41 protein-coding genes (2 of these 41 running past the window's edge) are annotated in these 57,671 nt (G+C 58.4%); 24 read left to right on the top strand and 17 right to left on the bottom strand.

Features of this window, described 5'->3' with window-relative positions; genetic code table 11:
* Positions 1-228 carry the 5' portion of a hypothetical protein gene (locus QRN50_RS11465; protein WP_003406313.1) on the bottom strand. Its footprint begins 12 nt before the window's first position, so only the first 228 of its 240 coding nucleotides appear in the window; the start codon lies at positions 226-228; its stop codon lies off the left edge, out of view.
* Between the two features lie 164 nt (positions 229-392).
* On the opposite strand from QRN50_RS11465, the gene QRN50_RS11460 reads away from it, so the two are divergent.
* Positions 393-563 (top strand): hypothetical protein, encoded by a 171-nt coding sequence (locus QRN50_RS11460; protein WP_162885101.1) that lies wholly within the window; start codon positions 393-395, stop codon positions 561-563.
* A gap of 127 nt (positions 564-690) precedes the next feature.
* Complete coding sequence (locus tag QRN50_RS11455; protein ID WP_060409143.1) at positions 691-2,187, top strand: MDR family MFS transporter; 1,497 nt, start codon at positions 691-693, stop codon at positions 2,185-2,187.
* A gap of 14 nt (positions 2,188-2,201) precedes the next feature.
* Here the strand turns inward: QRN50_RS11455 and QRN50_RS11450 are convergent, their stop codons facing one another.
* The 3 genes from QRN50_RS11450 to pmeR form a co-directional block, all read right to left on the bottom strand.
* Positions 2,202-3,335 (bottom strand): DUF3396 domain-containing protein, encoded by a 1,134-nt coding sequence (locus QRN50_RS11450; protein ID WP_060409144.1) that lies wholly within the window; start codon positions 3,333-3,335, stop codon positions 2,202-2,204.
* On the bottom strand, positions 3,316-3,519 hold the full coding sequence (locus tag QRN50_RS11445) for a hypothetical protein (RefSeq protein WP_080397957.1): 204 nt from the start codon (positions 3,517-3,519) through the stop codon (positions 3,316-3,318). Before QRN50_RS11445 ends, QRN50_RS11450 begins: the two co-directional genes overlap by 20 nt.
* A gap of 296 nt (positions 3,520-3,815) precedes the next feature.
* A complete protein-coding gene (gene pmeR, locus QRN50_RS11440) occupies positions 3,816-4,475 on the bottom strand; it encodes an auxin-lysine conjugate-binding transcriptional regulator PmeR (protein ID WP_003406317.1) in 660 nt (219 codons plus the stop codon).
* Between the two features lie 255 nt (positions 4,476-4,730).
* On the opposite strand from pmeR, the gene QRN50_RS11435 reads away from it, so the two are divergent.
* Genes QRN50_RS11435 through QRN50_RS11425 form a run of 3 tightly spaced genes read left to right on the top strand, consistent with a single transcriptional unit; the run spans position 4,731 to position 10,486 of the window.
* Positions 4,731-5,891, top strand: a complete 1,161-nt coding sequence (locus tag QRN50_RS11435; RefSeq protein WP_024641852.1) for an efflux RND transporter periplasmic adaptor subunit — start codon at positions 4,731-4,733, stop codon at positions 5,889-5,891.
* 3 nt (positions 5,892-5,894) lie between these two features.
* Positions 5,895-9,029, top strand: a complete 3,135-nt coding sequence (locus QRN50_RS11430) for an efflux RND transporter permease subunit (protein WP_011268787.1) — start codon at positions 5,895-5,897, stop codon at positions 9,027-9,029.
* Complete coding sequence (locus tag QRN50_RS11425; RefSeq protein WP_011268788.1) at positions 9,026-10,486, top strand: AdeC/AdeK/OprM family multidrug efflux complex outer membrane factor; 1,461 nt, start codon at positions 9,026-9,028, stop codon at positions 10,484-10,486. Before QRN50_RS11430 ends, QRN50_RS11425 begins: the two co-directional genes overlap by 4 nt.
* A 63-nt stretch (positions 10,487-10,549) precedes the next feature.
* On the opposite strand, the gene QRN50_RS11420 is transcribed toward QRN50_RS11425, so the two are convergent.
* The 5 genes from QRN50_RS11420 to pcaR all read right to left on the bottom strand — a co-directional run bounded on the left by QRN50_RS11420 (position 10,550) and on the right by pcaR (position 15,896).
* A complete protein-coding gene (locus tag QRN50_RS11420; RefSeq protein WP_011268789.1) occupies positions 10,550-11,851 on the bottom strand; it encodes an MFS family transporter in 1,302 nt (433 codons plus the stop codon).
* Positions 11,852-12,062: 211 nt separating this feature from the next.
* Positions 12,063-13,265, bottom strand: a complete 1,203-nt coding sequence (gene pcaF, locus QRN50_RS11415) for a 3-oxoadipyl-CoA thiolase (RefSeq protein WP_172452242.1) — start codon at positions 13,263-13,265, stop codon at positions 12,063-12,065.
* Complete coding sequence (locus tag QRN50_RS11410) at positions 13,262-14,041, bottom strand: CoA-transferase subunit beta (RefSeq protein ID WP_003406327.1); 780 nt, start codon at positions 14,039-14,041, stop codon at positions 13,262-13,264. Before QRN50_RS11410 ends, pcaF begins: the two co-directional genes overlap by 4 nt.
* The gene (locus QRN50_RS11405) at positions 14,038-14,898 is read right to left on the bottom strand and encodes a CoA transferase subunit A (protein WP_024641851.1); all 861 of its coding nucleotides are present in this window, start codon (positions 14,896-14,898) and stop codon (positions 14,038-14,040) included. Before QRN50_RS11405 ends, QRN50_RS11410 begins: the two co-directional genes overlap by 4 nt.
* Before the next feature lie 155 nt (positions 14,899-15,053).
* Positions 15,054-15,896 (bottom strand): pca regulon transcriptional regulator PcaR, encoded by an 843-nt coding sequence (gene pcaR / locus QRN50_RS11400; RefSeq protein WP_003363842.1) that lies wholly within the window; start codon positions 15,894-15,896, stop codon positions 15,054-15,056.
* An 855-nt stretch (positions 15,897-16,751) separates the two neighbouring features.
* On the opposite strand from pcaR, the gene QRN50_RS11395 reads away from it, so the two are divergent.
* Both QRN50_RS11395 and QRN50_RS11390 read left to right on the top strand, forming a co-directional pair.
* Positions 16,752-16,949 carry a hypothetical protein gene (locus QRN50_RS11395; protein WP_002554967.1) on the top strand — a complete coding sequence of 66 codons (198 nt, stop codon included), beginning with the start codon at positions 16,752-16,754 and terminating at the stop codon, positions 16,947-16,949.
* A gap of 207 nt (positions 16,950-17,156) precedes the next feature.
* A complete protein-coding gene (locus QRN50_RS11390) occupies positions 17,157-18,629 on the top strand; it encodes an inorganic phosphate transporter (protein WP_003363847.1) in 1,473 nt (490 codons plus the stop codon).
* Positions 18,630-18,851: 222 nt separating this feature from the next.
* Here the strand turns inward: QRN50_RS11390 and QRN50_RS11385 are convergent, their stop codons facing one another.
* Together QRN50_RS11385 and purU are read right to left on the bottom strand one after the other, a co-directional pair.
* Positions 18,852-19,052 carry a hypothetical protein gene (locus QRN50_RS11385; protein WP_096126730.1) on the bottom strand — a complete coding sequence of 67 codons (201 nt, stop codon included), beginning with the start codon at positions 19,050-19,052 and terminating at the stop codon, positions 18,852-18,854.
* A 77-nt stretch (positions 19,053-19,129) separates the two neighbouring features.
* Positions 19,130-19,981, bottom strand: coding sequence for a formyltetrahydrofolate deformylase (gene purU / locus QRN50_RS11380; RefSeq protein ID WP_003406331.1), 852 nt, complete (start codon positions 19,979-19,981; stop codon positions 19,130-19,132).
* 358 nt (positions 19,982-20,339) lie between these two features.
* Here purU and mvaT point away from each other — a divergent pair, with 358 nt between their 5' ends.
* Entirely contained in the window at positions 20,340-20,720 is a 381-nt protein-coding gene (mvaT, locus tag QRN50_RS11375; protein ID WP_002554971.1) for a histone-like nucleoid-structuring protein MvaT, read from the top strand.
* 73 nt (positions 20,721-20,793) lie between these two features.
* Here the strand turns inward: mvaT and sbcB are convergent, their stop codons facing one another.
* Complete coding sequence (gene sbcB / locus QRN50_RS11370) at positions 20,794-22,224, bottom strand: exodeoxyribonuclease I (protein WP_054091832.1); 1,431 nt, start codon at positions 22,222-22,224, stop codon at positions 20,794-20,796.
* 179 nt (positions 22,225-22,403) lie between these two features.
* Between sbcB and QRN50_RS11365 the strand changes: the two genes are divergently transcribed.
* The 6 genes from QRN50_RS11365 to QRN50_RS11340 are packed head-to-tail and all read left to right on the top strand — an operon-like array spanning position 22,404 to position 29,273.
* On the top strand, positions 22,404-23,129 hold the full coding sequence (locus QRN50_RS11365) for an RDD family protein (protein WP_011268792.1): 726 nt from the start codon (positions 22,404-22,406) through the stop codon (positions 23,127-23,129).
* Positions 23,126-24,106 (top strand): stage II sporulation protein M, encoded by a 981-nt coding sequence (locus QRN50_RS11360; RefSeq protein ID WP_096126729.1) that lies wholly within the window; start codon positions 23,126-23,128, stop codon positions 24,104-24,106. The genes QRN50_RS11365 and QRN50_RS11360 overlap by 4 nt, the downstream gene beginning before the upstream one ends.
* A complete protein-coding gene (locus QRN50_RS11355; RefSeq protein WP_096126728.1) occupies positions 24,093-25,682 on the top strand; it encodes a DUF4129 domain-containing protein in 1,590 nt (529 codons plus the stop codon). Before QRN50_RS11360 ends, QRN50_RS11355 begins: the two co-directional genes overlap by 14 nt.
* Positions 25,679-26,896: a DUF4350 domain-containing protein gene (locus tag QRN50_RS11350; RefSeq protein ID WP_096126727.1), complete on the top strand. Its 1,218-nt coding sequence runs from the start codon at positions 25,679-25,681 to the stop codon at positions 26,894-26,896. Before QRN50_RS11355 ends, QRN50_RS11350 begins: the two co-directional genes overlap by 4 nt.
* Entirely contained in the window at positions 26,893-27,933 is a 1,041-nt protein-coding gene (locus tag QRN50_RS11345) for an AAA family ATPase (protein WP_011268796.1), read from the top strand. The genes QRN50_RS11350 and QRN50_RS11345 overlap by 4 nt, the downstream gene beginning before the upstream one ends.
* Positions 27,930-29,273, top strand: coding sequence for a DUF58 domain-containing protein (locus tag QRN50_RS11340; protein ID WP_192873865.1), 1,344 nt, complete (start codon positions 27,930-27,932; stop codon positions 29,271-29,273). The genes QRN50_RS11345 and QRN50_RS11340 overlap by 4 nt, the downstream gene beginning before the upstream one ends.
* A 28-nt stretch (positions 29,274-29,301) precedes the next feature.
* Here the strand turns inward: QRN50_RS11340 and QRN50_RS11335 are convergent, their stop codons facing one another.
* Positions 29,302-29,661 (bottom strand): PilZ domain-containing protein, encoded by a 360-nt coding sequence (locus QRN50_RS11335; protein ID WP_003406342.1) that lies wholly within the window; start codon positions 29,659-29,661, stop codon positions 29,302-29,304.
* Between the two features lie 203 nt (positions 29,662-29,864).
* Entirely contained in the window at positions 29,865-30,260 is a 396-nt protein-coding gene (locus tag QRN50_RS11330; protein ID WP_003345370.1) for a tetratricopeptide repeat protein, read from the bottom strand.
* A 176-nt stretch (positions 30,261-30,436) separates the two neighbouring features.
* On the opposite strand from QRN50_RS11330, the gene pyk reads away from it, so the two are divergent.
* Complete coding sequence (gene pyk / locus QRN50_RS11325; protein ID WP_003363893.1) at positions 30,437-31,888, top strand: pyruvate kinase; 1,452 nt, start codon at positions 30,437-30,439, stop codon at positions 31,886-31,888.
* A gap of 120 nt (positions 31,889-32,008) precedes the next feature.
* Here pyk and QRN50_RS11320 read toward each other — a convergent pair whose 3' ends face one another.
* Positions 32,009-32,947: an iron-sulfur-binding ferredoxin reductase gene (locus QRN50_RS11320; protein WP_024641834.1), complete on the bottom strand. Its 939-nt coding sequence runs from the start codon at positions 32,945-32,947 to the stop codon at positions 32,009-32,011.
* 179 nt (positions 32,948-33,126) lie between these two features.
* Here QRN50_RS11320 and QRN50_RS11315 point away from each other — a divergent pair, with 179 nt between their 5' ends.
* A complete protein-coding gene (locus QRN50_RS11315) occupies positions 33,127-34,650 on the top strand; it encodes a fumarate hydratase (RefSeq protein ID WP_003406346.1) in 1,524 nt (507 codons plus the stop codon).
* Between the two features lie 47 nt (positions 34,651-34,697).
* Here the strand turns inward: QRN50_RS11315 and QRN50_RS11310 are convergent, their stop codons facing one another.
* Positions 34,698-37,520, bottom strand: coding sequence for an RHS repeat-associated core domain-containing protein (locus QRN50_RS11310; RefSeq protein ID WP_058823339.1), 2,823 nt, complete (start codon positions 37,518-37,520; stop codon positions 34,698-34,700).
* A 118-nt stretch (positions 37,521-37,638) separates the two neighbouring features.
* Positions 37,639-40,455 (bottom strand): RHS repeat-associated core domain-containing protein, encoded by a 2,817-nt coding sequence (locus QRN50_RS11305; protein ID WP_060406354.1) that lies wholly within the window; start codon positions 40,453-40,455, stop codon positions 37,639-37,641.
* A gap of 237 nt (positions 40,456-40,692) precedes the next feature.
* Between QRN50_RS11305 and QRN50_RS11300 the strand changes: the two genes are divergently transcribed.
* From QRN50_RS11300 to QRN50_RS11265, 8 genes are all read left to right on the top strand, one after another.
* Entirely contained in the window at positions 40,693-43,659 is a 2,967-nt protein-coding gene (locus tag QRN50_RS11300) for a Tc toxin subunit A (protein ID WP_239691410.1), read from the top strand.
* A gap of 41 nt (positions 43,660-43,700) precedes the next feature.
* Positions 43,701-48,554: a Tc toxin subunit A-related protein gene (locus tag QRN50_RS11295; RefSeq protein ID WP_096126725.1), complete on the top strand. Its 4,854-nt coding sequence runs from the start codon at positions 43,701-43,703 to the stop codon at positions 48,552-48,554.
* Between the two features lie 19 nt (positions 48,555-48,573).
* Complete coding sequence (locus tag QRN50_RS11290) at positions 48,574-52,917, top strand: SpvB/TcaC N-terminal domain-containing protein (protein WP_096126724.1); 4,344 nt, start codon at positions 48,574-48,576, stop codon at positions 52,915-52,917.
* Positions 52,907-55,555 (top strand): RHS repeat-associated core domain-containing protein, encoded by a 2,649-nt coding sequence (locus QRN50_RS11285; RefSeq protein WP_285427545.1) that lies wholly within the window; start codon positions 52,907-52,909, stop codon positions 55,553-55,555. The genes QRN50_RS11290 and QRN50_RS11285 overlap by 11 nt, the downstream gene beginning before the upstream one ends.
* 484 nt (positions 55,556-56,039) lie before the next feature.
* Complete coding sequence (locus QRN50_RS11280) at positions 56,040-56,528, top strand: Hcp family type VI secretion system effector (RefSeq protein WP_003345343.1); 489 nt, start codon at positions 56,040-56,042, stop codon at positions 56,526-56,528.
* Between the two features lie 50 nt (positions 56,529-56,578).
* Positions 56,579-57,082, top strand: coding sequence for a type VI secretion system amidase effector protein Tae4 (locus QRN50_RS11275; RefSeq protein WP_011268807.1), 504 nt, complete (start codon positions 56,579-56,581; stop codon positions 57,080-57,082).
* Positions 57,079-57,513 carry a type VI secretion system amidase immunity protein Tai4 gene (locus QRN50_RS11270; RefSeq protein ID WP_011268808.1) on the top strand — a complete coding sequence of 145 codons (435 nt, stop codon included), beginning with the start codon at positions 57,079-57,081 and terminating at the stop codon, positions 57,511-57,513. The genes QRN50_RS11275 and QRN50_RS11270 overlap by 4 nt, the downstream gene beginning before the upstream one ends.
* 28 nt (positions 57,514-57,541) lie before the next feature.
* Positions 57,542-57,671: the 5' end (the start) of a type VI secretion system amidase immunity protein Tai4 gene (locus tag QRN50_RS11265; protein ID WP_060401018.1), read on the top strand. The gene runs 311 nt beyond the window's last position; the window shows 130 of its 441 coding nt (coding positions 1-130); the start codon lies at positions 57,542-57,544; its stop codon lies off the right edge, out of view.

Genomic DNA, 57,671 nt, shown 5'->3' with positions numbered 1-57,671 from the left:
CCAGACCGGTTCGCCCTCTGCATCGATATCGACCAGCCGCTGCAGCTCTTGCACAGCGGCCAGGTCGGCATCATCGGCGGTCTTGAATTTCTGGTCCGGCAGCAGCGCATGAAAACGCGGTGCGCCGCCGGCGCCCAGCGCCTTCACGGCAATCGCCGCGTTATAACCCTGCTCGGACGGCATCACTGCCGAGACCACTTCAAACCCGTTGTATTCCTTGCGTGCCATGTCTCTCAACCCTGCCAATACGTCAAAGCGCGAATTCTAGCGCGTCTTTCGGCTCGTCCGACACGCGGCATGCAGCGATAAGGCAGCCGACGCAAAACCCAACCTTGTCCTACACTCTAATCAGTCCTTTCAAACTGCTCTGTAGCCGAGGTAAGGAGTGCGTCATGAAAGCAATAACAAGAAAGTGCATGGTTGTCGCAGGTGCTCTGGCGGTATTGGCTGTATACGGCGCCGGTGCCTATCGTAACGAACTGGCGCGCCAGGCCCCCTATGTCTCCAGCTGTACGTTTGGCCATTGCGTGCCAACCGATGCAACCTTCAGCGCCTTGCGATGAGGCGCGCACAGCGTGAATTGCATCGCCATTGCGCAAAGGCAGCTATCGATTAGCAAGCTATCGGATTAGACTGGCCAGACTCTCCCGCCACACTTGCGGCGGGTCAACACTGCCATCAGGTTTTGCCTTGACCAGTCTTAATCAAACGCCTCCGGCCATCCGCAGCATCCTGTTTGCGTTGATGATGGCAGTCCTGCTCAGCGCGCTGGACCAAACCATCGTCGCGGTCTCGATGCCCGCCATCTCTGCCCAGTTCAGAGACATCGATCTACTGGCCTGGGTCATATCCGCCTACATGGTGTCGTTGACCGTGGCCGTGCCGATCTACGGCAAGCTCGGCGATCTTTACGGGCGCCGTAAACTGATGCTGTTCGGGCTGGGGATTTTTACCCTGGCGTCGCTGTTCTGTGGCCTGGCGCAGAGCATGGAACAACTGGTGCTGGCGCGCGTCCTGCAAGGCATCGGCGCAGGCGGGATGGTTTCGGTCAGCCAGGCGATCATCGCCGACATCGTTCCACCTCGCGAACGTGGCCGCTATCAGGGTTATTTCAGCAGCATGTACGCCGTGGCCAGCGTCGCCGGGCCGGTGCTCGGCGGCCTGATGACTGAATACCTGTCCTGGCGCTGGGTGTTCCTGATCAATCTGCCATTGGGGGCCGCTGCGCTGATCGTCGCGTATCGGACCCTGGTCGGCCTGCCGGTGCCGCAGCGCAAGCCGATCATCGATTACCTGGGTACCGTGCTGATGATCATCGGCCTGACAGCGCTGCTGTTGGGGATTACCGAAATTGGCCAGGGGCATGGCCTGGGCGATGCCGAGGTTCAGTTGTTACTGGGCACGGCCCTGCTGACGCTGGCCATTTTCGTCTGGTACGAACGTCGCACTGCCGAACCGTTGCTGCCCATGCATCTGTTCACCAACAAGAGCGCCGTGCTGTGCTGGTGCACCGTGTTCTTCACCAGTTTTCAGGCCATCTCCCTGATTGTCCTGATGCCGCTGCGTTACCAGACCGTTACCGGGGGCGGCGCAGACAGCGCCGCCCTGCACTTGCTTCCACTGGCGATTGGCATGCCGATGGGCGCCTATTTTGCCGGGCGACGCACAGCGCATACCGGGCGCTACAAGCCGCTGATCCTGACCGGTGCGCTGTTGATGCCGGTTGCGATTCTGGGCATGGCCTTCACGCCGCCGCAGTCGCTGATAGTCATGAGCCTGTTCATGGTCCTCACAGGTGTTGCGACCGGCATGCAGTTCCCCACGTCATTGGTCGGCACTCAGAATTCGGTTCAGCCCCGGGATATGGGCGTGGCGACCAGCACGACCAATCTGTTCCGCTCGCTGGGTGGTGCAGTGGGCGTGGCACTGATGTCGGCGCTGCTGTTGGCCATGTTGCAGCACACCGGGGTCGGCCAACTCGGCGCAGGAGCACTGGGTGGCGAAGGCAGCTCCGGCAACGTCCTGCTCGACAGTCTGAACGCGGCAACCGGCCCCGCGCTGGAAACCCTGCGCGCCGAACTGGCAGTGACCTTCAGAAACCTGCTGATCACCAGCGCGGCCATTTCGCTGCTCGGTCTTGCGGCAGCCGCGGTGATGCCCAATACGTTGCTGCGAGGACGGGACTGATCGGCCTTTCTGGTTCAGGAAGGCATCCCGGCCCAGAACCATTGCGTTTTCTTGCTCTTTATATGGGCAAACGCAGGCATCAGTTCACCCTCGTCGAAGTGCCGACGCGAACCGGACTGTGCGCTGCTGAACCAGCTGCCTGAGCGAGGGCATGCTTGCCCGGCATCGACCGGCGGCAGCGGCTTTTCATCGAATCGCGCATACCACTGCGCAGTGGTCTCATCGGTAAAACCGATTCCGGGAGCCAGGTAGGGATGAAGATTGCCGGTGTCCTGCAGGCGAATCGGCTTGATCATCCTGTTGACCGTCACATAAGGCTTTGGCGGCGGCAGCCCTCGCCCGCCCAGCTCAGGCACCTCGCCGGCGCGAATGATCAGGCCGTTGCGATAGGTGTGGAAAACGATCTCACTGTGCGCACTCATCTCGCCGCGCATTTTGTCGCTGCCCCCCAACTGCCTGACGAACGCATCACCGAGCACGGTGTACCAGCTGACGCCCTTGATGCGGTCCAGCAGACGCAGGCTTTCAATGTGCGGGCCGGGGTCGACCATCAACCCGCTAAAATCCTGAGCAAGCCGGAATTCCCACGGCAAATACTGATGGCCATCGCAAGGCAACACACAAGCAAGACCACCAAAGCCGTGCTCGGCCTGCAGTTCGCTGCTGAGGTACCTGATCCACTCCTCGTAATGTTTCAAGCCGTCGGGCTCGGTCAGGTATGACCAGGGCAGAACCATTTTCAGACACGATCGATCGTTGTCGGCCTGCCCCTCTGAGGTGTTCATCACGAACAGGCTGTAGGTGGCGACTTCAGCCTGAGTGGCGCTGGCGATAGACCAGATGAACTGCTCGTCTGGCGGGCTCTCGACAATCTGACGCCGGGTCGAGGCGAATCCGGAGCCGCTCAAGCGGCGCATGCGTTTGAAGAGTTGCCATTTGAGTCTGGTTTTGAACGCATCGTAAAAGCGCAAAAAGCAGGCTTCGACGCGACGCTTCATCTCCACGGTGTGGCCATTGCGAAAATACAGCGTGGTGATCAATCCCAATCGTATGACCGGCGTGCCCAACACGGAATCCATGGACACACGTTCGGATTGTTGCGTGATCCTGGCCAATAACCTCACAGCGTCAGTTGCAGTGTCCGACATGCCCCGCCCTCCCATCAGTCGCGGGGGTCAGGTTTTTGCGCGTACCTGCATGCCCTTCGCAGGTTTCGGTCACGCCGGAAATGTCCCCACTCATTGGGTAGCCATGGCCCTGCCAGCGCGAGTGGACATCAGCGTAACTGGCGATGATTTCAAGGCACATAGGCGCAAGATTCGGCAAAAACATGCAACCTTCCTCTCTTCTGATTCTTTCAGGAGGCGAAGAGTGAAGGGAGTTTTCCTGCGGGGCAATACTCGGAATTTACTTTGGGAAATCAGCTACATGTATCAGGAAATGTCCTACCTGCTTCCTACAATATCTTGTCAGATCAACGCTCGCTGATACCTGCACGGTGGGCGCAATCAATGAATATCGGCAAACGATCGGTAAACACACTCTATAAGAGGCACGAATCGGAGTCAGGCTCTGCACAGCGTCGCTGGCAGGCGGAACCGGCGGGTGCCGCCGCCGGTCATGTTCAGTCAGGCACCCACTGTCGAGCGGTTATTATCGATCAGCAACGTCGGGCTGAAACGCAACATGTCCAGGCACACGTCGACCAGTTGCTCGGCCTCTGCAGGCAGCGAGAAGCTGTCCGGAACCAGCAGCCATTGATAGATGATGCCGTTGACGTAAGCAAACAGGGCCACTGCAGCGCGCGCGGTGTCCAGCCTTTTGGGTAGCTGCCCCTGGCGTACGGCATTATTCAGCCCCAGGGTGATCCGATCGTGGCACTGTATGGCGTTGTCCTGGCGCTGACGACGAAAATCACACATCTCGTCGGTAAACTCGCACTTGTGAAACAGGATTTCATTGATGCGACGGGTTTTCGGGTCCAGTGCGAGCTCATGAAACAGGTGAATCAACAGATTTCTCATGCAGCCCAGCGGGTCTTCCTCTTCCTCGCTCTGACTGGCCTGCGCCATTTCGTCGAGGGGTTCCTGAAGACTGTCGAGCATGGCCTGCACCAGATCGGCCTTATTGTTAAAGTGCCAATAGATGGCGCCTCGCGTCACACCGGCAAGGGTTGCAATGTCGGCCAGCGTGGTGCGGGCGACGCCTCGCTCATAAAAAGCCTGCTCGGCAGCCTCCAGAATCTGGCTGCGAGTGATCTGAGCTTCCTCTTTGGTGCGACGAACCATGGCAATAAGACCTCAAAAAATTCACCTCAGGCACGCGTCTTGCGTCATGCCTCGAGATATGGCCGGGCGGCATTTGTCTCGCCTTGTCCCGAATTGGCTGCCGGCTTCCTGAATAGTGGCCGAATGCGCACAGCGGGTGTTTACAAACAGCCGCGAATGTAAGTATATTCCTTAGCATGCTACTTATCTAGCCGAAATATTTTTTAACACTTCAACGTACTGTTGAGAAAACAGGCTCCTGCCCCGAGGATCTTCATGCAATTCAAGCCAGCTGTTACCGTTCTGGTCACTGCCATCGCCCTGGCAACCCTGCTCAGTGGCTGTAGCAAGAAGGAACAGGCCGCCCCGCCTGCGCAAACCCCTCAGGTAGGCGTCGTTACCATCAAAGCACAGCCCTATACCCTGACCACCGAGCTGCCAGGCCGGACCACCGCCTTCCGCGTCGCCGAGGTTCGCCCTCAGGTCAACGGCATCATTCTCAAGCGCCTGTTTACCGAAGGTGGCGATGTCAAGGCCGGTCAGCAGCTCTACCAGATCGACCCGGCTGTCTATGAAGCCAACGCCAACAGCGCCAAGGCCACCCTGCAGTCCGCCAAGTCGATGTCCGATCGCTACAAGCAACTGGTCAGCGAGCAGGCAGTGAGCCGTCAGGAGTACGACACGGCGCTGGCATCCACCCAGGAAGCGCAGGCAGCCCTGCAGACCGCCCAGATCAACCTGCGCTACACCAAGGTGCTGGCTCCTATTTCCGGTCGTATCGGTCGCTCTGCGGTGACTGAAGGCGCACTGGTGAGCAGCGCGCAGACCGACGCGATGGCAACCATCCAGCAACTCGACCCGATCTATGTCGACGTGGTGCAGTCCTCTGCCGACATGCTCAAGCTGCGCAGCGACCTGGACAGCGGCAAGCTGCAGAAAGCCGGCGACAACGCGGCCAAGGTCAAGCTGACCCTGGAAGACAACAGCGTCTACGCCCAGGAAGGCAAACTGGAATTCGCCGAAGTATCGGTTGACCAGACCACCGGCTCCGTGACCCTGCGCGCCGTGTTCCCGAACCCTGAACACCGTCTGCTGCCGGGCATGTTCGTTCATGCGCAGTTGCAGGCTGGCGTCAATTCGAAAGCCATCCTGGCACCGCAGCAAGGCGTAACCCGCGACCTGAAAGGCACGCCGACCGCCATGGTCGTCAATCAGGACAACAAGGTTGAAATGCGTACGCTGGTGGCCAATCGCACCGTGGGCAGCGACTGGCTGATCGAAGACGGCCTGAAAGAAGGTGATCGCGTCATTACCGAAGGCCTGCAGTACGTCAAACCAGGCGCCGAAGTGAAAGTCGCCGAAGCGACCAACGTCAAAGGAGCAAACCCGGCACCTGCCCCGGCCACTGATAAAGCCGCAGGCAGCAAAGGGGAGTAACCCATGTCGAAATTTTTTATTGATCGACCCATTTTTGCCTGGGTTATTGCCCTCGTGATCATGCTGGTCGGTGCGCTGTCGATTTCCAGCCTGCCGATCAACCAGTACCCGAGCATCGCACCGCCCGCCATCGGTATCCAGGTCACCTATCCGGGCGCGTCTGCCCAGACGGTGCAGGACACTGTGGTTCAGGTGATCGAGCAACAGCTCAACGGTATCGACAACCTGCGTTATGTCAGCTCGGAAAGTAACTCCGACGGCAGCATGACCATCACTGCGACGTTCAATCAGGGCACCAACCCGGATACGGCGCAGGTTCAGGTGCAGAACAAGCTCAACCTCGCGACCCCGCTGCTGCCACAGGAAGTGCAGCAACAGGGTATCCGCGTCACCAAGGCAGTGAAGAACTTCCTGATGGTGATCGGTCTGGTGTCGGAAGACGGCAGCATGGGCAAGGAAGACCTGGCCAACTACATCGTGTCGAACATGCAGGATCCGATCTCGCGGACCTCCGGTGTGGGTGACTTCCAGGTGTTCGGTTCGCAGTACGCCATGCGTATCTGGCTGGACCCGGCCAAGCTGAACAACTTCCAGCTGACCCCGGTGGACGTGAAAGACGCGATCACCGCGCAAAACGTTCAGGTGTCGTCCGGCCAGTTGGGCGGCCTGCCATCGATCAGCGGCCAGCAGTTGAACGCTACGATCATCGGCAAGACCCGTCTGCAGACCGCCGAGCAGTTCGGCAACATCTTCCTCAAGGTCAACACCGACGGCTCGCAGGTTCGCCTGAAAGACGTCGCCACGGTCGGCCTGGGCGCAGAAAACTACAGCACCGACTCGCAGTTCGACGGCAAACCGGCTTCCGGTCTGGCGATCAAGCTCGCAACCGGCGCCAACGCGCTGGACACCGCCAAGGCCATCCGCGCGACCGTTTCCTCGCTGGAGCCGTTCTTTCCGCCTGGCATGAAAGTCGTGTATCCGTATGACACGACACCGGTGGTCAGCGAATCGATCAACGGTGTGGTGCACACCCTGATCGAAGCGATCGTGCTGGTGTTCCTGGTGATGTACCTGTTCCTGCAGAACTTCCGCGCAACCATCATCACCACGATGACGGTTCCGGTGGTCTTGCTGGGTACGTTCGGCATCCTCGCGGCCTTCGGTTTCACCATCAACACCCTGACCATGTTCGGTATGGTGCTGGCCATCGGCTTGCTGGTGGACGATGCGATTGTGGTGGTGGAAAACGTCGAGCGGGTCATGGAGGAGGAAAAGCTCTCCCCGCGCGACGCCACGATCAAATCCATGACACAGATTCAGGGCGCACTGGTCGGTATTGCCCTGGTGCTGTCGGCGGTTCTGTTGCCGATGGCGTTCTTCGGCGGCTCCACCGGGGTGATCTACAAGCAGTTCTCGATCACCATCGTCTCGGCCATGGCCCTGTCGGTCGTGGTTGCGCTGATCTTCACCCCGGCGCTGTGCGCCACCATGCTCAAGCCCATCGATCACGAGAAGCACGGGCAACCGAAACGGGGTTTCTTCGGCTGGTTCAACCGCACCTTCGACCGCAGCGTTCTGAGTTACGAGCGCGGCGTCGGCAACATGCTCAAGCACAAGTGGCCTGCGTATCTGGGTTACATACTGATCTGCGCGGGCATGGTGTTCATGTTCATGCGTATTCCGGCTGCGTTCCTGCCGGAAGAAGACCAGGGCGTTATCTTCGCCCAGATCCAGACACCGGCCGGCTCCTCGACCGAGCGCACGCAGGAAGTCATCGATCAGATGCGTGAGTACCTGCTGACTAAGGAAAGCGGCGCGGTGAAGTCGGTGTTCTCGGTAAACGGCTTCAACTTCGCGGGCCGCGGTCAAAGCTCGGCGATTGCGTTCGTGATGCTCAAGCCGTGGGAAGAGCGTGATTCCAACAACAGCGTTTTCGAACTGGCCAAGCGGGCTCAAGGCTATTTCTTCAGCCTGCGCGACGCGATGGTGTTTGCGGTCGTCCCGCCTTCGGTACTCGAACTGGGTAACGCCACAGGCTTCGACGTCTACCTGCAGGATCAGGGCGGCGTGGGTCACGACAAGCTAATGGAAGCGCGTAACCAGTTCCTCGGCATGGCTGCACAGAGCAAGATTCTGGCGGGCGTGCGTCCGAACGGTCTGAACGACGAACCGCAATACCAGTTGATCATCGACGACGAGCGCGCCAGTGCATTGGGCATCACCCTGTCGGACATCAACAACACCCTGTCCATCGCGTTGGGTGGTAGCTACGTCAACGACTTCATCGACCGTGGCCGTGTGAAGAAGGTGTACATCCAGGGCGATGCAGGTGCGCGTATGACGCCTGAAGACCTGAAGAAATGGTACGTACGCAACAGCGCGGGCGAGATGGTGCCGTTCTCGGCCTTCGCCAGCGGCAAATGGTCCTACGGCTCGCCGAAACTGTCACGCTACAACGGCGTGGCGGCAGAGGAAGTACTCGGTACTCCAGCCCCTGGCTACAGCAGCGGCGACGCGATGAACGAAGTCGAGGCGCTGGCCAAGAAGCTGCCGCAAGGTATCGGCATCTCGTGGACCGGTCTGTCCTACGAGGAACGCCTGTCCGGTTCACAGGCCCCTGCCCTGTATGCCCTGTCGCTGCTGGTCGTGTTCCTCTGTCTGGCGGCATTGTATGAAAGCTGGTCGATTCCGATCGCGGTCATCCTCGTGGTGCCACTGGGGGTTATCGGTGCACTGATGGCAACCAGCCTGCGCGGTCTGTCCAACGACGTGTTCTTCCAGGTCGGGTTGCTGGTGACGGTGGGTCTGGCGGCGAAAAACGCCATTCTGATCGTCGAGTTCGCCAAAGAGCTTCACGAACAGGGCAAGAGCCTGGTCGACGCGGCGATCGAGGCCTGCCGCATGCGTCTGCGCCCGATCATCATGACCTCCATGGCCTTCATCCTTGGCGTTGTGCCGCTGGCGATTTCCTCGGGCGCAGGTTCGGGTAGTCAGCATTCGATCGGTACTGGCGTAATTGGCGGTATGATCACCGCAGTTATTCTGGCGATCTTCTGGGTGCCCCTGTTCTTCGTAACGGTTTCAGGGCTCTTCAAGAGCAAGCAGAAACATATTTCACACGATGAGGCTGGCCAATGAGCAAGTCATTGATCTCACTTGCAGTTACCGCGTTCATTCTCGGCGGCTGCTCTTTGATCCCCGATTACAAGCAGCCGCAAGCACCGGTCGCGGCACAATATCCGCAAGGGCCGGCGTACTCGCCGGTCGAAGGCGCCAAAATGGCCGCCGCGGAGCAAGGCTGGCGGCACTTCTTCAATGACCCGGCGCTGCAACAGCTGATTCAGACTGCACTGCTCAACAACCGTGACCTGCGGGTTGCGGCGCTGAACATCGACGCCTACCGCGCCCAGTACCGTATCCAGCGCTCGGACCTGTTCCCTGCTGTTTCGGCCACCGGTAGCGGCTCACGTCAGCGCGTGCCGGGTGATCAGTCGCAGACCGGTCAGCCAGGCATCACCAGCAGCTACTCGGCCACCCTGGGTGTCAGCTCGTACGAGCTGGACCTCTTCGGCCGGGTCCGCAGCCTCAGCGAGCAGGCGCTGGAGACCTACTTCGCCAGCGAGGAAGCGCGTCGCAGTACCCAGATCAGTCTGGTGGCCAGCGTCGCCAATGCCTACATGACCTGGCAGGCCGACAAGGAACTGCTCAAGCTGACGCAGGACACCCTGAAGACCTACGAAGAAAGCTTCCGTCTGACCTCGCGCGCCAGCGAAGTCGGCGTTTCTTCGGCACTGGACCTGAGCCAGTCGCGCACCGCCGTCGAAAGCGCGCGCGCCAAACTGGCCCAGTACCAGCGCCTGGTTGCCCAGGATCAGAACAGCCTGGTGCTGCTGCTTGGCACCAGCCTGCCCGACAACCTGCCGGCCAGCCACTTGCTCGATTCCGACATGCTGACCGAAATGCCGGCAGGCCTGCCGTCCGACCTGCTGCAGCGTCGTCCGGACATTCTCGAGGCCGAGCACTCGCTCAAGGCGGCCAACGCCAACATCGGCGCGGCACGTGCAGCGTTCTTCCCGAGCATCAGCCTGACGGCCAGTGCCGGGACCAGCAGCAGCGAGCTGTCCGGCCTGTTCAAGGGCGGATCGGGCGCCTGGCTGTTCCAGCCAAGCATCAACATCCCGATCTTCAACGCCGGCAACCTGCGCGCAAGCCTGGACTACTCGAAAATCCAGAAGGAAATCAGCGTCGCCAACTACGAGAAGGCGATTCAGACCGCCTTCCAGGAAGTGTCCGACGGTCTGGCTTCGCGCAAGACCTATGACGAGCAGCTCCAGGCGCAACGTGACTTCGTCGCGGCCAACCAGGATTACTACCGTCTGGCCGAGCGTCGCTACCGGATCGGCATCGACAGCAACCTGACCTTCCTCGACGCCCAGCGCTCGCTGTTCAGTGCGCAACAAACGCTGATCACCGACCGCCTGTCGCAGCTGACCAGCGAGGTCAACCTGTACAAGGCCCTCGGCGGCGGCTGGTATGAAAGAACCGGGCAGACCGAAACCATCTCCAAGGAGAAGCCTTCGGTTCAGTTGTTCTGATTGCAGTGCATAAAAAACCCACCTGATCAGGTGGGTTTTTTTATGGCCGAAACACACCTGCGATCAGTGATCCTGATGCAGGTACTTGGGCTCTTTGGGCAAACGCAGACTGAACAGGAACGCTACCGCCATCATCGCCGTCACGTACCAGTAAAAGCTGTTTTCCATTCCGGCACTCTTGAGCTTCAGGGCAACCCACTCAGCCGAGCCGCCGAACACCGCGTTGGCCACCGCATACGCCAGCCCTACGCCCAGCGCACGAACCTGTGGCGGAAACATTTCGGCTTTGACCAGCCCGCTGATCGAGGTGTAGAAGCTGACGATCGCCAGCGCCAGGGTAATCAGCACGAAGGCAATGAACGGGTTGGTGGTGGTCTTGAGCGTCATCAGGATTGGCACTGTACACAGCGTACCCAGCGCGCCGAACAGGAGCATCGAATTGCGACGGCCGATGCGGTCTGCGAGCATGCCGAAGAACGGCTGCATGCACATGTACAGAAACAGCGCGCCGGTCATGATGTAGCTGGCGGTCTTGGCTTCCATGCCCCCGGTGTTGACCAGGTATTTCTGCATGTAGGTCGTGAAGGTGTAGAAAATCAGCGAGCCACCGGCGGTGTAGCCCAGCACGGTGATGAAGGCCGCAGCGTGATGCTTGAACAGTGCCGCAATACTGCCCGCGTCCTTATCCTGCCGGCTTTCGGCCGTGGTGGTTTCATTGAGGGTGCGACGCAGCAGCAAGGCGATAACCGCAGCGCCAGCACCGATCACGAAGGGGATGCGCCAGCCGTAGTCACGCAGCTCTTCGGTGGTCAGGAATTGCTGGAGAATGACCACCGTCAACACGGCCAGCAATTGCCCGCCGATCAGGGTGACGTACTGGAACGAAGCATAAAAGCCGCGCTGGCCACGTAGCGCCACTTCACTCATGTAGGTGGCCGTGGTGCCGTACTCGCCACCTACCGACAGACCTTGCAGCAGGCGCGCCATCAGCAGCAAGGCCGGCGCCCAGGCACCAATCGATGCATAGGTCGGCAGGCAGGCGATGATCAGTGATCCGGCACACATCATGGTGACCGAAATCAGCATGGAGTTCTTGCGCCCATGTTTGTCCGCGACACGACCAAACAGCCAGCCGCCAATCGGACGCATCAGAAAGCCAGCGGCAAACACACCCGCGGTGTTGAGCAACTGAACGGTCGGATCATCGGAAGGGAAGAAAGCCGGTGCGAAATAAATCGCGCAGAAGGCGTAGATATAGAAGTCGAACCATTCGACCAGGTTGCCGGATGAGGCGCCGACAATCGCGAAAATTCTTTTGCTTCGCTCCTCGCCGGTGTAATGCGGTGCTTCTGATGTTGTAGTCATTATTTTCCCCAAGCAGAACTGTCCATAAGAAACAATCTGTAACACCGTCTTTAATCGAGCACAATCAATCAGGCCAATTCAGCCGACAGGAATAGCGGTATCGTTGAACATTCCGCGCCCGGACGAACAACAACCCGGATCATCGGCCCGCCTTTTCGTGGAGGCAGACAAACGATCCGGGTTGCTGGACAACAGGTTGAAGCAGGAGGGTTTACCGCTCGATGGCCAGTGCGAGCCCCTGCCCGACGCCGACGCACATGGTTGCCAGGCCTCTGCGCCCGCCGGTTTTCTCCAGATGATGCAGCGCCGTCAGCACCAGCCGCGCGCCGCTCATGCCCAGCGGGTGGCCGAGGGCAATCGCCCCTCCGTTGGGATTGACCTGCGGTGCATCGTCGGCCAGACCCAGTTCGCGCAAGACCGCAAGCCCCTGGCTGGCAAATGCTTCATTGAGCTCGATGACATCGAAATCGGTCACCGCCAGGCCCAGCCGCTCGACCAGCTTACGCACCGCTGGCACCGGACCAATGCCCATCACCCGAGGTGCAACCGCCGCACTGGCCATGCCGAGCACACGGGCACGCGGCGTCAGGCCATGCTTTTTCACCGCTTCGGCCGACGCCAGAATCAGCGCAGCAGCACCGTCGTTGACCCCGGACGCGTTACCGGCAGTCACCGTGCGGTCCGGGCCGTTGACCGGCTTGAGTTTGCTCAGGGTTTCCAGACTGGTATCGCCACGCGGATGCTCATCCTTGTCGACAAGGGTCTCGCCCTTTTTGTGCGCGACTCGCACCGGCACGATCTCTTCCTCGAAAAAGCCCGCAGCCTGGGCAACGGCAGTGCGTTGCTGGCTGCGCAGGGCGAAGGCGTCCTGATCGGCTCGAGAAATCCTGAAGTCGGTTGCAACGTTGTCGCCCGTCTCGGGCATCGAGTCCACGCCGTACTGCGCTTTCATCGCCGGATTGATAAAGCGCCAGCCGATGGTGGTGTCTTCCAGCTTCATGTTGCGCGAAAACGCGGCATCGGCCTTGCCCATCACGAAGGGCGCGCGGGACATCGACTCGACGCCTCCGGCGATCGCCAGCTCGATTTCACCTGAAGCGATGGCCCGGAAAGCGGTGCCGATGGCGTCCATCCCGGACGCACACAGGCGATTGAGGGTGACCCCCGGTACGCTTTGTGGCAGCCCGGCCAACAGTGCGGCCATGCGCGCAACGTTGCGGTTGTCCTCACCGGCCTGATTGGCACAGCCGAAGAACACTTCGTCGATTTCCTCCCAGTTGACCGACGGGTTGCGCTCCATCAGCGCCTTGATCGGCACCGCCGCCAGGTCGTCTGCACGCACCGAAGACAGCCCGCCACCAAAGCGACCGATGGGCGTACGAATCGCATCGCAAATAAACACTTCACGCATCACGCTTCTCCTGCAACCTGACCGTGAGCCGCGGCAGTCCGTGCTTCCAGATCACGCAGCGCCGTCAGCTCGACCTCGGTAGGCTCTTCGGACACAACAACGGTGTCGGCAAAGCGGATCGCCCAACCGGTTGCAGCGATAACCTGCTCACGGGTCACGCCAGGATGCAGCGTAGTCACGACGAACTCGTGGGTGCCGGCTTCCGGCTCCATGATGCACAGGTCGGTGATGATGCCCACCGGGCCGGCACCGGGCAGGCCCAGACGCTTGCGCGAATCGCCGCCTTCGCCATGGCCGACCGAGGTGATGAAATCCAGCTTGTCGACGAACGAACGCGCCGACTGCTTGAGGATGATCAGCACTGACTTGGCCGACCCGGCGATCTCCGGCGCACCACCGGCGCCCGGCAGACGCACTTTGGGATGGTGGTAATCACCGACCACGGTGGTGTTGATGTTGCCGAAGCGGTCGACCTGCGCTGCGCCAAGAAAGCCGACATCGACGCGACCGCCCTGCAGCCAGTAACGAAAGATTTCGCTGGTGGATACCACTGTGTCTGCGGTTTCAGCCAGCTCGCCATCACCGATAGACAGCGGCAACACCGTGGGTTTGGCACCAATCGGACCGGACTCGTAGATCAGTACCACGTCAGGCGCAGAGGTAAGACGTGCCAGATTCGCCGCCTTCGAAGGCAGGCCGATGCCGACGAAGCACACAGAACCATTGCGCAAGCGACGGGCTGCGGCGACGGTCATCATTTCACTGGTGGAGTAAGTCATTGTTTGGCCTCCGAAGCGCGAGCCAGCTTGCTCTGGAATTCACTGAAATCTGCGGTGCCGTGGATGTATTCATCGATCCACGCGGTGAAGGTCTCCCGGTCTCTGGCGATCGGGTCCCAGGCCTGATAGAAGGGGTTGTCACGTTCGTAGTAACCGTGCGCATAAGACGGGTGAGCACCGCCTGGCACCAGACACACAGCGCTCAGCGCCCAGGTCGGCAGCACGCAGGAGTTCATCGGGGCGTTCAGGTCATCGACAATTTCTTCCACCGTCACAATGCAGCGCTGTGCAGCCAGCGCGGCTTCTTTCTGCGCACCGAGAATGCCCCACAACAGCACGTTGCCCTTGCGGTCGGCTTTCTGTGCATGAATCACGGTCACGTCCGGGCGCACCGAAGGCACCGCTGCCAGCACCTCACCGGTGAACGGGCAGGTGACGGTCTTGATCAGCGGGTTGACCTTGGGCAGGTCAGAGCCGGCGTAAGCGCGCAGCACAGCGAACGGCAGACCGGACGCACCGGCTACATAGGCGTTGGCGAGGTCGGCATGGCTGTGCTCTTCAATTTCCATCGCGCGCGGCCATTGTTTTTCAACGGCATCGCGCAAACGGTGCAAGGAGCCAACGCCAGGGTTGCCGCCCCACGAAAAAATCAGCCGCTTCGCACAACCGGCGCCGATCAACTGGTCGTAGATCAGGTCGGGAGTCATGCGCACCAGGGTCAGGTCCTTTTTACCCTGACGGATGATTTCATGGCCAGCGGCCGTGGGGATCAGATGAGTGAAGCCTTCCAGCGCAACGGTGTCGCCATCGTTGACCAGTTGCTTCACCGCATCGCGTAGAGAAAGAATGTCTGCCATGAGGTGCTCCGAACCCAACATCACGTTCAATGATCAGCGCGAAGACCTGCGCCGGAATGAAAATGAGGTTATGCCTGAGCAAGAGGGCAAACAATCCGATAATCGACTAAACGTTCGGTAATCGAACAAATTCAATCAGCCAAAACACGGCCACTTCAGGTAAACAGCTGCGTACTCAAGTCGCGACTGGCATCGAGCATGATCGGCAGAAAGCGCTGTTCCAGCTCGCTGCGTGCCACACGTCCGGCGCTGGTGCTGACATTCAGCGCCGCCAGCACCTGGCCCGACGCATCATAGACCGGTACCGCAATTGAACGCAGCCCCTGTTCCAGTTCCTGATCGACAATGCACCAGCCCTGTTGCCGAACCAGTTGCAGACATTCGAGCAAGGCTTCCGGGGTGCGAATGGTGCGGCTGGTCTTGGGCTGCAGATCGACATGGTCAAGGTATTCATGCAACGACACGTCATCCAGTGCGGCCAGCAGAATGCGGCCCATGGACGTGCAGTACGCGGGAAGACGACCGCCCACGGAAAGGTCGACCGAGATCAGCCGCTGCGTGGTGGCAGAGCGCGCGATATAAAGAATGTCGTCGCCTTCCAGCGTGGCCATGTTGCACGCCTCGTGCAGCTGGTCGCTCATACGGTCCAGATAAGGCTGCGACGAGGTTGCCAGTGGCGTCGATGACAAATAGGCGTGGCCCAGCGTCAACACCTTGGGCAGTAGCGAGTAGGTACGGCCGTCAGTGGTCGCATAACCGAGCTTGATCAGGGTGTGCAGACAACGACGCACTGCCGCACGGGGGATCTCCGTGCGATGGCTGATCTGCGCAATGGTCAGGTGCCGCTTGCGCTCCTGAAAGGCATGAATCACGGCCAGCCCACGCGCCAGCGAGGTCATGAAATCCGGATCACCGGTCAGCGCCTGAATGCGCTTTGCGGGCGACGCCACGATGGGCGGTGCCAATGAGGCAAAAGATTTACGCAGTTCGTCGTTCATTGACACACCTTATGTAACTGCCTTTCAGGCCCTGTAAACCGCAGGTTTCAGCTCTTTGCAGGGGAGCGAAGCCAACCCCCGGTTGTGCGATTATCGAACAGGTGGCCGATAATCGCAATTGACCCCATGTAAATATACTTATACCTTTACCTCTGCCATGAAGTGACTTCTTGGAAATACTGGTCAGGTACCCACTGAGAAGTCCAAGGCAGCGGCCTTGCTCACCAAGCAAGGCCGTTTTCATTACTCAGGCGCTTGCTGTGTGCCCGATGCTCGCGACACCCTCCCCCTCCCGCTCTCGATCAGCGCCCGCCGCGCAACTCCACACATCCTGCATATAAAAAACGGTGAATTTCTTCGCCAACATTTTGTCGTCGAAAATGAAAACTGTTTTATAAAACTTATGTCATATAAACGGCTCACTGAAACTTCGGAACAATCGTACAAAAAAACCAGACCTGTGAACTCATTCAACCTCTGTTGTTGACGTAGCAGAAGTTCTTGGAGATAGTATCGGTCAGTTGGTTGGCAATACCCTCGCAACGATTGATCCATTCACCCGATTTCTGCCTCGACTGTCCTGTCGAAGCGTTGTCACGGTGCACCATCGCCGCGAGACCATCAGCAAGCCTGCCAGCGCAAGCCCTGTGCTTGAAATCAAACGTGTGTCGCTACGACAGGTATTTCTCTCTGGTGCACGTAGCCGCAGACAACAACAGGCATGTCCAGTAACCCTTTCGCGCAATCGCCCGAACAGGTCGCTGACTGTATTGGGTATACAGCCAGACTGGAGTGAACATACTTGCACTGTTTTGCGTCATCGCCAGAGCCCATTCGACTCGATCAGGTACTAAAGTGACTAAAGATGAACTGCGCGCGGAACTTGAGCGCCAGGAACAACGCTACAAGGATGTCTACGGCGGTGAAATCACCACCTACGCCGCGCAACCGGAACCGGAACGCAAGCCCTGGCGCAAGAGAGCCAGCCTGCTGGACCAGGCGTTCAAGCAAGAACTGCAAAAGATGGAAGAAGGCCTGAAAGAAGAGCCGTAACAGCACGGGTCCGATGATCCCTGCCCGATTACGTCTTCGACTTCCAGCACCCGGAATTACACGCCTCACGGCCTCATTGAGCATTCAACGGGGCGGCGCTCATGCGTCTTTTTTTTGGTTTGAGGCGACACCTCGCGGTGACGACAAGTCGTTCGGTATTTTTTCTGTCATAATCGCGCCCCCTTCAGACCCGGTCAGAAAACCTACATGATCGATTTATTCAGCGGGCTTGATGCCTGGGTGCTTGTGAGCCTGTTGCTCGCCCTGGCTTTCGTCCTCACCTTCGAGTTCATCAACGGCTTTCATGACACCGCCAACGCGGTGGCGACAGTCATTTACACCAAAGCAATGCCGCCTCATCTGGCCGTGTTCTTCTCCGGTGTATTCAACTTTCTCGGCGTGTTGCTGGGCGGCGTGGGCGTTGCCTATGCCATCGTCCATCTGCTGCCGGTCGAACTGCTCATCAACGTCAACACCGGACATGGCCTGGCCATGGTGTTCTCGCTGCTGGCGGCGGCCATCACCTGGAACCTCGGGACCTGGTACTTCGGTATTCCGGCCTCCAGTTCGCACACGCTGATCGGCTCGATACTCGGTGTGGGTCTGGCCAATGCCCTGCTCAACGATATCCCGTTGGCCGATGGCGTGAACTGGCAGAAAGCGATCGATATCGGCGCTTCGCTGGTGTTCTCGCCGCTGGCCGGCTTTATCGTTGCGGGTCTGGTGCTGGTTGCCCTGAAATGGTGGCGCCCGCTGTCGAAGATGCACAAGACCCCTGACCAGCGCCGCAAGCTGGACGACAAGAAGCACCCTCCGTTCTGGAACCGTCTGGTACTGGTCATTTCCGCCATGGCAGTCAGCTTCGTACACGGTTCGAATGACGGCCAGAAAGGCATTGGCCTGATCATGCTGGTACTGATCGGCATCGTGCCCAGCCAGTTCGTACTTGACCTGACCAGCACGACCTATCAGATCGAACGTACCCGCGATGCGACCCAGCACCTGAGCCAGTTCTATCAGCGCAACAGCAGCACGCTGGGCGAATATCTGGCCATGGGCAAAGCCGAAAAAGGCGACCTGCCGTCCAGCTCCGCGTGTAATCCGAAGCAGACCGAACCTACCATCGACGCGCTGCTCGACCGCCTGAAGGGCGTGTCCGACTACCACGCGCTGGCCCCTGAAAGCCGCATCGAAGTGCGTCGCTATCTGTTGTGCCTGGACGACACCGCCCGCAAGGTCGGCAAACTTCCAGACCTGTCAGCGCGTGAAAAATCCGACCTGGAGAAGCTTCGCAAGGACCTGACCACCACCACCGAGTACGCACCGTTCTGGGTGATTCTGGCGGTCGCACTGGCGCTGGGTATCGGCACCATGGTCGGCTGGAAGCGTGTAGTCCTGACGATCGGCGAGAAGATCGGCAAGCAGGGCATGACTTACGCACAAGGCATGTCCGCGCAAATCACTACCGCCTGCGCAATCGGTCTGGCCAACGTGTTCAGCCTTCCGGTGTCCACCACGCACATTCTGTCGTCGGGTGTGGCCGGCACCATGGTCGCCAACAAGAGCGGCCTTCAGGGCGGAACCGTGCGCACCATCCTGCTGGCCTGGGTGCTGACCCTGCCGGCAACGGTCGCCTTGTCCGCAGCGCTGTTCTGGCTGGCTTCCAAGGCCCTGGCCTGATCTAGGCTCTGTACGAAAAGTCGGCGAGCGAAGGTCAGGCGAGGCAAAAACAGGCGAGGAACGGCCGGGGTCGCGATCGACTCTACGTGTTGTAAATGAGCATTCCGATTGGACTCGCATCCGAGCCTGTTTTTAACGAAGCATCACCGAGCGCAGCCACTTTTCGTAAAGAGCCTAAAACCCTTCGGGCGGTGCATGCCTTGCACCGCTCAAGGGTTTGACTCACTTATCCTCTTGCTCCCCCTCCTCCTCAAGCCCTTCACCAGGCGCTTGCGCTTGCTGCAGCTCGCGCCACAGTGCTGCGGCACCGTCGAACTCAGTGCCATTTTCCGCAGTCAGTTCCGCAGGGCCATAGCGGCTCAGGCAGCCCTCGCCAAGCGTTGCCGGAGCGGTGGAAGTGGCTTTGTCGAGAGGATCGGTCATTGGCTGTCACCTTGCGCGTTACACCATTGCCGACAGCTGAGTCGGAAGCGCGACAGACGCGCTCCCGAAAAGATAGATCAGCCGAAGACGACTGTCTTGTTGTCGTGAACCAGCACACGGTCTTCCAGATGAGCGCGCAAGCCGCGGGCCAACACCATCTTCTCCACGTCGCGGCCGAAACGCACCATGTTTTCGATGCTGTCACGGTGGCTGACGCGCACGACGTCCTGCTCGATGATCGGACCGGCATCGAGCTCTTCGGTCACATAGTGACAGGTCGCGCCGATCAGCTTGACGCCGCGCAACGAGGCCTGATGGTACGGCTTGGCACCCACGAACGATGGCAGGAAGCTGTGGTGGATATTGATGACCTGATGGGCATATTCACGGCACAACTGTGGCGGCAGAATCTGCATGTAGCGCGCCAGAACCACGACGTCGGCCTGATGATGACCGACCAGACGCGACACCTCGGCGAATGCCGGCTCCTTGTCTTTCGGGTCAACCGGAACATGGTAGTAAGGGATGTCATGCCACTCGACCATGCTGCGCAGGTCCTGGTGGTTTGAAATCACACAGGCGATGTCGCAGTCGAGTTCGTCACTGTGCCAGCGGTGCAGCAGGTCGGCCAGACAGTGTGATTCGCGACTGGCCATGAGCACGACGCGCTTCTTCTGCGCCGAGTCGGTAATGCGCCAGTCCATCGAAAATTCTTCGGCAATCGGCGTGAAGGCTTCACGGAACCCGTCCAGGTCAAAAGGCAGGGTGTCGGCACGGATCTCGTGACGCATGAAAAACCAGCCGCTGAGATTGTCCGAGTGATGACTCGCTTCGGTGATCCAGCCGTTATGGGACGCCAGAAAGTTACTGACTTTGGCAACGATGCCTACACGGTCCGGGCAAGCAATCACCAGACGAAAAGTGCGCATTGGGGGAAACTCCAGAACTTCGCAAAGCCGCTATTCTAGCGGCTGCGCAGCAAAACTGCAGTATCTCTGTTGCCTGAATGCAGAGGCCGAAAAAGCACACCGCCAAGGCCAAAGATTGCACCGTGCCAGTATGCGTTTTCCGGGTGCGCACCGCTAAACAAAACCTGTAATAAGAAGGGCTTTATAGCGGCGATCTTTTGAAGGAAGCGTGACGCGTCCCTAGTTCAGGCGTCTGTAGGACGTGTGTATATTGCTAAATAATTCAAATAAAACTTTTATTTAATGTTTACTTGCTCATTTACAGTGACTATTATTGCCGCACTGTATCCCTGCAACCCTCACAACATAAGGTCTCCTCATGTCCCTGATCAACGAATACCGCGCTACAGAAGAAGCCATCAAAGAACTGCAAGCCCGTTTGAAGAACCTGTCGCAAGACGACAAACTGCAAACCGAGCTGGAATTCGAAGGCAAACTGCGCACGCTGATGGGCGAATACCAAAAGTCGCTGCGTGACATCATTGCCCTGCTGGATCCGGATGCCAAGGTAAACAAGGCCCCTCGTGGCGGCGCTGTTAAACCTGCCGGCACCAAGCGCGCCCGTAAGGTCAAGCAATACAAGAACCCGCACAACGGTGAAGTCATCGAAACCAAAGGCGGCAACCACAAGACGCTGAAAGAGTGGAAAGCCAAGTGGGGCAGCGACGACGTTGAAAGCTGGGCCACTTTGCTGGGCTAAGCTTCACCAGGTCGCGGTTCATTGCGATTGAAAAAACGCCAGCCTGCTGGCGTTTTTTATTGCCCGGTATTTTTTATACGCCCAGACGGTTACTCAGCCTGTGTGCGTAATCCTGCCACTGCCGTAACACCTCCAGCTGCTCTGGCCCGGCACTAAGGGAGCATTCTACCCATGCGGCCGTAAAGTCATGCAGGGTGTTGGGAGCGCCCCATTCCGGGTTGCGCAAGCGCTGCTGACAGAAATCCCGCCAGCGTGTTTGCTCTTCGCCACTCAAGGTGTCAGGGAAGTTACGAGCGCGATACCTGAATAACAATTCAGGCAATCGGGCATCATCAAACGGCCACGCATCACGCGCCAGTTGTTCTGGCTCGGCCTGTCGAACTTGCTCACACAGTCGACGATCACGGTCCCCGATAAAACCGTCATATAACTGCTGTTCGGGATCTTCACTTGCGGCGAAATCGTCCTTGCCGTAAATGGCAGCCAGTTTACCGTGCCAAACTTCGCGGTTTTCACTCAATTGCGTTGCGCGTGCCTGATAGCCGGCCATGTCCAGTTGCAGCCGCTGCTGATCTTCGCTGCGCAGCACCCCCAGCGGGGCGATCACCGGGCAACGGTTTATATGCAACAGTTTGAGCGGCACGGGCAATTCGCCGTCGCTCAGCGCATCGTGCCGCGTATATAAACGGCGCTTGAGTATTTCAGCGTCCTCGTGCAACAACGGTGCATGATCCAGGTGCAGATCACACACGATCAGCGCATTGCGATTATGCGGGTGCCAGGCCAACGGCAGCACCACACCCAGGTAATTGCGCGCCGCAGAAAAGCGTCCCGAAATATGCACCAGAGGCTGCATCAGGCGAACCTGTTCCTGGACTTTCTGCTTACTGCGCAAGGCGAACAGATAGTCATAAAGCTTCGGCTGCTTTTCACGAATCAAACGTGCCAGAGCAATCGTTGCACGGACATCGGATAACGCATCGTGCGCCTGTCCATGATCAATACCGTTGGCAGCCGTCAGCCGCTCCAGTTTCAGCGTGACCCGGCCGTCCTGTTCCGGCCATACAATGCCATCGGGGCGCAATGCATAGGCGGCCCGCACGACATCGATCAGATCCCAGCGACTGTTGCCCCCCTGCCATTCGCGTGCATAGGGGTCGAAGAAGTTGCGATAAAAACTGTAGCGCGTGACTTCGTCATCGAAACGCAAGGTGTTGTAACCCGCGCCACAGGTACCCGGCGCAGACAGCTCGGCATGTACGCGCGTCATGAAATCGGCCTCGCACAAGCCTTTTTCTGCCAGCGTGGCCGGAGTGATTCCGGTAATCATGCAGGCGACAGGATGAGGCAGGATGTCATCGCTGAGCTGGCAGTGCAGATTGACCGGCGGCGCGATTTCATTGAGGTCGGTATCCGTGCGAATTCCGGCCATCTGCAGCGCACGGTCATTGCGCGGGTTGATACCGGTGGTTTCGTAGTCGTACCAGAAGATGCTGGAGGTCACGGGCTGATCCTGAACAAAAGACCCGCGAAGTGTAGGGCGTGACAGGTGTCATTGGCTAATCGGGTCGTATCCGGCGCACCGGGAAATGTTTTCTTACAGCCCGCGTATTGAATGGTCGGTTGCTTAGCTCCGCTGCGCTAGCTAGCATCAGTTTTCGTTTTCAGGCGCGTCCTTCGACAATGTCATCCCGTCCCGCTTCGCCAAGGAATGCAGCGCTGCCCACGCCGTTGGACACGCGCATTGAAATCGAGACGCCAGAAGGCATCGATATGCTTCTGCGCCCTGCCGGGCTGGTTTCCCGCGCACTGGCGTTCGGCATCGACTTCGCCATTCGCGCAGCCCTCGTCGGCCTGTTCTTTGTGCTTCTGCAGTTACTCGACAAGCTCGGCATGGGTCTGGCCGCTCTGGTGTTCTTTCTGGTGAACTGGTGGTACATGGTGCTGTTTGAAGTGCTCAACCAGGGACGCACACCCGGAAAGCGCCTGCTCGGGCTGCGGGTGGTGCACGACGACGGCACGCCCATCGACTGGTCTTCGTCGCTGATCCGTAACCTGCTGCGCTTCGTCGACATGCTCCCGCTGGGCTACGGGCTGGGGGCGATTACTTGTCTGAACCACCCGTTCTTCAAACGGCTGGGCGATCTTGCAGCGGGAACGCTGGTGATTTACAGCGACCGGCCGGTAGCGCGCCCTACCCTGCCGCAGGCCGATCCGGTCATCGTGCCTTTTGCCCTGCATCTGGATGAACAGCGGGCGGTGCTCGGCCTGGCGGAACGGCAGGCTGAACTGTCCAGCGCGCGAACCCAGGAACTCGCGGCCATCCTTGCCGAACCCTTGCGTGTCTCCGCCGACACGGCGGTCGCTCATGTAAACGGCATCGCCCGCAACCTGCTGGGGCCTACATGAAGCAGAGCCTGTTTGAAACCCGCCATCAGCAGGAGTGGCAACGCTTCGAGCAGCGCCTGACGGCCCTTGAACAAGGCAAGGCCGATGTCAGCGGCGGCGCGACCTTTCCCGGCGATTATCGACGCCTCTGCCACCATCTGGCGCTGGCACAGGAACGCGGCTACAGCAGCCATCTGGTCGACCCCCTGCATCAGTTGGCCATGCGCGGTCATCAGCAACTTTACCGCCATCGCAGCACTGCCGGAGTGCGACTGCTGAGCTTCGTTCTGGCAGACTTTCCGCGACGCGTGCGGGCCGAGTGGCGCTTTGTGCTGGTTGCCAGCCTGCTGCTGTTCGGTAGCCTGATCGGCATGGCGTTGCTGGTCTATGGTTTTCCACAACTGATCTACAGCGTCGTCAGCCCCGAACAACTGGCAGACATGCAGAGTATGTATGACCCGTCGGCCAGTCGTGTCGGACAGCCCGTCGAACGGGGTTCCGATACGGACTGGATGATGTTCGGCTACTACATCATGAACAACATCGGCATCGCCTTCCAGACCTATGCCAGCGGCTTGCTGTTCGGGCTGGGCAGTCTGTTTTTCCTGCTCTTCAACGGCTTGATGACCGGCGCAATCGCCGGGCACCTGACAGACATCGGTTACGGACAGACCTTCTGGCCCTTCGTCATCGGTCACGGCGCCTTCGAGCTGACGGCCATCGCTCTTGCCGGGGCTGCGGGCCTCAAGCTGGGCTGGGCCTTGCTGGCCCCCGGACGGCTGACGCGCAGCGCCGCCCTGCGCATCGCCGCGCGGGCCAGCATGCAACTGGTCGGCGGGGTGATCCTGTTTCTTCTGATCGCAGCCTTCATCGAGGCGTACTGGTCATCGATGACCTGGCCCGGGCCGCTTCTCAAGTACCTGACAGGTGCCGTCCTGTGGTTGCTGGTGGCCGCGTATCTGACTCTGGCAGGACGTACACCTCATGCGCCTGACTGAGTCGACTGTTGCCATACGCCCTCGCTCGCCCTGGGAGGCCATCGACCTGGGCGTACTGCTCGCCGGGCGGCACCGCGGCGTTTTGATGAGCAGTTGGGCAATCGTCACCCTGCCCTTTTTCTGCGTCCTCAGTGCGTTGCTCTGGGATTACCCAACAGCTGCCATTCTGCTGTTCTGGTGGCTCAAACCTGCGTTTGATCGGTTGCCGCTGCTGATCCTTTCGCAGTCACTGTTCGGTGCCACGCCGACACTGCGCCAGGCCCTCAAGGCCTGGCCGGCGACCCTGAAGGCGCAACTGCTGCCCAGCCTGTTGTGGCGACGTCTTTCCCTGAGTCGCAGTTTCCAACTGCCGGTGCAGCAACTGGAGCATCTGGCAGGCACCGAGCGCGCCCTGCGCATCAGCCTGCTCAGCCAGAAAGACCTGCGTGCCGCACAGCTGCTCACCATCGTTGGCGCACACCTGGAATACGCACTGTGGATAGGCCTGCTGGTCCTGCTCTACGCCCTGATACCGCAGCAGATACAGATCGACTGGCACTGGATGAGTCTGCTCGACGTCGAAAACCAATGGCTGTGGATCGACCACCTGACCAACCTCTTCTATGCCCTGGCGCTGATACTTTGGGAACCTGTATATGTCGCCTGCGGCTTCACGCTGTATTTGAATCGCCGCACGGTTCTTGAAGCCTGGGACATAGAACTGGTCTTCCGACGCCTGCGCCAGCGCCTGATCGGCACTGCCTATGCCGTGTTGATGGGCGTCGGGCTGTTACTTTCGACAGCACCCGCACCGGTCTGGGCCGATCAGCAAAGCTACAGCTGCCCGCTGCCGGAATCCGCCCCCGCGCAATCCGTTCCGTCCGTGGCGGCGCCCGACACGCCGCGTCTGACCCGCCAGCCCCTGACCAGCGAAGCGGCGCGCAGCGAGATCCAGAGCGTTCTGCAACAGCCACCCTTCCGCAACCCGAGGACCGAAACTGGCTGGCGCTTTCCTGAAAAACAGAAAGGCCCGTCTGCAGCCCGGGACGCGCGCGATCAGAGCTGGCTGATGACCTGGCTCAATCGGTTTCTGCGCGCAGCGAGCGCCTTGGCCAGCCTGATTGAAGTACTGCTGTGGGGCGTGGTCATCGGGCTTGTAGGGCTGGTGATCTTTCGTTACCGGGACTGGTTCAGGACCTTCGTTAGCCGGAAGACCGGCAAGGCAAAAACCACCCGCCCGGCACCCGAGCAGCTCTTTGGTCTGCAAGTCAATGCCGAAAGCCTGCCCGACGATGTTGCCGGCCGGGCCGAGCAGCTCTGGAACAACCAGCCTCGTGAAGCGCTGGGTCTGCTATACCGCGCCCTGCTCAGCCGCTTGCTGAGCGACTATCGATTGCCATTGAAAAATGCCGATACCGAAAGTCAGGTACTCGAACGCATCGCCGCGCTCAACCAGCCGCTGCTGAGTGAGTTCAGCCGCACGCTGACCGCACACTGGCAAAACCTCGCCTACGGGCATCGCCTGCCACCGGCCCACGCCCGGCAGGAACTCTGCGATGGCTGGCGTCGTCTGTTCAACCAGGCAGCGCAGCCATGAGCCGCCGCACCGGACTGCTGATCGGGCTGCTGGTCCTGTCATTACTGGCAGGCGGCGCGCTGTTTCTGAGCACTCAGCTCGAGCGCTACGAGAAAACGGTCGATCAGGGCCCCTCGCCACAGGCCAAGGCCAACCCCTGGCTGGCGGCCGAACACTTTCTGCGTGGCCGCTCCCTCACAGTGAATACCGTCGATACGCTGGCCCAGCTTCCCGACCCGAGTCAGGGCACCCAGACCCTGCTGCTGCTCGATGACCGGGAAGACATGACGCCGACGCAAACCCAAACACTGCTGAACTGGGCCGAAGCAGGCGGGCACCTGCTGTTTGTCGCCGAACAACTCTGGGACGAACAAAAAGGCCGCAGCGGTGACTTGCTGCTGGACAGTCTGCAGATTCACCAGTACCTCACCAAAGACATCAATGCCAAGGAACAGCAACTGACCGACGCTCAGCCGCCTCTGCCCATCCCTTTGATGACGCCCGCACCCAAACACAAGAAGATGCCCTGGCCGGAGCTGACCCGCCTGTACCTGGAAAACGAGAGCGCCCCGGCCTACATGAGTTTCGATCCGGCGTTTCACCTCGAAGACCCGGAGGATCACGCTCAATCCTGGGCCAACAGCGCCGATGCCACACACCTGCTGCAGATAAGCCGGGGCAATGGGCTGATCACCGTTGTCACGGACGCCAACCTGTGGAAAACCCGCTCGATTGGCCACTATGACAATGCCTGGCTGCTCTGGTATCTGACGCAGGACAGCCAAGTGACTTTGGTGCTGCAAACCGAACACGACAACCTGCTGAGCCTGTTACTGCGCAACTATCCTCAGGCACTGCTGACGCTGGCACTGCTGATTGCTCTGGGTCTGTGGCACATCGGTCTGCGCGAGGGCCCGCTGCGGCGGCCCGCGCCACTCGCACGCCGCCAACTGACCGAGCACCTGCGCGCCAGTGCCGATTTCCTGCGCAAACATGCCGGGCAGCAGACGCTGATCAAACGCCTGCAACAGGACATCCTGCGTCGCGCCCGCCAACTGCATCCCGGTTTCGAACGGCTGGTCATTGCCGAACAATGGCAAGTGCTTGCTCGCCTGACCCGTCAGCCCACCAGCGCCATCAGCGACGCGCTGCGCCCTCGCCCGCCGCAACGCCTGTCACACAGTGAATTCACCCGCCAGGTAGCCCACCTGCAAACAATCAGGAATGCCCTATGAGTGATCAAACACCCGCCCCATCAGGCAGCAGCACCGAGTCACTTGCCGAGCCCGCAGCCGAATCCACCAACCAGTTGCAGCAGCGTCAGCGCGCCAGCCAGTTGGCCCAGGCGTTGCGCAATGAGCTGCAAAAGGCCGTGATCGGACAAAATGCGGTTATCGACGACGTGCTGACCGCGCTGATCGGTGGCGGACATGTGTTGCTGGAAGGTGTTCCGGGGCTTGGCAAGACGCTGCTGGTTCGGGCGCTGGCCAGTTGCATCGGCTGCGAATTCGCCCGCATCCAGTTTACGCCGGACCTGATGCCCAGCGATGTCACCGGTCATGCGGTATACGACCTGCAGACCGAGCAGTTCAAGCTGCGCAAGGGGCCGCTGTTCACCAACCTGCTGCTGGCAGACGAAATCAACAGGGCACCGGCCAAGACCCAGGCGGCATTGCTCGAAGCGATGCAGGAGCGGCAAGTCACCCTTGAAGGGCGCGCCCTGCCGATCCCGCAGCCGTTCATGGTGCTGGCGACCCAGAACCCCATCGAACAGGAAGGCACGTATCCATTGCCTGAAGCTGAACTGGATCGTTTCATGCTCAAACTGCGCATGGATTATCCCGAGGCCCAGGAAGAGCTGAACATGGTGCGTCAGGTCACCCGCTCATCCCGGGCTGACATGCTGGATGTGCGACCGCTCAGGGTCATCATGCAGGCCCGCGAGGTTCAGGCGCTGCAACGCATTGCCAGCGAGCTGCCCATCGATGAGCAGGTGCTGGACTACGCCGTGCGGCTGGCACGCAGCACGCGCACCTGGCCGGGTCTGAGTCAGGGCGCAGGCCCGCGCGCTTCGATTGCGCTGGTGCGTGGCGGGCGGGCCCGAGCTGTGTTGCGTGGCGGCGAGTTCGTGACCCCGGACGACATCAAGGGCTGTGCACTGGCGGTGTTGCGGCACCGGGTCAGGCTGTCACCTGAGCTGGACATCGAAGGGCTGTCGGTGGATCAGGTGCTCAGGCAGATCCTCGACCAGGTCTCGGCACCACGCCTGTGAAACAGGTCCTCAAGCCGTCGATAACGCTGCTGCGCTGGCTCGGCGGACTGATGGGCGTGGCCTTGCTGCTCGGAACGTTTCATGCGCTGGGCATCGAGTATCCGGCAAAAATCGACGACCTTTACTGGGGGGCATTGCTGGCCCTCGTCGTCGTGAGCGTGCTTGATGCAATCTGGCTGCTCAGAAGCCCCTCGCCACGTGTGCAGCGTGAGCTGGCGGGCAGTCTGACGCTGGATCGCTGGAACGAAGCCCGACTTGATGTGCAGCACGACGGTGGCAGCCCCGTGACCGTGCGGATCTTCGATCATGTGCCGCACGGGCTGGAACACGAAAACCTGCCGCAATCCCTCACCCTGGCCGCACGCGGTAAAGGCAGCATTGGCTATCGTCTGCGCCCGTCAAGCCGGGGGCATTTCACCTTTGAGCGTTGCGAAATCAGCCTGCCGGGGCCTTTGCGCCTGTGGACGGCACGACGCTACCTGGCAGTGCCCGGCACCACGCGGGTCTATCCGGATTTCGCCCGCCTCTGCGGCGGTCAATTGATGGCGGTGGATAACTGGCTGAGCCAACTGGGCGTGCGCCAGTTGCAACGTCGCGGGCTGGGCATGGAATTCAACCAGTTGCGTGAGTTTCGCGAGGGCGACAGCCTGCGCCAGATCGACTGGAAAGCCACCGCCCGCCAGCGAGCGCCCATCGCACGGGAATACCAGGACGAGCGGGATCAGCAGATCGTTTTCATGCTCGATTGCGGACGTCGGATGCGCAGTCAGGACGGCGACCTGTCTCACTTCGATCACGCCCTCAACGCTTGCCTGCTGTTGAGCTATGTCGCGCTGCGTCAGGGTGATTCTGTCGGTATTGCGACCTTTGCCGGCGAGCAGGATCGTTATCTGGCGCCGTTGAAGGGGCCTGGACAGCTGAATCGGGTGCTCAATTCGGTCTATGACCTGCAGACCACCCGGCGCCCCGCTGACTACAGCGCCGCCGTGCGCCAACTGATGGTTCGTCATAAAAGACGCTCACTGGTGGTGTTGATGACCAACTTGCGCGATGAAGACGATGAGGAGCTGCTGGCCGCCGCCAGGCAGCTCGGTAAACAGCATCGGGTACTGATTGCCAGCCTGCGAGAGGAAGTACTCGACGGCCTGCGCCACTCACCGGTGCACACGTACGATGAAGCGCTGAGTTATTGCGGAACGATCGACTTTCTCAACGCCCGGGCTTCGCTGCATGATCGCTTGAGTGCGCAAGGCATCGTGATCATGGATGCGCGGCCAGGAGAACTGGGGCCACAGTTGGTCAACCGTTACATGAGCTGGAAAAAGGCAGGGACGTTATGAACGACGCCCTGCCCTTCAGGCAGCAGCCTCAGGCAGAGGCTTCGTAGGAGGGGTAAAAACAGAAGTACTGTCGCAACAGCTGCACAAACTCCAGATACTCTGCAGAAACCTGACACAATTGAAAACCGGAGTCATAACTGCCAGGTGTCTCGTCTTCGTGACACCAGAGGCACTTGGCGCTCACATCGATGGGCTGTCCGATATTGCCATTCGGCAGTTTCAGACACAGATCGAACCTCGCCCCCACCAGGATCGGCAGGCTGCTGATAAGCATCAGCCCCTCACCGGAGACATTCCCCAGACACCCCACCAGCTTGCCGGTATGACGATTGAAAACCTGCAGATAATCCTGCAGTTGATGGCGTTCGATTTTCCGCTCTTTATACATGGCAGGCTGCCTTCCGGGACCGGTGCTGCGACCACGCAACACTGTGTGTTCGTTGCGGATGTCGAATACGCTGCACGACAGAGGCTATCCAGGAAACAGTCTCGACCCGGAGCCCTGCAGCTCGTCCGCTTAATGACCTCAGACTAGCTCACAATTAGTCGAAATCCACCCGAACACAGCACCTTCCATTCAAACGAGGGTAATTATTTCGATACGGGAGCGTTTCGAACAGGTACAGGTATGGGTCTGGCAGGTTGAGCCCTGGGGTAAAGGCCTGTTTGTGCCAGCGTGTCGAGTCTGGCGCGTGCGCGGAAGGCGTATTCACTTTCCGGATACTGCGCCATCAGGAATTGATAGGTCTGTGCCGCATCGACATACAATTTCTGTCGCTCCAGGCACTGGCCGCGCAACATCGACACTTCCGGCTGGACATAACGGCGCGAGCGGCTCTGGCGTTCGACCTTGGAGAGATCGAGCATCACCCGATCACAGTCACCTTCCTGATAGGCACGGTAGGCGTGATCGAGGTTGGAATTCATCGCCCAGCGGGTGCAACCGCTGAGCGCAGTCAGTAATACAACAATCGTTACAATACGCATGGGACTCTCCTGTTCTCTGCCCTGTATCGGCGTCACGGCCTGTTTCTTCAGGCCAATAGAGCGCCGGTTGTCAGCCGATTGCCCTCCCTGACCCTGACACGGTAGTGCAAAGGAACAATGACTAAAGACCCAGACAGGAGTAGCCTCTCGCTGCGCTTCAATTAAGGAGTTTGTGCATGACCGTTCGCCGCACCAAAATCGTCGCCACACTTGGCCCTGCCAGCAACTCGCCGGAAGTCATCGAACAACTGATCCTTTCGGGTCTGGACGTTGCTCGTCTGAACTTCTCTCACGGTACTCCGGACGAGCACAAGGCTCGCGCCAGGCTGATCCGCGAAATCGCCGCCAGACACGGGCGCTTCGTCGCTCTGCTGGGCGACCTGCAGGGTCCGAAGATCCGTATCGCAAAGTTCACCGACAAGCGAATAGAGCTGAAGGTCGGTGACAAGTTCACCTTCTCCACTGCTCATCCGCTGACCAGTGGCAACCAGCAGATCGTGGGTATCGATTACCCGGATCTGGTCAAGGATTGCGGCGTAGGCGACGAGTTGCTGCTCGACGATGGTCGCGTGGTCATGCGCGTCGATACCCAGACCGCTGACGAACTGCACTGCACCGTGCTGATCGGTGGTCCGCTGTCCGACCACAAAGGCATCAACCGTCGTGGTGGTGGCCTGACGGCGCCAGCACTGACCGAAAAAGACAAGCAGGACATCAAGCTCGCTGCCGAGATGGACCTGGACTACCTGGCCGTTTCCTTCCCGCGCGACGCCGCCGACATGGAATACGCCCGCCAGTTGCGCGACGAATCCGGTGGTACGGCCTGGCTGGTGGCCAAGATCGAACGTGCCGAAGCCGTTGCCAACGACGAAGTGCTCGATGAACTGATCCGCGCCAGTGACGCGGTCATGGTCGCTCGTGGTGACCTGGGCGTCGAAATCGGTGATGCCGAACTGGTCGGCGTACAGAAACGCATCATCCTGCACGCCCGTCGCCACAACAAGGCAGTGATCGTCGCCACACAGATGATGGAGTCGATGATCTCCAGCCCGATGCCGACGCGTGCCGAAGTGTCCGACGTGGCCAACGCCGTGCTCGATTACACCGACGCTGTGATGCTGTCGGCTGAAAGTGCTGCAGGCTCCTACCCGATCGAAGCGGTTCAGGCCATGGCCCGTATCTGCATCGGTGCTGAAAAGCACCCGACCGGCAAGACTTCCAGCCACCGCATCGGTCACTCCTTCACCCGTTGTGACGAAAGCATCGCGCTGGCGGCCATGTACACCGCCAACCACTTCCCGGGTGTGAAGGCAATCATCGCACTGACCGAAAGCGGCTACACCCCGCTGATCATGTCGCGCATCCGCTCCTCGGTGCCGATCTACGCGTTCTCTCCGCACCGTGGTACTCAGGCGCGTGCTGCGATGTTCCGTGGCGTCTACACCGTGCCATTCGACCCGGCAGCGCTGCCGCCAGGTCAGGTCAGCCAGGCCGCAGTCGACGAACTGCTCAAGCGTGGTCTGGTCGAGCAAGGTGACTGGGTCATCCTCACCAAGGGCGACAGCTACCACACCATCGGCGGCACCAACGGCATGAAGATTCTGCACGTCGGCGACCCGTTGGTCTGATCGCAGCACACTGCAAGCCAAGGCCCCGTCTCGCAAGAGCCGGGGCCTTTTGCGTTGGGTCAGCCTTGCGAATTTTGTGATTATCGTGTCGAAGAACGAGAACTGTAACTGGCGTGCCTCTTATTCCCGCGCCACAAACACATCAGCCAGCAACTGATTACGCGGCAGCCCCGCCAGATAAAGGCGCTTGGCGAACATCTCCACGCTGTCGGCACTGCCACACACCAGCGCCATCGCGTGCCGCGACAACAGGCGCAGTTCGGCCAGGGTTGCCTGTAACGTCTGCGGAGTAACCAGCTGAACATGCAGCTGGGGGCAACGTTCAGCCAGGGCGTGCAGTTCATCGGCCAGATAGTGCTCCTGGCTGTCGCGGGCCAGGTGAATCACGCGTATCGCGCCTTGATGGTCCTGACGCAGAGCCTCGCGCAGGACGCCCCACAAGGGACCGAGCCCGGTGCCGGCGGCCAGCAGCAACAAGGGCTTCTCCTGCCAGTCCGGGTCGTAACGCAGCGCACCACCGCGCAACTCGCCGAGCCTCAGGGCATCACCGACCTGCAACTGGCGGGCAACGTCACGGAAGGCCCCGGGCTGCTGGCAATCGACATGAAACTCCAGAAACGCATCCTCACCGGGAAGGCTCGCCAGCGAGTAAGGCCGTGCAACACCGCTGTCAGTCCACAACACCTGGTGCTGCCCTGCGCTGTAGCGCAAAGGCCGCGCAGGCTCCAGACGCAAACGCAGCACCGACGCAGAGAGCCAGTCGCAGCCTGCCACTGTGGCAGGCAGACCATCCCGCTGGGGGTCGAACACCTCGACAGCCAGATCCCCCGCCACTCGGCACTGACAGGCAAGCCGCCAACCCTGCTGGCGCTTTTCGGCAGGCAACGCGTCGGGCAACGCGTCTTCAGGCTCGCCCTTTACGACGCGCACCAGGCACGCATGGCAACTGCCGGCACGACAGCTATAAGGGACCGGAATACCGGCATGGTTCAGGGCGTCGAGCAGATTGCTGGCCGATGTCACCGACCAGCTAAGCTCACCCACATGCAATTGAGGCATCAAAACGGCCTGCGCAGAAAATAACGGCGATTGTACAGACTGGCCTGTCGGGCGGGTTATACTGCCGCGCCTTTTTGCGCCCGCTATCGCCACCCTGACAGCTCTGGTTCAAGCCGCAGTTCCAGACTGCCGCCGATAGCGTAATTGAATGTTCCCGTCCTTACAGAGGAGCGCGCCGCATGACCGTGATCAAGCAAGACGACCTGATTCAGAGCGTTGCAGACGCACTGCAGTTCATTTCCTATTACCACCCCGTGGACTTCATCCAGGCCATGCACGAGGCGTATCTGCGTGAAGAGTCGCCTGCCGCTCGTGACTCCATCGCCCAGATCCTGATCAACTCGCGCATGTGCGCGACCGGTCATCGCCCGATCTGCCAGGACACCGGCATCGTCACGGTTTTCGTGCGCGTGGGGATGGATGTTCGCTGGGACGGCGCCACCATGGGCCTGGACGACATGATCAACGAAGGCGTGCGTCGCGCGTACAACCTGCCTGAAAACGTGCTGCGTGCCTCGATCCTTGCCGATCCGGCAGGCGCTCGCAAAAACACCAAGGACAACACCCCGGCCGTCATTCACTACTCCATCGTCCCGGGTAACACCGTGGAAGTGGACGTCGCGGCAAAAGGCGGCGGTTCGGAAAACAAATCGAAGATGGCGATGCTCAATCCTTCCGACTCGATCGTCGACTGGGTTCTGAAAACCGTTCCGACCATGGGCGCAGGCTGGTGCCCGCCAGGCATGCTCGGCATCGGTATCGGCGGCACCGCAGAAAAAGCCGCGGTCATGGCCAAGGAAGTGTTGATGGAGTCCATCGACATTCATGAACTGAAGGCCCGCGGCCCGCAGAATCGTATCGAAGAGATGCGTCTGGAGCTGTTCGAGAAGGTCAACCAGCTGGGCATTGGCGCTCAGGGCCTTGGCGGCCTGACCACCGTGCTCGACGTGAAGATCATGGATTACCCGACCCACGCCGCGTCGCTGCCGGTGTGCATGATCCCCAACTGCGCCGCCACCCGCCACGCGCACTTCGTGCTCGACGGCAGCGGCCCTGCTTCGCTGGAGGCGCCATCGCTGGACGCCTACCCGGAAATCGTCTGGGAAGCCGGCCCATCGGCCCGCCGCGTCAACCTCGATACCCTGACCCCGGAAGAAGTACAAAGCTGGAAACCGGGCGAAACCGTTTTGCTCAATGGCAAGATGCTCACCGGCCGCGACGCGGCGCACAAGCGCATGGTCGAAATGCTCAACCGGGGCGAAACCCTGCCGGTGGACCTCAAGGGTCGCTTCATCTACTACGTCGGCCCGGTTGATCCGGTACGCGAAGAAGTCGTCGGCCCGGCCGGCCCGACCACGGCCACCCGGATGGACAAGTTCACCCGGCAGATCCTCGACCAGACCGGCCTGCTGGGCATGATCGGCAAATCCGAACGCGGCCCGACCGCCATCGAAGCGATCCGTGACCACAAGGCCGTGTACCTGATGGCCGTTGGTGGTGCTGCCTATCTGGTGGCTCAGGCGATCAAGAAATCCCGCGTCGTGGCCTTCGCCGAGCTGGGCATGGAAGCGATCTACGAGTTCGAGGTCCAGGACATGCCGGTGACCGTGGCCGTAGACAGCAACGGTGAGTCCGTACACATCACCGGCCCGCAGATCTGGCAGAAGAAGATCAGCGACAGTCTGGCGGTGGAAGTGCAGTAAGCACCGGATAAAACCCGTCTCATTGAGGCGGGTTTTATCGTTTATGGTCAGCGCCAGGTTTGCGCCGCGCCGCTTTTTATATACCGATGCAGCGGCATCTTCCTGGCCATTTGGTCGGCAAACGTGAACGGCTGTCCTTGAAAGACGACGCCTTTCAGATTAGTAAAAAGCTCACCGTACGCTGTGTCCGAAGCGCGCAGTGTGTCTGTAAACAAGCCGGGGCCTACTACATTCGATAACGTTCGAACTCTTACTGCCGGGTTAGGATTCCAAAGCAGACTTAGACCTATACCGTTCATGCCCGTCGGATCCGGATAACTTCCACCCTCAACGGCTTCATCATATCGTTTCGCTCCTTCCCCCATCATGTCAAACAAGACGCCTGCACCTGAATGAGCGGCAAATGAGCTGTTATTGACCATAAAACTTTCAACAGAATTCTGCGGCTCCCAAGGGACATGAACAGGATCCAGCGTCGAAACCTCATCAGGTTCTGCAAACAGCGGATTATCCCCCAACGGCGTCATTCCGCCAGTCTCCGCACCTGCATAAACGTCATCGACATCTGAATAAATCCCACCCAACTCATGAACGGTATGCATACGTAAAACGTCTACCGCGAATGCGTAATTCTGCTTGTTTCTTCGGAAATCTTCATAGGCCGCATAAAGCGGCTTCTCCTTGAAGTTTTGAAAAACCTGGGAATCAGGAAGCAGAACCACTTCAGATCTCAGATCCTTTTCGATTTCCGAATAAGCTTCCGGCGTCCTCGTTTCCAGATGCAACTTCACTTTATACCCCCACGCCATTTCAACGGTTCTGTTGATATTGCTGACCTGAGCTCTCAAGGCATCCTTGTTTTCACCTATCCAGATCTGGTGAATAGTCTTTGGAACAGGCTCAGGTTGCTGGCCCTTCGCATCAACGTAAACAAGCGGATTGTTTCTGACCATCCTGTACAGATTCAACCCATCCACATCCCCCGCCGGGTCCGGATTGATCCACCTTTGCAACCACGGCGCGTAATACCTGAACCCGTAATAATAAAGCCCGCTGGCATCGCGTTCTTTACCCGAGTAACGAACTGTTTTGTACCTGGCCTCCACTGCACTGCGCGCCGCCCACCAGGCGGTGCCGCCAAACGGATAATAACTTTCCTGGCTGATCAGGCCGCCTTGCTGATCAAGCTCCAGCGTGCTCGAGCCCAGATGATCACCCAGGCTGTAACGCACCTGATCGTTCGCAATGGCGCCTGGTTTTCCGGCTTCCCAGTGCAACACCCGCACACTGTTGCGACCCGCCTGAGTGGTAACGACGTGAAGGGTTTCGCCATCGGCCGTGGTGCGAATTTCCAGCCCCGGCAGGTAGCGCACTTCGTTGATCAACGTGCGACCTGATGCCTGAGCAGTGCTGATCTTGCGACAACGCTGACCCTGCCCATCGTAGATATAACGCTCTTCATCGTTCGGCTGGTCTTCACGTTGCACGGTGGTGATGTGCTGCAACTGATTACGCGCATCCCAGCCCATGACCTGGCCACGCACTAGCTGCAGCAGGTTGCCGTTTGCGTCAAAACCGGCAGCGAAATCCACATCGCCTTCGTCGTCGGGCAAGCTGCGATTGCTGTCGGCATCAACGTGCATGTTGCGGGTGAAGTTGTGCGCGCCCTCGTGGCGCATTTGCAGCAGATTACCCGCAGCGTCGTAGCGGTAACGCTGTGTGTAGTTGCTGACCTGACAAGGATCATCCGTCGGCAGAGATTGCAGGCCCGGCAACGCCGGGCCATGGCTGGCACCGTTTCGGACTTCACGGCCGCTGGCTTCGATCAGCTGATACAGCGTGTCGTACTCGAAGCAACTGATCGGCTCGGCGAGCTGGTTGTTGCAATAACGGTCTGGTTGGGACGCATCGTTGACCACCAGAACATTACCGACCGGGTCATAGCTGTAAATCAGCTTTTGCAATAGCGCGCCATCCGCCGCCATCGCGCTGAGTGCAGCGAGCCGGCTGTCCTGCGGATCATATTGGAAGTGACTGACAACACCATTGCCGGCCGTTTCCTGCTCGACCTGGTCAAGCGCGTTGTAATGAATTTCACCGACCAGCGTTTGCGGTGGTGAGGCACCGGCCAATGTCAGTTCAGCCGCTTTCAACTGCCCAGCGACGGTCAGGCCAAAGGCCTGTGTATTGCCCATGGCATCGGTCTGCCAGATCGCTTCGCCCAGCGCATTGACCCCACAGCGGGTTTGCAGCCCGACAGGCTCAAGCAATGCATCGCGCTCTGCTTCGCCCAGCGGCCAGTCCGGACTTTCAGGCGCTTGCAAAAAATGCCGTTCCTCACCCAGCGCAGCGCCAGGCAGGCCGTAATCATGCAGCAAACGCGAGCCTGCCGTATCGTCATGGCGAATCAGTTGATTGCATTGGTTATGCTCAGCGGCGTCGGCGCCACCGTAGGCCAGACGTTCCAAGACAAGCCCCTGCTCTGTCACAGAGACCGGGCGCAGCGAACTGTCGTATTCCATCAAGCGCTGCGTGCCTCGCCCGTCCCGGCTTTCAAGCAACTGCCCGGCCTCGCCCATCAGGTTCAGTCGCCAACCCGAGTCGACGCTTTCACTCAGCAAAGCTGCTCCGGACAGACTGAACCTGACCACCCGGTTTGCCGGGGTCTGCGTTTCGGTTTCCGAGCGACTGAACAGACGCGGATCACGACCGACAACCGGACGCCCTGCCCGGTCATAGCGCTGATGGGTCACCCGCGCGGCAAGAGGCTGCCCGGCCACAGTTCGACAGAACTGCACGCTACGCACAACCAGCGCACGCGGATCAATGACCACCAGTAGCGGCGTATTGCTGTGCACAATCGAGCTCATTACCTTCATCCATGAAAGTTTGATATGACCTTATTCCCGGCGATGGGAGTGCCGCAATAAAACTGTCAGCCTTGCCCATGCCGGATGTGCAGTTGGCATGGAAAGCCCACTGCCAGCATTATATCAATGCACCCCAGCTTCTCAGACGGCCTTTCACAGCCGACTCCGCAAGCATGAAACTTAACATTGCCAAGCTGTCTGCATTGTTCATCAATAGATTGGTGCGTACTTCAGGATCGCTCAAACGCTCGACTTTCAGGTCCTGCATGCTCTTGACCTTGAAAAGTCCCATGGCTCTCTCGGCACCTAGCACATTCTTTTGCATCATGCGCTCGACGCTTTGAAACATGTGCGGATTTTTGTAACCATAAGAATATTCTATCGCCGACTGAAGCCCGCCCTCAAGGTGCGTCAGGTAGCGCTCCTCACTTATAGCGGCTGCGTTTTCATCCCGTAAGCCGGGAGCCAGGTACCCGAAATCAAGAATTTCGTTGTTGCGGACGATGTGGGACACTTCATGCCCCAGTGTGATTGATGTACCCGCCACATGACGCGTTAAAAAGTCTTCTACTATAAATATGCGTTTATGCTGATCTTCGAGGTCAATAAATGCATCCGTCCCTGGATAGTTTTTCATCACAGCAATCTGATTGTACTGCTCCCCTCCTTCATCATATTCTTTCAGCATGGCCGCCGTTGCAGTGTATGTTTCAACCACCTCGCCAAGCCTCTCCTTGGCGCTGTCCCCCAACACATAACTCACCAGCATTTCAGGCATGCCCGCCAACGCCGGAGCGGCGAGAATTGTCGAGCTTTCATCCCAGGCAAGGTGACCGAGCTCGAAAGCCTTGTCCAGATAATTACTTTCAGTGTCTGGAAGCCTTGATATTTCGCTTCTACCACGTGCAAGGATGCTGGTATCAAGCAATACGTCACGCTCGACACTGTCTCGCCGTCCACGATAGTCGCCGGCGAGCCCAGAGGGGTCCACGCAAGCTGCCGGATTATTCCGAACCATTGCATAAAGATTCAACCCATCCACAGCCCCCGCCGGGTCCGGATTGATCCACCGCTGCAACCACGGCGCGTAATACCTGAAACCGTAGTAATAAAGCCCACTGGCATCGCGCTCTTTACCCGAGTACCGAACTGTTTTGTACTTGGCGTCCACTGCACTGCGCGCCGCCCACCAGGCCGTACCGCCGAACGGATAATAACTTTCCTGGCTGATCAGGCCGCCTTGCTGATCAAGCTCCAGCGTGCTTGAGCCCAGATGATCACCCAGGCTGTAGCGCACCTGGTCGTTCGCAATGGCATCTGGTTTTCCCGCTTCCCAGTGCAGCACCCGCACGTTGTTGCGATCCGCCTGAGCGATAACGACGTGGAGAATTTCTCCACTCGCCGTGGTCCGGATTTCCAGCCCCGGCAGGTAGCGCACTTCGTTGCTCAGCGTGCGACCTGATGCCTGCGCGGTGCTGATCTTGCGGCAACGCTGACCCTGGCCGTCATAGACATAGCGTTCGTCATCGTTCGCCCCGTCTTCACGTTGCACAGTGGTGATGTGCTGCAACTGGTTACGCACATCCCAACCCATAACCTGACCACGCACCAGTTGCAGCAGGTTGCCGTTGGCATCAAAACTCGTGGCGAAATCCACATCCTCGTCATCGTCGGGCAGGCTGCGATTGCTGTCCGGTGCAACGTGCATGTTGCGGGTGAAGTTGTGTGCGCCTTCGTGGCGCATTTGCAGCAGGTTACCCGCAGGGTCGTAGCTGTAATGCTGTCTGTAGTTGCTGACCTGGCAAGGATCGAGCGTCGGGACAGGTTGCAGACCGGGCAGCGCCGGACCATGACTGGCACCGTTTCTGACCTCACGACCCGTGGCTTCGATCAACTGATACAACGTGTCGTAACAGTAGCGGTTTATCGGCTCGATACGCTGATTGCCGCAATACCGGTCTGGTTGCGAGGCATCGTTGATGAGTAGAACGTTACCTGCCGGGTCATAGCTGTAATTCAGTTTTTGCAGCACTGAGCCGTCAGCAGATAGCGCACTGAGTTCAATCAGCCGACCGTCTTGTCGATCATACACATAGCGGCTGACCACGCCATTTCCTGCCGTCTCCTGCTCGACCTGGTTGAATGCGTCATAGTCAATTGCACTGACCAGCGTTTGCGGCTGTTCCGTATTGGTCAGGGTCAGTTCAACAGCGTGCAGTTGCCCCGCCGCACCGTAACTGAAACGCTGGACGTTACCGTTGGCGTCAGTCTGCGCCAGCGCTTCGCCCTGCGCGTTGAAAGCCCGGCGTGTCTGCAGGCCGACGGGCTCCAGCAGTGCATCACGATCAGGTTCGGCAAGTGGCCAGTCCGGGCGGTCAGGCGACTGCAGGAAATACCGTTCCTCACTCAGAACCCCACCCGACAGTCCATAGTCCGGCAGCAAGCGCGAGCCTGCCGTATCGTCATGGCGAATCAGTTGATTGCACTGGTTACGCTCAGCAGTGGCGGGCCCGCCATAAGTGAAGCGCTCGGTCATTCGGCCTGATTCGTTGATCGCCAAAGGGCGCAATTGCGCGTCGTATTCGATCTGGCGCGGGTTGTCACGTCCGTCCCAGCTGTCGACTAACTGCCCCGCTTCGCCATTGAGGCTCACCCGCCAACCTGAGTCGACACTTTTCGATAGCAGCAAAGCCCCGGACAAACTGACGATTTGCATCAGGTTCACAGGCGCACAGACACCGTATTTCAAACGACTGGCAAAACGTGGATCGCGACTGGCGATCAGTCGCCCGGCCTTGTCGAAATATTGCTGCGTCACCCTGGCTTCAACAGGCTGATCATCAGCGCCACGATAGAACTGCACACTGCGTACCGGCAGGGCCCGTGAATCGCTGACCGCCAATTGCGGCGTATTGGTGTGCATGATCGAGTTCATCCTTGAAACCTCTATCCGCCGTTAGTGACGCCCTTCAACCATAACAGCAGACAAACGGAAGCACGCGGCTTGGTCAAGAACCAATAGGCATAAACTTTGGGTGGTCAATCGCCAATGAATATACCTTCAGCGGCGGGCGCTAATGCTTTGTTTTTATAGGAAATGCTTGGTGTTGCTGATGGTTGACTGACACTTTTGTCAGCTAGACGCGAGCGCCATGGTAAACAAGGCTGTGTCATGACCACTGGAGCGCCGGACATGACCGAGCAACCCTTCTCCCTTCTACGCAACCTGGCCCGAACCGGGAACGACACGCACGAACATGGCGATGACACGTTACCGTTCATCAACGCGATGGAAAAACTGAACATCCATTCAGTGTTCGATATCGTACGGCGCTCCAAAAGCGCTTTTGTTCACGAACTCTCACGTATCAGTGATGCTGATGCAGCGCTCGCCTATGAAAACGCTCGCTGTTACGCCACCCAGATCGTGCGCCTGTATCGCAATCAACTGCTGTCTTCAGGCCGGCCCCAGCCAGTGACACGGCGCACCGGCGTGCGTTCACTGGTAGACATCGGGCCCAGCTTCCCCAATCTTTTCAAGGAAAACTGGGATCTGTTTTGCAAGGTGGGTGCGATAGAAGCAAAAGATTCGCCCGTGGCGTACCTGACGTCCTTGTACCGGTTTGCTCTGGAACAGCTGGAAGGCAGCGTCGCGGAGGACAGCCGAATCAAACTCCATGACCGACGGCCTGATCTCAAAGGTCTGTTGATCGACCAACAAAGCACCTTCACGCCAGTGCCTACGCTGCACATCGTCAATCAGGTGTTAAGTAAAGCCATCAATGCCTACGTGGACACAGTGCCTGAGGACAAGGGCAAGTCTATTTACCAATTGGTGGCCGAGAAACAACACCCGTTTCAGTTTCCTTACAACTTCCACTTTCAACAGATCAGCCTCGGGCTTGCCGGGAAGAAGCCAATGTTAGGCGAGCTGAATTACTGCGTCAGCCTTGAACTTCCAACCACTTCCAGGTACGGCAGTGACTATGGAAAAGTGCAGCACTCCAGTGCCATCGCACAGGTGCTGATGAGCGGAGCAGGCCCAGAGCAACAGGCAATCGTGATTGAACCTGCCTTATCCAGTCTGGCAAACGCAGACACGTCAGCAGACCTGACCCGTCAGTTCTTCAAAACGAAATACAACGTCGATTACGTCGACGACGCCAGCAATCCTTTGAATAATCTGAACGTCTTCCTGGAGAAGACGGGTCTGGACAGTGACGGAGTCGAAGCCCTGCTTGCCATAGGCAGCCACACGGCCTATGCCTCTCCCAACATCCGTGCAGCGGGAAACACCGCAGATGAAGACTCCCCACTCGATGCGAGCCTGACAGCAATCAAGGCCCGATTCGGAGCTGGCTACGTCAATGGCCCGACCACTCAGCCGGCAATGGCTCTGAACAAGGATGCGTACGGCACTGAGCGGCTGGTAAACACCAGCGTGGACCGCTTCGACCGTCTGCAACGCATGATCCGTCTGCAGCGCTGGACGGGCATTCCGTTTACAGCGCTGGACACGTTGGTCATGGCGGTCATTCGCTCCGAAGGCGCCGTGAACCTGCAGATGGTGCTGACGGTAAATACGCTACGCGCACTGGGAACCTATCGGTATCTGAACAAACGTTACGGCCTCGCGCCTGATGAGTTTGCAGCCTTTGTTCACCTGATGCCCGGCGAGGCAAACGACGGACGCTTGCCGATGTTCGACCGGGTATTCAACAACCCGGCATTGTTCGATACTCCGCTGGTGCTGGAGGGGTCGATTCTCGACCTCGATCAGGACAGTAGCCAGCACGTCAAGACTCGCGCTCAGTTGAGCCGAGCCCTGCAGTTATCCAGCACTCATGAAGGCTTGAGGCAGCTGGCCGTCGATGTTCGCGAACTGATTGGCAACGCGCCCACTGACTTCAGACTCAATTTGAGCATGATTTCTTCGCTGTACCGCCAAGCCCGCATTGCTTCGATGTTCCGTCTGACCGCAGCAGAATGCCGGGCATTGATCGACCTGCTGGGCACTCTGTCTTTTCGGAAAAAGGTGGTCTCAGGTCAACTCGACGACACCGAACCGGACGTGCTCGATATCCTGATGCAACTGGACTGGGCAGTCACGTGGCTCAAAGCGTCTGACCGAGACATCGCTGCACTGCGACGTCAGCTAGGCTGGGGCATCACCGAAACAATAGTCACGCAGGAACTGACTGTTCAACTTGAGCAATTAACCAACGATGCGCGCCAGGCTGTACTGAAGAGAGACCAGCTGGCATCCCTTGACTTGCCAAGCAAGGATGACCAAAACAACACCATCAATTGGTGGACTATCCTCGATTACGACCTGATCGACGGATTAGGGCTGGTCACGACTCAGCCGCTGCACGAGGAACCCGCGGTCAGCATCCGCCGCACCCTGCGTGAACGCTTGTCCTCCATAGCCATCGCGGAACCCCTTGCAAGCGAAGTCGAAGCCAGACTTGAAACGTTCGTATTGAACGGCTACCGGAGTCAACATCGGCTGGTGGAAGGGCTGTTGCTGACCCTCACCGGTTTGCCGCCGGACCGTTGCGAGCCGGTGATACGCTGGGCAGGCAGCGATGCAGGCAAGTTTCTCGGTGCGTTACTTTGGGATGATGGCGCCATTCAGAAGGTCTCGACGCTGATTCGCTATTCAGAAGTCAGCCAGCAACTGGGGCTGAGCGCCCGGGCATTACGCACATTTTTAATCAGTCCACGCTGGCTGCATGCAGACTTTGGCTTCCTGCTTCCCCTTTCAATGAACAGTCTGTATTTGCTCGACCGTTACCGCAACTGGCGCGACAACTGCGGTTACCCGGAAGAAACGCTGCTCGATTATTTCAAGCAAGCCAATGACACGCATCGAGACAATACCCAATGTGCTGCGCGGCTGGCATCACTGACAGGCTGGACGTCATCTGAAGTGCTGGCCGCAAACGCATTGCTGACCGGGTCAGATCGTATCGCTTCCAGCATGCACGAGGTGGACTGGTTGAGCCGGATGCACAGCGCCAGTGATGTCACCGGCCTTTCGGCAAGACAATTACTGTCGGCTACTGACCTGACAGCGACCAGCACTGCCTCGCACTGGAAGTCAGCAGGCGAAGCCGTGATAGCCGCCAACCGTTAAGTCGTGAGCATTAACCTGTTCAATGCCATGGAGGCCTGATCATGTCCGATACCCTTGAAAGCCGGCTCAACGAATCCTTTCGCGATGCGCTGGTGGCGTACTATCTGGGTGAGGTCGTACCCAACGACCCTATGCTGAAGCGCCTGGGCCTGGACCAGCGCTTGAAAACAGCCAACGACCTGTACGAGTTTTTTCTGCTCGACAATCAGGTCGGCAATGAAGTCCAGACCAGCTATGTCGCATCGGCAATGAGCAGCCTGCAACAGCTCATCAATGGCACGTTACTGGGCATGGAGCCCGGCTATGAAACACTGCTGCCGACCGAAGCGCGCTTTGTCGAGTGGCGTGAACGCAGCAGTCAATACCCGATCTGGGCGGCCAATATGCAATTGGCACTGTATCCGGAAATCTATATTTCTCCGGCATTGCGCTTGAAGAAGTCCGGCTACTTCACGCAACTGGAAAACGACATCAATCAGAACAGGATCAATATCGACACGGCGCAAGATGCGGTAAAAGCCTACCTGGCCAGCTTTGAAGAAGTCGCCAACCTGACCATCATCAACGGCTACATCGACAGTGATCGATTTGCGCAAGGCAAGTACTACTTTATCGGCACGTCGCGCGCCGAGAATATTTATTACTGGCGCACGGTGGACATGAATGAGCGTGCCTACCAGGAAGGCACTGAAGGGCCGAAGTTCGATAATCCGACACCCGGTGCCTGGTCCGACTGGAAGCGCGCCGAGATCGGCATCAATGCCAATACGCTGGAAAGAACCATTCGCCCGGTGTATTTCAACAATCGGTTGTTTGTGGCGTGGGTGGACCTGGTTCACGTGACAGAACAGGTAGCGGTCACGCTGCCCGAAGGTACAGTCAAGCCAGCTGCCGATGGCAGTATCCCCATCACCCCACCGGCTGACATCGCGCCCTTGACGGTGGTCACACCCAATGTGCGTCTGGTATTCAATATTTCCTATAAAAAATACGACGACTCCTGGAGTGCGCCACACATCTACATGGACGTGACCACACCCAATGTCGTCACCCGGGCAGGCAAGGCAGTCAACCTTGAAAACGACCTGAACAGTATTGCGATCTTCGATGTATCGGCATCCCCGGAATCGCTGTTTATCGCGATGTATGCGGGTGAAACGCTAGCGCCTGGTGACACCGATGGCTCAACATCGACCTATGCTTTTCTGCACACGGCCTTTATCGACAAGAATTTCAACAAAACGCCAGCTTTTCCAGTTGCGAACTACGTAGACGCCGTTTCCGACAAGGCAGACCTGGGTCCGGAGCAGCCCCGCGTGCGCAAGACCTGTTGGGCATTTGCTTTAAAGAACAAGGGGAATTTTCAGTTTACGTGGAGCTTGTATATCAGGCTAAAACCATCCCTGACAACATCTCCAAACACTGGCGATACCTGGTGGGACTACCAAGACCATCAGGAAGCAATAGCCCAAATGACCGGTACCTATGCACCCCGCCTGGACCTTGAAAACGCCACAATAAAATTAAGCACTGCAATAACCAAGGACATCCTCATTAAGGGTACGACTAAAACCACACTCGTATTGACTGAGCCCGCCAGCCAGTGGACGTTTGAGTTCATAACGACACCCCACGATCTCGACCTCGACCAGAACAGCTTTATATTACAGAACGGATCAAACTTAAAAATCGAATCAACCGGAGGCTATTGGGGCGATCTGTCGCTGAACCTGTATAGCGCCGTAGACGCCCTTCCCTCAAGCACCGCGTTCCTTCGCAACCAACACAATAGTTATTACCGCATAGAACGATATACCACCAATTGGAACCTTATAGACGGCAAACTGAAGGTGGGCGCTTTCGAGCTAATGTCGTTGGCAGCAACCGACCCGGAGGTCGTATCCTCGGTACTCATAGCACTTATACAAGGCGAAACTTCATATAACCTGTATCCCTCTGTACACGTAGGGCCTCACTACACTGAGGCGCTTTCTTTCGCTCAATGGTTCAGTTACCCATTGGATATGAACGTCCCCCACAACAACTCGCAAAAGCACCTGACCGCACGACCTCCGACCAGCAGTATTACGGCACCGAGCCATTACGAAACAACCATTACCTTCGATAAATCCACGCTTCTGCCAAATCTTCCGCAAACCCAATTCATCAGCGGCTCGAAAAAGTTTTATATCACTCACGGCATCGGCGTCAACTCGGTTAATCCCCCGGTCTGGGTCGGCAACGCCCTCAAATCCACAGAAATAGAACTGGAGTGGGCAACCGCTGATGGGGGCGACCCTATCGCGCCCAAAATCAGCAAACGCATAAGCGCCATTCTGGGCATCGCCGAATACATCGATTTCTCCGCCTCCAGCATTCGGTTCAGCGACAACTCGACCACCGACACCCGCGACCCCATTCGCATGAACACGCTGTTTGCCCGCGAGCTGATCAACAAGGCCAACATTGCGCTCGAAGCCTTGTTGTCCTGGGACACCCAGCAGCTACAGGAACCGCCCATCGGTGATGACGCCATCGCTGACCTGATGGACTTCAAAGGCGCCAACGGCCTTTACTTCTGGGAGCTGTTTCTGCATCTGCCTTTCATGATCTCCCATCGCCTCAACCTGGAACAACGCTTCACCGATGCCGAACGCTGGCTCGGGTTCATCTTCGACCCGGGCCGTAAAAAAACCAGCGACGCACCGGCTTACTGGAACGTTCGACCTCTGGTTGAAGTACCTGATCCGGATTACTTTCTGCGCGCCCCGATCGACCCGGACGGCATCGCGGCAAGTGACCCGGTGCGCTATCAGAAAGCGGTGTATTTCCATTACATCAAGAACCTGATCGACCGGGGCGACATGGCCTATCGGCAACTGACGCCCGACAGTCTGGGCGAAGCCAAGCTCTGGTATGTGCGTATTCTCGATCTGCTCGGGCCGCGCCCGGATGTGAAACTGATCAGCCAATGGACGCCTGTGACGTTGGGCGATCTGGCAACGTCCAGCAGTCCGGGGCTGCGGGCTTTCGAGCAGCAGCTTGTCGAGCAGGAGCAACAGGTACGTACCAGCGCCGCCGTCAACGACGGCAAAGCCACTGTCAGTTTCAGCCAACCGTCCCTGCGCCTGAGCACCTTCGGCAACGACCCGACATTGAACGAGGAAGACAGCGATCACTTCATCCTCCCGATGAATTCGGAGCTGGTCAAATATTGGGACATGCTTGAGTCGCGCCTGTACAACCTGCGCCACAACATGACGCTGGACGGCAAGCCACTCTCCCTGCCGCTGTTCGCTGCACCGCTGGACCCAAGGGCACTGCTCGCGGCCTACGCCAATGGCGCGACCGATGGTGGTGCTGGCAGCCTGCTGGCTCAGGAAACACCGCACTATCGCTACCCGGTCATGTTCGCCAAAGCCAGCGCGGCGGTGGAAACCCTGATCCAGTTTGGCTTCACCCTGCTGTCGATCATCGAGCGCAAAGAGCAAGGGCAGTTGATGGAGCTGCAACAGCAGCAGGTTTGGGAGTTCGCGCAGTACGCCATTGACCTGCAACTTGAGGCGCAAAAAGTCGAAGTTCAGGCACGCAAGGCATTGGAGGCCAGCAAGGCCGTGATTGATGCCCGAGCCGGTTTTTACGGCCAACTGGCGGCTGAAAATGTCAGTGCAGTGGAGATCGCAGCGGGTGCCGCCAAACTTGTTTCACGGATTGCCGAAAGCGCTGCCAGTGCGGCCAGCATCGTGGCTTCAGCCATGAAAGTAGCCCCTAATCACGCCGGTATTCATGCCGGTGCAACCGGCGGTATGGCCGTTGGTGCCGCAGCCGGAGGTGCAGTAGGCGGCTTCAGGCTGGAAGGCGTACCGGAAATGGTTGCAACTGGCGCTCATGCGTTCGCCGCGCGATCTGCGGCTGTCAGTGATGCACTGGAGCGCACGGAAATGTTCCGTCGGCGCCTCCAGGAATGGGAACACGCGCGCGATCAGGCCTTGCTTGAATCTGAACAGATCACCTTGCAACTGGCTGTCCACGACGCCCAGACCCGCGTTACCGCCTTGCAACTTCGTCAGGCTCAGGAAGCCAAAAAACAGGCCGAGACCGTCTACGCATTTCTCAACAAGCGCTTCACCAACAGCCAGCTCTATCAATGGCTCAATGGGCAGTTCTCGACCTTCTACTACCAGGCCTATGACGCAACATTCTCACTGTGCCTGGCGACGCAAGCCTGCTGGCAGTATGAAATTGCCGACTACTCGGCCTCCTTCATCCAGCCCGCGGCCTGGAAAGACGCGTGGCGCGGCCTGGCTGCTGGCGAGGCCCTGAAACTGAATTTGCTGCGCATGGATGCAGCCTACATGGCCCGCAACGAACGCAAAATGGAGATCGTCAAGACGGTTTCGGTGCGCCAGCTGCCAATAACCGAGGGAGATGCTGCCGGGATCAATCACGGCTGGGATGCAGTGGTCGAGCGCCTGGCGCAAGACGGGATTGCCGAGTTCGAAATCACCCGAGCCATGCTTGACGACGATTACCCGGGCCACTATCTGCGTCGTATCAGACGCATCAGTGTGTCGTTGCCCGTCACGGTCGGGCCTTATCAGGACATCCGCGCCACCCTGACCCAGTCGTACAGCGCGGTGCAGATGGACGCACAGCCTAACGCGCCGCTCAAGGAAAACATGCGCGCCAGCCAGCAGATCGCCTTGTCTACCGGCGTGGACGATGACGGCCTGTTCGTTTTCAACTTCGACGATGAGCGTTATCTGCCGTTTGAGGGCACCGGTGCGATCTCTCGCTGGACCCTGAGCTTTTCCAACCCGGCATCGCAGCGCGACATGATCGACTCGATCACCGACATCATCGTGCACATGCGCTACACGGCGAAAAGTCGTTAACCGACAGGGAGCAAGCGTCATGGAAGCTCAATCGCAATCGCAGAATCAATCGCCGCAGTCTCTCCAGCCGGCTGTTGCCACCCCGTCATTACCCAAAGGCGGTGGCGCGATTCAAAGCATCGGCAAGGGCTGGGGATCGGTTGGCACCAGCGGCGCGGCATCACTGGAGATCGCCCTGCCGATCAGCCCGGGCCGCGGTTACGCGCCCGCCCTGTCGCTGAGTTATCAAAGCACCTCCGGCAACGGTGTGTTCGGGCTTGGCTGGAATCTGAACACCAGCAAAGTGGCGCGTCGTGCCAGCAAGGGCGTACCGAGCTACACCGACGATGATCTTATTTTCGGCCCCGGAGGCGATGTCTGCCTGCCAGAACGCGACGACAGCGGCGCGCTGGTTTCGAGTCAGGTCAGCCGCTACAACGGTGATGATCTGGATGCGACTTATCAGGTAGTGCGTTACTTCAGCAGAGTCGAGGGGGCCTTTGCGCGCATCGAGCATTGGCGCGTAAACAACACAGATCCCGGCTTCTGGCTGATTCACGGCGCCGACGGCAGCCTGAACCTCTATGGCAGGAAGATCTCGTCGCGTATTGCCGACCCGGCAGACATGAACCGGGTTGCCGAATGGTTGCTGGATGAAAGCATGAATGCCGTCGGCGAACACATCCTCTACGAATACAAGCCCGAAGACCATCAGGGCCTGCCGGAGGATCACCCGAGAAACTTCCGCGCCCAACGTTACCTGAGCCGGGTTCGCTACGGCAATGCCAAGGCGCACCCTTTGCTTTACCTGTGGGAGGAAGATTCGCTGGACGATTTGCTGTGGCACTTCGACCTGTTATTCGACTATGGCCAGCGCGACACCCGCAGTGATCCGCCGCCCGCATATGACGAGCAATTTACCTGGCCGGTGCGCAGTGATCCGCATTCAAGTTTCGCCTACGGTTTTGAGCTGGGTAATCTGCGCCTGTGCCGGCAGGTTCTGATGTTCCATCACTTCCCGAATGAACTCGGAGCATCCCCGCTGCTGACCCGGCGACTGCTGCTGGAGCATTATCAGACAACCCTCGGCTACAACATGCTGAGCGCGGCGCATTCAGAAGCATGGGATGGCACTGACTGGCGGCGCGTCGATCGACAACCCCCTGTGCAATTTCAATACACCGATTTCAGTCTTGAGTCGGGCATTTACACGCCGCTGGAGCCCATGGCCGGCCTGAATGACGGCCAGCAATACCAGTTGGTCGATCTGTATGGCGACGGCTTGCCCGGCATTCTGTATCGCGACGACAAGGCCTGGCTTTATCGCGAACCGATCCGTGATACCGCTGGCACAGCGGATGCCGTTGCCTACGGAACCTGTCAACCGTTACCCCGCATTCCCACGGCTGATTCAGCCGCACCGGTACGTCAGACCCTGACAGATCTGACCGGCGACGGGCGGCTGGACTGGGTTGTCGCCCAACCGGGAATGGCCGGATTCTTTACCCTCAACCCTGATCGAAGCTGGTCGAAATACGCCACGTTCTCGGCTTTTCCTGCAGAGTTTTTCCACCCGCAAGGCCAAATGGCGGATCTGGTCGGCGACGGGCTGTCGGATCTGGCCTTGATCGGCCCACGTAGCGTTCGTCTGTATGCCAACCGTCGAGCCGATGGATTCGCCGCAGCGGTGGACATTCCTCACGACGAGGATCGCCTGCCATTGCTCAGCGACAGTTCCACTGAACTGGTGGCGTTCAGCGACCTGCTGGGTACCGGGCAACAACACCTGATCCGGATACGGCACAACGAAATCCGCGTCTGGCCGAACCTGGGCCGAGGCCGGTTCGGCAAGGGCCAGTTGTTTGCCACGCTGCCCTACACCTATGAAGCTTTCGATTCGAGCCGGGTGCGGCTGGCGGACCTGGATGGCTCAGGTGCCAGTGACGTGCTTTATCTGCAAGCCGATGGCTTCCAGGTCTTCATGAATCAGGGCGGCAACGGTCTGGCCGCGGCCTTCGATCAGCCCTGGCCAGAGGGCGTGCGTTATGACCGATTCTGCCAGTTCAGTGCGGTCGATCTGCTGGGCCTCGGCTTTTCCAGCCTGGTGCTGACCGTGCCACACATGGCGCCCCGGCACTGGAGCCTTTACTACGCAGCCGACCGGACAGGCTCGGTGCACAAACCGTATTTGCTGAAGGCCTCGGACAACAATCTCGGTGCTGCCGGAGAAGTCAGCTATCGCAGTTCGGCGCAGGAATGGCTGGACGAAAAGAACGAGCTGCGGGGCGCAGGCAGCGTTGCTGTCTCGGAATTGCCGTTCCCGGTTCATGTGGTCGTCAGGCAAACCCTGCAGGACAAGGCCACTGGCAATACGCTGACCCAGTTGTTCCGCTATCGACAGGGTTTCTATGACCCTCGCGAACGGGAGTTTCGCGGCTTCGGCCTGCTCCTGCAGACCGACACCGAAACGTCGTCGCAGAATCAGGAGGACTTTACCGCTCCGGTATTGAACAAGACCTGGTTCCACACCGGACGCTACCCCGCCAGACCTTGCACTGACTATGACCGCAGCGACCTCCTGGCACGCTTGCCCGGCGAGCATGTGCTGTCCCGACTCGACGCCGCAACCCAGACAGAGCTGCCGATAACGGACGCGGATGATGCGACCTTGCAGGAAATGGCACGAGCGCTGAGCGGCTCGGTACTGCGCGGCGAAGTCTTTGGACTCGACGCCAGTCAACGTCCCACAGTGCTGTATTCGACCCAGTCCTGCCGCTATCTGGTTCGCCAACTGCAAGCATTGAGCGCACATCGACCCTACGCATCGATGCTGCCGCTGAGCCTGGAAGTCATCACCTATCGTTACGAGGCCGAGGAACTGGAGGATCCGATGTGCGAACACAGCCTGAACCTGGCGTGGGACCGCTACGGCTCGGTGCTCCACTCAGCCAGCGTCAACTATGCGCGGCGCAAGAAACCGGGCGACGCGCCCCCCTTCGCGGACCCTTACCAGCAACAATGGTGGGAAGCGTCGCACGACGAAGCTCAACAACAGTTCTACGCGAATGAAATGCGCGCCGAAGCCATTCATCTGGACAGCCCGCAGAGCTGGCGTCTGGGGCTGCCTTACCGCACACGCAGCGATGCCATGCTCATTCCGGCAAGCGCCTTGACGCCTGCGCAGATCAGCTACGAACAGTTCGCCGATCCGGACGGGCCATTCGCCACCTTGCCACGCACGCTCACCAGTCTGTCGGTGCAACGCTACATCGGTTGTGGCGATGGCGAGGCGACCTTTCAGGCGCTGGCTGACGCCGTTGAAACGGCTGAACTGGATGATCATGCACTGAGCGCCTATGAGCGGGTCATGGACAGCGTCACTCTGGCCGAAAAACTCGTCGAGATCGGCTATCAGCAGATGCCAAGCTTTCTGCCAGCAGACAGCCTGAACCTGTGGTCGGTAAAACGCGGCTTCGCCACTTATGCCGGTCCGGAGCATTTCTTTCACCCCACCACATTCAGGCCCACACGCAGTCATGGCTGGAGTCTCGTCGAGTACGACGCCTACGATCTGTTCACGACTCGCATTACCGACCCGGCAGGCTGCGTCACCACGGCTGAATACGATTATCGTGTGCTGCAGCCAAGACGAATCATCGACCCCAATCAGAACAGTCAGGAAGCGGATTACGACGCCTTCGGCAGGGTATGGGCAACCAGCTTTTACGGCACGGAACTGGGTGAGGCAGCCGGTTTTCCGCCACTCAATCGCGCCGGACATTACTGGGCTTCTGCCAGCGATGTCGTACTGCAACCCGACTATGCGCTGGGCAGGCAGGCCAGCGCGGCCTATTACGATGGCAATACGGCTTTGGGGCGGGTCCACATCCCGCTGGCAACCGCTGTCCTGGTTGCAGACCGCTATCCCGAAGACCCGGACAGGCAGATCCGCATCAGCATGGCGTCGATAGGCGGCTTCGGCCGCACGCTGCAAACCCGTCAAAAGGTGGAGGACGGCGACGCCTATTCCGTCGATGAAGGGGGCAATCTCGAGCTGGTCGGCGGTCAACCGAAAATTGTCCATGCATCGCCACGCTGGCGGGTCAGTGAACGGGTGGAATACAACAATAAAGGCTTGGCGGTGCGCGTTTACCGGCCGTATTTCGCCAACAGCCATCTGTATGTGAACGACGCCTCGATACGCTCACAAAACATCGTCGACAAACAGTTCTACGACCCGCTGGGGCGTCCGACCATCACCATTACCGCCAAAGGCTGGATGCGCCGGCAGACCTATCGGGTCTGGTACACCATCAGTGAGGATGAAAACGACACGGCCGAGGAAGTGCTGGCAGCGAGGAAGGCAGCCGAGCATGGTCAGTAGCGCGGTACATGCCCATACGCCGGAGTTGATCGTTTGCGAGGGTCGTGGCCTGGTTGTGCGCCAGGTCCTTTTACATCGAACCGAAGCCACGGAAGCGGCCGCAATGCGGGTTACCCGACAGCGTTTCGACCCGGCAGGCAGAATGATCGCCGCCACTGATCCACGTCTGGCCAACGCCAACCGGAGCACTGTCTACAGCCTTGGCGGCAACGCGTTGGCCACTGAGAGTGTCGATGCCGGCTGGCAACGGGTGTTATTCGGCGAGGCGGGCCAGGTCTTGCGCGACTGGGATGGTCGCGGCACCGAGAAGCAGCTCGAGTACGACCTGCACCTGCGCCCGACAAGGATCATCGAACAGAATCGGTGTGCGGAGCGGTTCACCTATGGCCAGGCAGATGCAGCGGCACACAACCAATGCAATCAACTGGTTCGTCATGACGATACGGCGGGCTCGCGCTTGCTGGCGGATTACGGGCTGCTCGGCGTAGCGCTTTGTGAAGAACGACAGTTCCTGAAAACCCCTGAAAGCCCGGACTGGCCGCTGACCGAAGCCGAGCGCGATGCCTTGCTTGAGCCTGTCGTGCTGCAAACCTGCTGGCGGTTCAATGCGCTGGGCGACGCGCTTGCGCAGACCGATGCCATGGGCAATACCCAGGCATTTGGCATGACTGTCGCCGGGCAGTTGAAAGCGGCTGAACTGACATTGGCCAGTGCCTCACAGCCGCAGACACTGGTCAATGAAATTCATTACAACGCCTTCAATCAGGTCGAGCAGGAAACAGCGGGCAATGGCGTGGTCAGCCTTTATTCCTATGATCAACAGGACGGCCGACTGACCGGGCTGAGCGCGATATCTGCTGACGGCACGCTGCTGCAGCAACTCAATTACAGCTATGACCCGGTGGGCAATATCCTGCTCGTCAACGATACGTCTCAACCGGACAGGTATTGCGACAACCAGCTTATCGAACCCATCAGTCGCTTTGCTTACGACACGCTGTATCAACTGATCGAAGCCAGCGGCCGTGAAGTCCGAAACGGTGCCAGCCATGGCCCCGCGTTGCCCGGGCTGCAATCTCTGCCAACCATCGATCCTTGCCAGGTCAGCAACTACACGCAGAGTTACAGCTACGACGCTGCGGGTAACCTGCTGCAAATGCGCCACGAAGGCGCGCACAACTTCACCCGCAACATGCACGTTGCACCGGACAGCAATCGCAGCCTGCCCGACGATGACGGCGATGTGGATTTCGCTACGAGTTTTGATGCCAACGGCAATCTGCTGCAACTTGTACGTGGTCAGGTTATGGGCTGGGATGTGCGTAACCAGTTGCAGCACATCACCACTGTGCAACGTGAAGACGGGTCGAACGATGACGAACGCTATGTCTATGACGGCCAGGGTCAACGTTGTCGCAAGATCAGTACTGCTCAGGCATCAAGTCGCACGCTGATCAACGAAGTGCGCTACCTGCCGGGGCTGGAAATCCGCACCACGGCCGATGGCGAAATCCTCCATGTCATCACCGCTCAGGCGGGTCGCAATAGTGTGCGAGTGTTGCACTGGGAAGCCGGAAAGCCAGGCGCTATTGCGAACGATCAGGTGCGTTACAGCCTGGGTGATCATCTGGGCTCGAGCACGCTGGAACTGGATCAGCAAGGCGGCCTGATCAGCCAGGAAAGCTATTACCCTTTCGGCGGCACGGCCTGGTGGGCGGCGCGCAGCGCAGTGGAAGCGAAGTACAAGACCGTGCGTTATTCGGGCAAGGAGCGCGACGCCAGCGGGCTTTATTACTACGGGTTCAGGTATTACGCGCCGTGGTTGCAGCGGTGGATCAGTCCGGATCCGGCGGGGGATGTGGATGGGTTGAATCTGTACGGGTACGTAAAAAACAGTCCAATCACCTATTACGACAGGTTGGGATACATGGGGAAGCACGCGCTTGAGTCGCCGCCATCACCCGCTCGTCGAAAACCGATAACCTCAAATAGCTATGCCCTTGAAAATCAAGATGCGAGACCCGGTGTTTTGTGGGGCGATCAGGAGCCATTCCTCGGACCTGCTTACACATTACCAGACAGATATCTTGTTTCCGGATTGGAAAAAAGATTGGCCGCAGTTGATAAACGTTCCGGCGAGGCGACCGCTATCGTAGCGACGATGTTTGACCATAACAGCAGCTTGGCATACGGCCCCTACGTCGTAGAATCAAAGCATCTTCAAAAAGAGGACGACTTCCTCAACGAATACGCGCCCAACGAATGGACCTTTCGTTCAAATTACAAAAGAAGCGGAAGCAATGACTACCATGCCAATGACGTAGTCCGATACCAGTATAGAACCATCGCCCAAAAAACAAATACCCATGGCGTTTTACCTTCGGTTATAAAAAATAGCTTCGTCGTGAATAATGAGACGTTGACGAAAACTTTGACAATAGAAAACAAAACTCCGGAAATGCTACAGACTTTTCTTCAGGAAACGCCCAACGGCAAGCGAACTCAACGAGTACTTGACGACTTTGGCATGGAGGCTTTATGGGTTGATCGGCAGGGGGACTCAGAATTCCCCTTCGCTGACTTTATTGTTGCTGTACGCCCTAAACAGCAATCATATAGCCAGACTGGCTTTTACTAGGGAAACGATGGGGAAGACTTCCAAATTTGGTAGAACGTCTGATCTCAATCGCCGAGACGCCTGATGAAGCAGATGACCGACGCCGAAGACGCCGCATGGAAAGTTTCTCTTGGTCAATACCAGGTTGGTAAAAGGACGTCTAGACATGAACGAAGCTATGCATGCCCATACCACTGACCGAGTTTCAAATGGAGGCATTGTGGGTGCAGCGCCAAACAGATCCTGTACTGGATCCGATCAGCCATTTTACGCTCGGTACTTGCAACCGCAACTCAAAGCAAGCCCGCTCTCATTTATAAGACAGCCCCCTGACAATGCACAGAGGTCGAAAAAGTCTGTACGACCATTCTGACAAAAAGTAGAGATGTTTCAGTCAACACCAAAGGTTGCTGATCACCATGTTCGATAAAAATAAAGATTACGCTGCTGAAACATATGGATACCTGTATGCAACGTAATACCGATCGAACGTGGAGTTTTAAACATGGCATTTGACGCATATATCAAAATCGAAGGCATTCCAGGCGAAGCGCTGGATGATCGCTACAAGGACTGTATCGAGATCACCGGGTATGGTTTCGGCATGCACCAAAGTACCTCCGCCACGGCGAGTTCTTCAGGAGGCGCCTCGTCGGGTCGGACGTCCTTGAGTGATTTCACGTTCACCAAATCACTGGACAAGTCGAGCTGCAAGCTCATGGAAAGTTTGTGCGCGGGCAAGCACCTGAAGGAAGTCGTCTTGTCACTGCATCGTGCAGGCGGAGACAAGGTCAAATACTTTGAAGTGCTGCTGGAAGAAGTCATCATTTCCAACTACACCCAGCATGCCAACGATGGCATCCCCAGCGAGACCATCAGCCTCAACTACGGAAAAATAAAAACCACCTACACCCAGCAGAAAAGATCTGACGGTGCCGGTGGAGGGAATGTCTCGGGTGGCTGGAACCGTATCAACAACAAGGTCTATTCCTGACGTCTTGAACGCTCACGCATAAAACGTCACGACATGATCAAGGAAGGACTATGGCACGGCCATTTTTTACTGCTGCCTGGGCGGCTTCGCAACATATTTATGATCCGGTGGCACCGGAAAAACGAGTGGCAGAGGTGATTGGGGGGTTCGTCGCGAAGAACATAAACAACCCTGATCCTTCTACAAAATGGAGGAACACCTGTGCTGTTCGATTAAGTTACATCCTGAACTACTCAGGACTGAAAATACCTAAAGTATCTAAACAGACAGTCTCCGGCGCAGATCAGCACCAGTACTTTTTCCGTGTATCGAACCTGAAAAGCTTTTTGGAAACGCACTGGGGCAAGCCTGAGGTCGTCAAATACCCACCTTCTGACGGCGGAGCGCTTGCAAGAAAAAAAGGAATTATATTATTTGAAATATCGGGCTGGACAGACGCAAAAGGCCATGCAACGTTGTTTGACGGCAATCTTTGCTATGACCATTGCTACTTTAACGAGCCCGACGTCAACTACCGTACGGATACGGCAAACTTTTGGAGCCTAACCTCATGAAGTTTCTCTTCACAGCCTTCACAGTCTGTCTCGCACTCGTGGCAACCGAGAGCTTCGCACATACAAAACCTTCATCACCAGAGGGCATGCACCGAAGCTATGAAAAAAACTTCAAGGACCTGGTCCTCGCTACCTGTATAGCAAACGCTTACGCATATGACGTAAAGGTCGGAATTGACGCTGGAAGTAGCGTCACCGCCATTGAGGACTGGGCAAATTACGACTGGGAAGTGGGACCTGATGAAATACGAGCACTCGTAAAGAAGTATCTGACCAGAGATTATACAAACCCCTTAACCGAGTCCGAGATAAAAGGTGTAAAATTTGACCTTTTAAAGTGCCTGGATCTTTACCACAGTAAGGATCTGAATGACTTGACAAAAAAGACTGTCGTAAATCCAACACACACCTACATGCAAGACTACAAATAAAATCCATATTCACAGGGAGGTTCGTAGAATGAAATCACGTCTTGCGGCCCTTACAGCATCTCTAGTCTTGGCACCATCCAACTGCTTTGCCTACACCCCCACCTCATCGCCCGAAGGCATGTACAGAACCTTTGAAAAAAACTACAAGGACATGGCGC

Origin of the sequence: Pseudomonas sp. MEJ108 (assembly GCF_030208985.1) — a bacterium.
Lineage (GTDB): Bacteria > Pseudomonadota > Gammaproteobacteria > Pseudomonadales > Pseudomonadaceae > Aquipseudomonas > Aquipseudomonas fragariae.
Note: the sequence above shows the minus strand (reverse complement) of the source record. Positions and strands in the feature narration are given on the sequence as shown.

Excerpts from the sequence above, each read along its gene's own strand:
- QRN50_RS11305 (WP_060406354.1), bottom strand. The coding sequence starts at position 40,455 with ATGAACTCGATCATGCACACCAATACGCCGCAATTGGCGGTCAGCGAT.
- QRN50_RS11310 (WP_058823339.1), bottom strand. The coding sequence starts at position 37,520 with ATGAGCTCGATTGTGCACAGCAATACGCCGCTACTGGTGGTCATTGAT.
- pmeR (WP_003406317.1), bottom strand. The coding sequence starts at position 4,475 with ATGGTTCGTCGCACCAAAGAGGAAGCTCAGATCACTCGCAGCCAGATT.
- QRN50_RS11280 (WP_003345343.1), top strand. The coding sequence starts at position 56,040 with ATGGCATTTGACGCATATATCAAAATCGAAGGCATTCCAGGCGAAGCG.
- QRN50_RS11410 (WP_003406327.1), bottom strand. The coding sequence starts at position 14,041 with ATGACTTACTCCACCAGTGAAATGATGACCGTCGCCGCAGCCCGTCGC.
- QRN50_RS11285 (WP_285427545.1), top strand. The coding sequence starts at position 52,907 with ATGGTCAGTAGCGCGGTACATGCCCATACGCCGGAGTTGATCGTTTGC.
- QRN50_RS11420 (WP_011268789.1), bottom strand. The coding sequence starts at position 11,851 with ATGACTACAACATCAGAAGCACCGCATTACACCGGCGAGGAGCGAAGC.
- QRN50_RS11270 (WP_011268808.1), top strand. The coding sequence starts at position 57,079 with ATGAAGTTTCTCTTCACAGCCTTCACAGTCTGTCTCGCACTCGTGGCA.
- QRN50_RS11460 (WP_162885101.1), top strand. The coding sequence starts at position 393 with ATGAAAGCAATAACAAGAAAGTGCATGGTTGTCGCAGGTGCTCTGGCG.
- QRN50_RS11435 (WP_024641852.1), top strand. The coding sequence starts at position 4,731 with ATGCAATTCAAGCCAGCTGTTACCGTTCTGGTCACTGCCATCGCCCTG.
- QRN50_RS11330 (WP_003345370.1), bottom strand. The coding sequence starts at position 30,260 with ATGCGTATTGTAACGATTGTTGTATTACTGACTGCGCTCAGCGGTTGC.
- QRN50_RS11315 (WP_003406346.1), top strand. The coding sequence starts at position 33,127 with ATGACCGTGATCAAGCAAGACGACCTGATTCAGAGCGTTGCAGACGCA.
- QRN50_RS11300 (WP_239691410.1), top strand. The coding sequence starts at position 40,693 with ATGACCACTGGAGCGCCGGACATGACCGAGCAACCCTTCTCCCTTCTA.
- QRN50_RS11390 (WP_003363847.1), top strand. The coding sequence starts at position 17,157 with ATGATCGATTTATTCAGCGGGCTTGATGCCTGGGTGCTTGTGAGCCTG.
- QRN50_RS11405 (WP_024641851.1), bottom strand. The coding sequence starts at position 14,898 with ATGGCAGACATTCTTTCTCTACGCGATGCGGTGAAGCAACTGGTCAAC.
- QRN50_RS11290 (WP_096126724.1), top strand. The coding sequence starts at position 48,574 with ATGGAAGCTCAATCGCAATCGCAGAATCAATCGCCGCAGTCTCTCCAG.
- QRN50_RS11450 (WP_060409144.1), bottom strand. The coding sequence starts at position 3,335 with ATGTCGGACACTGCAACTGACGCTGTGAGGTTATTGGCCAGGATCACG.
- purU (WP_003406331.1), bottom strand. The coding sequence starts at position 19,981 with ATGCGCACTTTTCGTCTGGTGATTGCTTGCCCGGACCGTGTAGGCATC.
- QRN50_RS11425 (WP_011268788.1), top strand. The coding sequence starts at position 9,026 with ATGAGCAAGTCATTGATCTCACTTGCAGTTACCGCGTTCATTCTCGGC.
- QRN50_RS11275 (WP_011268807.1), top strand. The coding sequence starts at position 56,579 with ATGGCACGGCCATTTTTTACTGCTGCCTGGGCGGCTTCGCAACATATT.
- QRN50_RS11335 (WP_003406342.1), bottom strand. The coding sequence starts at position 29,661 with ATGTATAAAGAGCGGAAAATCGAACGCCATCAACTGCAGGATTATCTG.
- QRN50_RS11345 (WP_011268796.1), top strand. The coding sequence starts at position 26,893 with ATGAGTGATCAAACACCCGCCCCATCAGGCAGCAGCACCGAGTCACTT.
- QRN50_RS11360 (WP_096126729.1), top strand. The coding sequence starts at position 23,126 with ATGAAGCAGAGCCTGTTTGAAACCCGCCATCAGCAGGAGTGGCAACGC.
- QRN50_RS11445 (WP_080397957.1), bottom strand. The coding sequence starts at position 3,519 with ATGTTTTTGCCGAATCTTGCGCCTATGTGCCTTGAAATCATCGCCAGT.
- mvaT (WP_002554971.1), top strand. The coding sequence starts at position 20,340 with ATGTCCCTGATCAACGAATACCGCGCTACAGAAGAAGCCATCAAAGAA.
- QRN50_RS11365 (WP_011268792.1), top strand. The coding sequence starts at position 22,404 with ATGTCATCCCGTCCCGCTTCGCCAAGGAATGCAGCGCTGCCCACGCCG.
- pyk (WP_003363893.1), top strand. The coding sequence starts at position 30,437 with ATGACCGTTCGCCGCACCAAAATCGTCGCCACACTTGGCCCTGCCAGC.
- QRN50_RS11350 (WP_096126727.1), top strand. The coding sequence starts at position 25,679 with ATGAGCCGCCGCACCGGACTGCTGATCGGGCTGCTGGTCCTGTCATTA.
- QRN50_RS11430 (WP_011268787.1), top strand. The coding sequence starts at position 5,895 with ATGTCGAAATTTTTTATTGATCGACCCATTTTTGCCTGGGTTATTGCC.
- QRN50_RS11295 (WP_096126725.1), top strand. The coding sequence starts at position 43,701 with ATGTCCGATACCCTTGAAAGCCGGCTCAACGAATCCTTTCGCGATGCG.
- pcaR (WP_003363842.1), bottom strand. The coding sequence starts at position 15,896 with ATGAACGACGAACTGCGTAAATCTTTTGCCTCATTGGCACCGCCCATC.
- QRN50_RS11320 (WP_024641834.1), bottom strand. The coding sequence starts at position 32,947 with ATGCCTCAATTGCATGTGGGTGAGCTTAGCTGGTCGGTGACATCGGCC.
- QRN50_RS11385 (WP_096126730.1), bottom strand. The coding sequence starts at position 19,052 with ATGACCGATCCTCTCGACAAAGCCACTTCCACCGCTCCGGCAACGCTT.
- QRN50_RS11355 (WP_096126728.1), top strand. The coding sequence starts at position 24,093 with ATGCGCCTGACTGAGTCGACTGTTGCCATACGCCCTCGCTCGCCCTGG.